This is a genomic window from Microbacterium sp. NPDC089695 (assembly GCF_044749085.1).
GTDB lineage: Bacteria > Actinomycetota > Actinomycetes > Actinomycetales > Microbacteriaceae > Microbacterium.
Window position 1 is genome coordinate 2,677,719 of record NZ_JBIVHG010000001.1, and the last position, 45,440, is coordinate 2,723,158.

At 69.6% G+C, this 45,440-nt stretch carries 41 protein-coding genes and 1 pseudogene (1 of these 42 only partly in view); 9 read left to right on the forward strand and 33 right to left on the reverse strand.

The window, feature by feature from the left end; translation table 11 throughout:
• The 18 genes from ACIPYT_RS12895 to rpsD form a co-directional block, all read right to left on the reverse strand.
• Positions 1-35, reverse strand: the beginning of a protein-coding gene (locus ACIPYT_RS12895; protein ID WP_401074598.1) for a hypothetical protein. Its footprint begins 502 nt before the window's first position; only the first 35 of its 537 coding nucleotides appear in the window; the start codon lies at positions 33-35; the stop codon falls past the left edge of the window.
• Positions 32-1,336, reverse strand: a complete 1,305-nt coding sequence (locus ACIPYT_RS12900) for a dihydroorotase (RefSeq protein WP_401074601.1) — start codon at positions 1,334-1,336, stop codon at positions 32-34. The genes ACIPYT_RS12895 and ACIPYT_RS12900 overlap by 4 nt, the downstream gene beginning before the upstream one ends.
• Positions 1,333-2,298, reverse strand: a complete 966-nt coding sequence (locus tag ACIPYT_RS12905) for an aspartate carbamoyltransferase catalytic subunit (protein ID WP_401074604.1) — start codon at positions 2,296-2,298, stop codon at positions 1,333-1,335. The genes ACIPYT_RS12900 and ACIPYT_RS12905 overlap by 4 nt, the downstream gene beginning before the upstream one ends.
• The gene (gene pyrR / locus ACIPYT_RS12910; RefSeq protein ID WP_401074607.1) at positions 2,295-2,825 is read right to left on the reverse strand and encodes a bifunctional pyr operon transcriptional regulator/uracil phosphoribosyltransferase PyrR; all 531 of its coding nucleotides are present in this window, start codon (positions 2,823-2,825) and stop codon (positions 2,295-2,297) included. Before pyrR ends, ACIPYT_RS12905 begins: the two co-directional genes overlap by 4 nt.
• A gap of 81 nt (positions 2,826-2,906) precedes the next feature.
• Positions 2,907-4,484, reverse strand: coding sequence for a Rieske 2Fe-2S domain-containing protein (locus tag ACIPYT_RS12915; protein ID WP_401074610.1), 1,578 nt, complete (start codon positions 4,482-4,484; stop codon positions 2,907-2,909).
• 74 nt (positions 4,485-4,558) lie between these two features.
• The gene (locus tag ACIPYT_RS12920) at positions 4,559-7,483 is read right to left on the reverse strand and encodes a DEAD/DEAH box helicase (protein ID WP_401074613.1); all 2,925 of its coding nucleotides are present in this window, start codon (positions 7,481-7,483) and stop codon (positions 4,559-4,561) included.
• Between the two features lie 59 nt (positions 7,484-7,542).
• Positions 7,543-7,953, reverse strand: a complete 411-nt coding sequence (nusB, locus tag ACIPYT_RS12925; RefSeq protein WP_401074615.1) for a transcription antitermination factor NusB — start codon at positions 7,951-7,953, stop codon at positions 7,543-7,545.
• A gap of 3 nt (positions 7,954-7,956) precedes the next feature.
• Positions 7,957-8,517 carry an elongation factor P gene (efp, locus tag ACIPYT_RS12930; protein WP_401074617.1) on the reverse strand — a complete coding sequence of 187 codons (561 nt, stop codon included), beginning with the start codon at positions 8,515-8,517 and terminating at the stop codon, positions 7,957-7,959.
• A gap of 73 nt (positions 8,518-8,590) precedes the next feature.
• Entirely contained in the window at positions 8,591-9,028 is a 438-nt protein-coding gene (aroQ, locus tag ACIPYT_RS12935) for a type II 3-dehydroquinate dehydratase (RefSeq protein WP_401074620.1), read from the reverse strand.
• On the reverse strand, positions 9,025-10,113 hold the full coding sequence (gene aroB, locus ACIPYT_RS12940) for a 3-dehydroquinate synthase (protein WP_401074622.1): 1,089 nt from the start codon (positions 10,111-10,113) through the stop codon (positions 9,025-9,027). The genes aroQ and aroB overlap by 4 nt, the downstream gene beginning before the upstream one ends.
• The gene (locus tag ACIPYT_RS12945; protein ID WP_401074624.1) at positions 10,110-10,628 is read right to left on the reverse strand and encodes a shikimate kinase; all 519 of its coding nucleotides are present in this window, start codon (positions 10,626-10,628) and stop codon (positions 10,110-10,112) included. The genes aroB and ACIPYT_RS12945 overlap by 4 nt, the downstream gene beginning before the upstream one ends.
• On the reverse strand, positions 10,612-11,841 hold the full coding sequence (gene aroC / locus ACIPYT_RS12950) for a chorismate synthase (protein WP_401074627.1): 1,230 nt from the start codon (positions 11,839-11,841) through the stop codon (positions 10,612-10,614). The genes ACIPYT_RS12945 and aroC overlap by 17 nt, the downstream gene beginning before the upstream one ends.
• 48 nt (positions 11,842-11,889) lie before the next feature.
• Positions 11,890-12,708 (reverse strand): shikimate dehydrogenase family protein, encoded by an 819-nt coding sequence (locus ACIPYT_RS12955; RefSeq protein WP_401074630.1) that lies wholly within the window; start codon positions 12,706-12,708, stop codon positions 11,890-11,892.
• The gene (gene mltG, locus ACIPYT_RS12960) at positions 12,705-14,321 is read right to left on the reverse strand and encodes an endolytic transglycosylase MltG (RefSeq protein ID WP_401074632.1); all 1,617 of its coding nucleotides are present in this window, start codon (positions 14,319-14,321) and stop codon (positions 12,705-12,707) included. Before mltG ends, ACIPYT_RS12955 begins: the two co-directional genes overlap by 4 nt.
• A gap of 2 nt (positions 14,322-14,323) precedes the next feature.
• Positions 14,324-14,797 (reverse strand): Holliday junction resolvase RuvX, encoded by a 474-nt coding sequence (gene ruvX / locus ACIPYT_RS12965; RefSeq protein WP_401074635.1) that lies wholly within the window; start codon positions 14,795-14,797, stop codon positions 14,324-14,326.
• Positions 14,794-17,454, reverse strand: a complete 2,661-nt coding sequence (gene alaS / locus ACIPYT_RS12970; protein WP_401074637.1) for an alanine--tRNA ligase — start codon at positions 17,452-17,454, stop codon at positions 14,794-14,796. The genes ruvX and alaS overlap by 4 nt, the downstream gene beginning before the upstream one ends.
• 70 nt (positions 17,455-17,524) lie before the next feature.
• Positions 17,525-17,713 carry a hypothetical protein gene (locus ACIPYT_RS12975; protein ID WP_401074639.1) on the reverse strand — a complete coding sequence of 63 codons (189 nt, stop codon included), beginning with the start codon at positions 17,711-17,713 and terminating at the stop codon, positions 17,525-17,527.
• Positions 17,714-17,818: 105 nt separating this feature from the next.
• Entirely contained in the window at positions 17,819-18,448 is a 630-nt protein-coding gene (rpsD, locus tag ACIPYT_RS12980; RefSeq protein WP_096716119.1) for a 30S ribosomal protein S4, read from the reverse strand.
• A 214-nt stretch (positions 18,449-18,662) separates the two neighbouring features.
• Between rpsD and ACIPYT_RS12985 the strand changes: the two genes are divergently transcribed.
• Entirely contained in the window at positions 18,663-19,829 is a 1,167-nt protein-coding gene (locus ACIPYT_RS12985; RefSeq protein ID WP_401074643.1) for a GNAT family N-acetyltransferase, read from the forward strand.
• Positions 19,829-20,974, forward strand: a complete 1,146-nt coding sequence (locus ACIPYT_RS12990; protein ID WP_401074646.1) for an ATP-grasp domain-containing protein — start codon at positions 19,829-19,831, stop codon at positions 20,972-20,974. Before ACIPYT_RS12985 ends, ACIPYT_RS12990 begins: the two co-directional genes overlap by 1 nt.
• A 25-nt stretch (positions 20,975-20,999) precedes the next feature.
• On the opposite strand, the gene ACIPYT_RS12995 is transcribed toward ACIPYT_RS12990, so the two are convergent.
• A complete protein-coding gene (locus tag ACIPYT_RS12995; protein WP_401074649.1) occupies positions 21,000-22,364 on the reverse strand; it encodes a replication-associated recombination protein A in 1,365 nt (454 codons plus the stop codon).
• Between the two features lie 109 nt (positions 22,365-22,473).
• On the opposite strand from ACIPYT_RS12995, the gene ACIPYT_RS13000 reads away from it, so the two are divergent.
• From ACIPYT_RS13000 to ACIPYT_RS13010, 3 genes are all read left to right on the forward strand, one after another.
• Positions 22,474-22,797, forward strand: a complete 324-nt coding sequence (locus ACIPYT_RS13000) for a hypothetical protein (RefSeq protein ID WP_401074651.1) — start codon at positions 22,474-22,476, stop codon at positions 22,795-22,797.
• A 150-nt stretch (positions 22,798-22,947) separates the two neighbouring features.
• A complete protein-coding gene (locus ACIPYT_RS13005) occupies positions 22,948-24,243 on the forward strand; it encodes a DUF349 domain-containing protein (RefSeq protein ID WP_401074851.1) in 1,296 nt (431 codons plus the stop codon).
• 76 nt (positions 24,244-24,319) lie between these two features.
• The gene (locus tag ACIPYT_RS13010) at positions 24,320-24,865 is read left to right on the forward strand and encodes a type IV toxin-antitoxin system AbiEi family antitoxin (protein ID WP_401074654.1); all 546 of its coding nucleotides are present in this window, start codon (positions 24,320-24,322) and stop codon (positions 24,863-24,865) included.
• Here ACIPYT_RS13010 and ACIPYT_RS13015 read toward each other — a convergent pair.
• The 10 genes from ACIPYT_RS13015 to pdxS form a co-directional block, all read right to left on the reverse strand.
• Positions 24,852-27,101, reverse strand: a complete 2,250-nt coding sequence (locus ACIPYT_RS13015; protein ID WP_401074656.1) for a RelA/SpoT family protein — start codon at positions 27,099-27,101, stop codon at positions 24,852-24,854. The two genes, ACIPYT_RS13010 and ACIPYT_RS13015, sit on opposite strands and share 14 nt — an antisense overlap.
• 68 nt (positions 27,102-27,169) lie before the next feature.
• Positions 27,170-28,159 (reverse strand): protein translocase subunit SecF, encoded by a 990-nt coding sequence (secF, locus tag ACIPYT_RS13020; protein ID WP_401074659.1) that lies wholly within the window; start codon positions 28,157-28,159, stop codon positions 27,170-27,172.
• Positions 28,159-29,889 carry a protein translocase subunit SecD gene (gene secD / locus ACIPYT_RS13025; RefSeq protein WP_401074661.1) on the reverse strand — a complete coding sequence of 577 codons (1,731 nt, stop codon included), beginning with the start codon at positions 29,887-29,889 and terminating at the stop codon, positions 28,159-28,161. The genes secF and secD overlap by 1 nt, the downstream gene beginning before the upstream one ends.
• A gap of 52 nt (positions 29,890-29,941) precedes the next feature.
• Complete coding sequence (gene yajC / locus ACIPYT_RS13030; protein WP_401074664.1) at positions 29,942-30,352, reverse strand: preprotein translocase subunit YajC; 411 nt, start codon at positions 30,350-30,352, stop codon at positions 29,942-29,944.
• A 75-nt stretch (positions 30,353-30,427) separates the two neighbouring features.
• Positions 30,428-31,453, reverse strand: a complete 1,026-nt coding sequence (ruvB, locus tag ACIPYT_RS13035) for a Holliday junction branch migration DNA helicase RuvB (protein ID WP_401074666.1) — start codon at positions 31,451-31,453, stop codon at positions 30,428-30,430.
• Positions 31,446-32,051: a Holliday junction branch migration protein RuvA gene (ruvA, locus tag ACIPYT_RS13040; protein ID WP_401074669.1), complete on the reverse strand. Its 606-nt coding sequence runs from the start codon at positions 32,049-32,051 to the stop codon at positions 31,446-31,448. Before ruvA ends, ruvB begins: the two co-directional genes overlap by 8 nt.
• Before the next feature lie 9 nt (positions 32,052-32,060).
• On the reverse strand, positions 32,061-32,645 hold the full coding sequence (gene ruvC / locus ACIPYT_RS13045) for a crossover junction endodeoxyribonuclease RuvC (RefSeq protein ID WP_401074672.1): 585 nt from the start codon (positions 32,643-32,645) through the stop codon (positions 32,061-32,063).
• Between the two features lie 45 nt (positions 32,646-32,690).
• Positions 32,691-33,452, reverse strand: a complete 762-nt coding sequence (locus tag ACIPYT_RS13050) for a YebC/PmpR family DNA-binding transcriptional regulator (protein ID WP_401074674.1) — start codon at positions 33,450-33,452, stop codon at positions 32,691-32,693.
• A gap of 213 nt (positions 33,453-33,665) precedes the next feature.
• A complete protein-coding gene (gene pdxT, locus ACIPYT_RS13055; protein ID WP_401074676.1) occupies positions 33,666-34,262 on the reverse strand; it encodes a pyridoxal 5'-phosphate synthase glutaminase subunit PdxT in 597 nt (198 codons plus the stop codon).
• A complete protein-coding gene (gene pdxS, locus ACIPYT_RS13060; RefSeq protein WP_401074679.1) occupies positions 34,252-35,145 on the reverse strand; it encodes a pyridoxal 5'-phosphate synthase lyase subunit PdxS in 894 nt (297 codons plus the stop codon). Before pdxS ends, pdxT begins: the two co-directional genes overlap by 11 nt.
• 78 nt (positions 35,146-35,223) lie before the next feature.
• Here pdxS and ACIPYT_RS13065 point away from each other — a divergent pair, with 78 nt between their 5' ends.
• Positions 35,224-36,531, forward strand: coding sequence for an aminotransferase class I/II-fold pyridoxal phosphate-dependent enzyme (locus ACIPYT_RS13065; RefSeq protein ID WP_401074681.1), 1,308 nt, complete (start codon positions 35,224-35,226; stop codon positions 36,529-36,531).
• 46 nt (positions 36,532-36,577) lie between these two features.
• Positions 36,578-37,429, forward strand: a complete 852-nt coding sequence (pdxY, locus tag ACIPYT_RS13070) for a pyridoxal kinase PdxY (RefSeq protein WP_401074683.1) — start codon at positions 36,578-36,580, stop codon at positions 37,427-37,429.
• A gap of 91 nt (positions 37,430-37,520) precedes the next feature.
• Here pdxY and ACIPYT_RS13075 read toward each other — a convergent pair whose 3' ends face one another.
• Positions 37,521-38,069, reverse strand: a complete 549-nt coding sequence (locus ACIPYT_RS13075; protein WP_401074686.1) for an HIT family protein — start codon at positions 38,067-38,069, stop codon at positions 37,521-37,523.
• Positions 38,066-40,066: a threonine--tRNA ligase gene (thrS, locus tag ACIPYT_RS13080; protein WP_401074854.1), complete on the reverse strand. Its 2,001-nt coding sequence runs from the start codon at positions 40,064-40,066 to the stop codon at positions 38,066-38,068. The genes ACIPYT_RS13075 and thrS overlap by 4 nt, the downstream gene beginning before the upstream one ends.
• Positions 40,067-40,168: 102 nt before the next feature.
• On the opposite strand from thrS, the gene ACIPYT_RS13085 reads away from it, so the two are divergent.
• Entirely contained in the window at positions 40,169-40,594 is a 426-nt protein-coding gene (locus ACIPYT_RS13085; protein ID WP_401074689.1) for a hypothetical protein, read from the forward strand.
• A 39-nt stretch (positions 40,595-40,633) separates the two neighbouring features.
• Entirely contained in the window at positions 40,634-41,983 is a 1,350-nt protein-coding gene (locus ACIPYT_RS13090) for a cryptochrome/photolyase family protein (RefSeq protein WP_401074692.1), read from the forward strand.
• 22 nt (positions 41,984-42,005) lie between these two features.
• On the opposite strand, the gene ACIPYT_RS13095 is transcribed toward ACIPYT_RS13090, so the two are convergent.
• The gene (locus ACIPYT_RS13095) at positions 42,006-42,488 is read right to left on the reverse strand and encodes a hypothetical protein (protein WP_401074695.1); all 483 of its coding nucleotides are present in this window, start codon (positions 42,486-42,488) and stop codon (positions 42,006-42,008) included.
• 25 nt (positions 42,489-42,513) lie between these two features.
• Positions 42,514-45,440: pseudogene (locus ACIPYT_RS13100) on the reverse strand (hypothetical protein); the annotation flags it as partial.

Here is a 45,440-nt window from a genome sequence, read left to right on the forward strand (position 1 = left end):
ATCATGATCGCGATCGCGACATCCCTGGGGATCATGCCGTCAGCTCCTCGACCACGGCTCCCCCGTCGACCGTCACGGTGCCGCCGTGGATCGTGTACTCGACGCGACCGGGCAGGTCGCGTCCGAGATACGGCGAGTTCTCGCTCCGACCGTGCAGGTCTGCGGCGGTGAACACCCCGGCGACGGAGGCGTCGTACAGGGCGATCTGGGCGGGGGCGCCGACCTCGAGCGGGGTGCCGTGGCCGTCGAGCCGACCGATGCGCGCCGGAGCCGCACTCAGCACGCGCGCCACGTCGCTCCATCCGATCAGCCCCGTCTGCACCATCGACTGGTGCACGACGCGCAGCGCCGACTCGAGCCCGACCATGCCGTTCGCGGCCGCCTGCCACTCGCATGTCTTGTGCTCGCTCGGATGCGGGGCGTGATCGGTCGCGACGATGTCGATCGTGCCGTCGGCCAGGCCCTCGCGCACCGCGAGGACGTCCTCCTCCCGCCGCAGCGGCGGGTTGACCTTGTACCGCGCGTCGTAGCCGCGCACGAGCTCGTCGGTCAGGAGCAGGTGGTGCGGGGTGACCTCGGCCGTGACGGCGATGCCGCGCTTCTTGGCCCAGCGGATGATGTCGACCGAGCCGGCGGTCGACAGATGGCACAGGTGCAGCCGCGATCCGACGTGCTCCGCGAGCAGCACGTCGCGCGCGATGATCGACTCCTCGGCGACCGCGGGCCATCCGGCGAGACCCAGCTCGGCCGACACCGTGCCCTCGTTCATCTGGGCGCCTTCGGTCAGGCGCGGGTCCTGGGCGTGCTGGGCGATCACGCCGTCGAAAGACTTCACGTACTCGAGGGCCCGGCGCATGATGAGCGGGTCGAACACGCAGAAGCCGTCGTCGCTGAACACGCGCACCTGAGCGCGCGAGGTCGCCAAGGCGCCGAGCTCGGCGAGCCGCTCGCCCTTCTGCCCGACGGTGACGGCGCCGATGGGCTGCACGGTGGCATAGCCGGCGGCCTCGCCCAAGGCGAGCTCCTGCTCGACCACTCCGGCCGTGTCGGCCACCGGTGAGGTGTTCGGCATCGCGAACACGGCCGTGAAGCCGCCGGCCGCGGCGGCACGCGTTCCCGTCAGGATCGTCTCGGAGGCTTCGTAGCCCGGCTCGCGCAGATGCGTGTGCAGGTCGACGAGGCCGGGGAGCGCCACGAGCCCTTCGGCGTCGATCACCCGAGCACCGGCGCGACTCAGTCCGCTGCCGATCTCGACGATGCGACCGCCGTCCACGATGATGTCGGCGCTCTCGGCACCGAGAAGCTGCGCGCCGGTGATGACGAGGGTCTCGCTCACAGGTCTCCCCCTCGTTCGTCGTCTCGTTCGCCTGCCAGCAGCAGGTACAGCACGGCCATCCGCACCGACACCCCGTTCGTGACCTGTTCCAGCACGGTGGAGCGCGGCGAATCGGCCGCCTCGGAGCTGATCTCCAGCCCGCGGTTCATGGGTCCGGGGTGCATCACAATGCTATCGCCCCGCAGCGTCGCCGCACGTCGTGCGTCGAGCCCCCAGCGACGGGAATACTCCCGCTCAGTCGGGAAATACGCCGCGTTCATGCGCTCGAGCTGGATCCGCAGCATCATGACGGCGTCCGGCCCCTCGGCCAGAGCCTCGTCGAGGTCGTACACGATGCGCACGGGCCACAACGACACGTTCTGCGGCACGAGCGTCGGCGGGGCGACGAGCGTCACCTCGGCACCGAGCGTCGCGAGCAGCCAGACGTTCGATCGCGCGACCCGGGAGTGCAGCACGTCGCCGACGATCACGACGCGGACACCCGAGAGGTCGCGCCCCCGGCTCTCGGCTCCGAACCGGCGCTTGCGGATCGTGAACGCGTCCAGCAGTGCCTGCGTCGGATGCTCGTGCGTGCCGTCGCCCGCGTTCACGACTCCGGCGGAGATCCAGCCGCTGGTGGCGAGCGTCTGCGGGGCGCCGGACGCGGGATGCCGGATGACCACGGCATCCGCTCCCATCGCCTGCAGCGTCTGCGCCGTGTCCTTCAGGCTCTCGCCCTTCGAGACGCTGGAGCCCTTCGCGGCGAAGTTGATGACGTCGGCCGAGAGACGCTTGGCCGCCGCCTCGAAGGAGATGCGGGTGCGTGTGGAGTCCTCGAAGAAGAGGTTGACCACGGTCTTCCCGCGCAGCGTCGGGAGCTTCTTGATCTCCCGCGACTGCGTGTCGGACATGTCCTCGGCGACGTCGAGGATGCGCAGAGCGGTCGCGCGATCGAGGGTACGGGTGTCGAGCAGGTGCCTCATGCCTCGATCGTCACCTCCTCGGTGCCGTCGTTCTCCCGCAGACGCACGTTGACGCGCTCCTGGCGCGAGGAGGGGATGTTCTTGCCCACGAAGTCGGGGCGGATCGGCAGTTCGCGGTGGCCGCGGTCGACCAGGATCGCGAGTCGCACCACGGCGGGTCGCCCGATCGACTGCAGTGCGTCGAGCGCCGCGCGGATGCTGCGCCCCGAGAACAGCACGTCGTCGACGAGCACGACCGTTCGGCCGTCGATGCCGCCGGCCGGGATGTCGGTGGGCTGCGGCGACCGGGTCGGATGCTTCGCGAGGTCGTCCCGGAACAGGGTGACGTCGAGGGCCCCGACCGGGACCGAGGTCTGGGAGATCTCGCCGATCACGTGGGCGAGCCGTTGGGCGAGAGCCACTCCGCGGGTCGGGATGCCCAGCAGGACGAGGTTCTCAGCGCCGCGATTGGACTCGAGGATCTCGTGCGCGATACGGGTCAGCGCCCGCGAGATATCGGCTTCGTGCAGGACGGTGCGTGCACTCATCAGCCGCTCCCTTCTCCGCCTCACAGGACGGTGTTAAAGGTTGCTTGCGTCGTCAGTCTATCGGAGCGCGGGCGGAGTGTTTCAGCTCGCCTCGCTGAGCACGGCGTCGGTGACCTCGTCGACCTTCGACGCGCGGATCGGATGTCCCGTCGTCGAGAGGCAGCGCCCCGTCTTCAGGTCCCACTTCCAGTCGTGCATGCTGCACGTCAGGATGCCGTCGTCGTCGACCTTGCCGGTCTTCGTGAGGTCGGCACGGAGGTGGGGGCAGCGGCGCTGCACGACCCAGTCGCCGATCTCGGCATCCTCGGTCTGGTCGGTCTGCTCCTGATACCAGTTCTCGACGTACTCGATGCGGTCGACCGACAGGCACTTGAGGAACGTCGTGAGGAACTCGTTGAACTTGCCGCTGCGGCCCACGGAGAACTGCATCGACAGGAAGATGGAGTTCGACCAGTCGATCTCGTGGTCGCGGATGTTGGTCGAGACGAGGTCGGCGGGGATCGTGTACCAGTAGATGCAGTCCTCGCCGGCGTACTCGCGCACCTTCGCGCGCGGGAAGTCGACGACCATGTCGAGGTCGCCGATCCGGAAGCGCACGTTGCCGCCGACGCCGAGGCGGATCGTGCGGGACTTCTTGAGCAGCGGCTCCCACCAGGCCTTCAGCTCGTCGAGGATCTCCTGCGCCGAGAGCACCTCGGCTCGGGACGCCTCCTCGGCACGGATCTCGTCCTGACGAGCAGCCCGCTGCTCCTCGAGGTAGTCCCACTTCTCGTCGAAGATGTGGGCGAGCTCGGCCTCGGTGTACAGCGTCTGCTCGGTCGAGACCTCCCCGCCCGCCACGGTGACGACCGTGCCCGGCACGAACAGCTGTCCGTCGTACTGCGGCGCCTGCTCGTGCATGTGCGCGAGGAACTGCTTCTGATCGGTGAAGATCGACTCGCCGTTGCGACCGAGGCCGTTGAAATCGAACAGGTCGTCGCGCAGGAACATGGGCGGGCCCGCCATCGGGAAGACGTGCGGGGCGTCGACCTTCTCGATGTAGTACATCGCGCGCTTGTTCTGCGCGTCGCGCTTGAGCTGCGCGAAGTTCTGCTTGGCGTCGAGCGGGAGGTCGTAGACCATCGGCCACCAGATCGCGCCAGACACCTGGGTGAAGTACGCGTCGGGCCGCCCGAAGTGCAGCAGCTTCTCGAGATCGAGCGGATGCGAGTCGTTCTGGTTCAGAACCGAGCCGGTGCCGTCGTCGACGCTGAGCGACGAGTCGCCGATCGGGCCGTCGCTGGGCGCGCGCAGCGGCGTGATCATGATCTTGAGGTCACCGCGCTCGATGATCTCGCCGGCCGGCGCGTAGGTGATGTTCGTGTAGCCGAGGGCACGGATGTCCTGCTCGAGATCGTCGATCGGGTACTCCGGCAACAGCACCTCGATGTCCTTGCGGATGTAGCGCTCGAGGAGCTTCGGGTCGAAGTGGTCGCGGTGACGGTGCGAGATGTACAGGAAGTCCGCCTCACGCCCGAAGCGCTCCCAGTCGAGGCCGCGGTTGTCGGGGAACGGGAACCAGGATCCGAAGAACGAGGGGCCGAGTACGGGGTCGCAGATGATGTTCCCGCCGACCGTCTCGATGAACATCCCGGCGTGGCCGAGCCCAGTGATCCGCATGCATTCCTCCTGAGGTGAACCGTTCGATTCTACCGAGGGGCACCTGGACGGCTGCGGAGACCGGCCGGGACAAATCAGGTGCCGTCGAACAGACCCCGGATGTCGTCGGCCGTGAGCGACCGCGCGAACAGGTCGTCGTCGTCCATGACGGCGGCGAACAGACGAGCCTTGCGCCGCTGCAGGTCGAGCACCTTCTCCTCGATCGTTCCCGTCGCGACCAGCCGGTAGACGAACACCTGCTCGGTCTGGCCGATGCGATGGGTGCGGTCGATCGCCTGCTTCTCGGCGGCCGGGTTCCACCACGGGTCGAGTAGGAACACGTAGTCGGCCTCCGTGAGCGTGAGCCCGAATCCGCCGGCCTTGAGGCTGATCAGGAAGACGGGCTGCTTCCCCGCCGTGAACCCGTCGATGACCTCCTGCCGTCGTCGGGTCGAGCCGTCGAGGCGGGCGAACGGGATCCCCGCCGCATCGAGGCGCTGCTGTGCGAGGTCGAGGAACGATGTGAACTGGCTGAACACGAGAGCACGGTGGCCCTCGGCCTGCAGCTCGGTCACGCGTTCCAGGAGCACGTCGAGCTTGCGCGAACCGAGGTGGGCGTCGTCCTCGTCGATCAGCCCCGGCGCGAGACTCAGCATCCGCAGCAGCGTGAGCGAGCGGAAGACGATGAAGCGGTTGCGGTCGAGATCGTCGAGGAGCCCGAGCACCTTCTGGCGTTCGCGCTGGAGAACCACGTCGTAAAGTGCGCGATGGGCGGGGCTGAGGTCGACGTCGAGCAGCTGCTCCTGCGTCGGCGGGAGCTCGGCGGCCACCCGTTCCTTGGTGCGGCGCAGCACGAGAGGACGGATACGACGGCGCAGCTGCGCGAGCCGACCCCGCCGGTAGTCGCCGCCCTCGGCGTTCTCCGGGACCTTGCCCTGCTCGATCGGCTGGATGTAGCGCTCACGGAACGATCGTGCCGAGGCGAACAGCCCCGGCGAGGTGAGCGACAGCAGCGCCCACAACTCGCTCAGGCTGTTCTCCATCGGCGTCCCGGTGACGGCGTACACGACATCCGCGTCGAACGAGGCCACGGCCTGATGCACGCGGGTCGACGGATTCTTGACGAACTGCGCCTCGTCGAGGACGATCCCGGCCCAGGCGACCCCTGCGAACTGCGCCTCGTCCAGGCGGGCGACCGCGTACGAGGTGACGACGACGTCGGAGGTCGCGACCACGTCGGCGAGCGGCACTCCCCCCGTCGCCGCCGTGGCGCCGACCATCCCGATGCGGAGCGCAGGCGTGAACGTGGCCGCCTCCGCCCGCCACGTCCCCATCACCGACGTGGGCGCGATGACGAGGAAGGGGCGTGTCTCGCCCTGCTCCCTGGCGTGCTGGATGAGCGCGAGCATCTGCAGGGTCTTGCCGAGCCCCATGTCGTCGGCGAGGATCCCGCCCAGTCGATGACCCCACAGGAACACGAGCCAGTCGAATCCGCTCTTCTGGTACGGCCGCAGCGTCGCCCGCAGCCCTTCGGGCGCATCCGTCGGTGGGACGCCCTCGAGGTCGCGGAGCGCCTGCGCGGTCGCACGCCAGGTCACGGCGGGCAGGGCCTGGTCGGCGAGGTCCTCGAACTCCTCCCACAGATCGACCTGGTGGCGGTTGATCCGCGGGCCGGTCTCCCATTCGTCGAGCCCGCCCGCCTCGTCGATGAGGTCGCGGAGCCGCCCGAGCGCCGGGTGCGCGAGCGAGAAGTAGCCGCCGTCGGCGAGGAGCATCTTCTTGCGGCCCCTGCTGAGCGCTGTGAACAGCGGCTCGAAGGGGATGCTGCGGCCGTCGATGCGCACGATGACGCCGAGGTCGAACCAGTCGGCATCCGTCGTCTCGACGGTCGAGATCGTGACCTCGGGCTCACCGCTCAGCTCGTGGTAGACCTTTCGGCGTCCCGTCACGACCACCGTGATCCCGTCGGCGTCGAGTGCGGGCAGGGCGGACGCGACGAACTCGGCGGCCTCGATGTCGTGGAGCGATCCGTGCGCGGCGAACGGCCGATCGGTCGCGCGCGACCAGCTCTCGACGAGCGCGCCGCGGGCCTCGTCTTCCGCGAGCACGTCGCGCACCGCGTCGGCGGTCGTGGAGAGCGGGAAGCGCCCATAGCCGGAGTACTCCCACTCGACCGTCCAGCGCACGACATCACCCGACTGGAAGGCGACCGTGATCACGGCCGTGGGCGGCGGCAACGTCGGCAGTCGCACGGATCCGCGAGAGCGCATGGGGATGCCGCGCGCCAGCAGCGGGTACGCATCGCGCAGGAACGCCGGCTCGTCGTCGGGCGGGACGCCGACTCCCGACGGCGCGGCGAGGAGCGCGCGCACGGCCGGATCGAGCGGAGACTCCCCGAGCCGCAGGTCCATCCCCCGACCTGCGACCGAGATCGCGTACACACCGGACGAACCGATCGGATGCACATCCGCCGCGGCGACCGTGCGTCCGTCGATCGTCGCCTCCGCCTGCACGCGGAGCGAGCCCGAGTCCTCACGACGGGCCTCGGCCGCGATCACGACGGTCTCGGCGAGGGCCACGGTCGCGTGCTTCTGGGTCGGCACGAGAGGGATGCCGAGAGCCGCGGCCGCCCGTAGATGCGGCCAGAGCAGCGCGGACTCGACGGGGTCGAGGATCAGCCAGTCGCCTGAGGATCCGGAGAGCAGCGAGTCGCGCGAGATGTTGAGCAGATCGCCGAACCACCGCGACACCGCGGTCTCGAACTGCATACCGGGTCGACGGACGAGATCCCAGGAGACACCGCCCTGGATCCACGACCCGGTGGCCTCACTGCGCACGAGGGGACGGACGCCGAGCAGCACCTCCCCCTCGCGCTTCGCGATGTCGCGCGGGGTGGCCGCGCGCTGAGGGCGCGCCGACCACGAACCCCGCGAGTCGCGCACGCGCACCTCGACCCCGAGCGCCAGCGGCGTGCGGGCGCTGCGGTTCGGGGAGGGCAGCAGTGAGCGCCAGTCGTCCATCACGCGATCGTCCCGTGAACCGCCGACATCGACGCCGTCGGCATCCGTGCGGACCGCGCTCAGACGGCGCGCGACACCCGGGCGAGCACGCCGTGCACGAAAGCACCGGAGTCGTCGGTCGAGAACTCCTTCGCCAGCTCCACGGCCTCGTCGATCGCGACGGCCGTCGGCACCTGGTCGTTGTACAGGATCTCCCAGACGCCGATGCGGAGCAGCGCCCGGTCGACTGCGGGCATACGCTCGAGGCGCCAGTCGCGACTGTGAGTGGTGATCTGCTCGTCGATGTCGTCGCGGTGATCGATGATGCCGTCGACCACCTCGCGGGCGTAGAGCCACGAGGCCTCGCGTGCGGGCTCGCTCGCGGCCCGTGTCGCCTCCGCCGCCAATGTCACGGCGAGGTCGTCACCGCGGACGTCGGAGGAGAACAGGATGTCCAGTGCGCGCTTGCGCGCCTTCGTACGGGCGCTCACGCCTTACTTCTCGCGACCGAGGTAGTCACCCGTGCGGGTGTCGACCTTGACCTTGGTGCCGGCTTCGACGAAGAGCGGCACCTGGATCTCGTAGCCGGTCTCGAGCGTGGCGGGCTTCGTGCCGGCCGACGAACGGTCGCCCTGCAGGCCCGGCTCGGTGTACGTGATCTCGAGGATCACCGACGCGGGCAGGTCGAGGTACAGCGGGTTGCCGTTGTTGAGGGCGATCGTGACCTGCTGGTTCTCGAGCAGGAAGTTCTTGGCGTCGCCGACCGTCGCCGCGCCGACCGTGATCTGGTCGAAGTCGGTCTGGTCCATGAACACGTAGCCGTCGCCGTCGGTGTACAGGTAGGTGTAGTCGCGACGGTCGACGTTCTCGATGTCGATCTTCGCGCCGGCGTTGTAGGTGCGGTCGACGACCTTGCCCGAGACCACGTTCTTGAGCTTCGTGCGCACGAACGCCCCGCCCTTGCCCGGCTTGACGTGCTGGAACTCGATGACGCTCCAGAGCTGTCCATCGATGCTGAGGACGACGCCGTTCTTGATGTCTGCGGTAGATGCCATGTGCGGAAGTTCCGTTTCGTGAGTCCGTGGGGGCCGCCTGCCGCCGGGTGGCGGGGCGAGCCGACAGTCGATTCTACGGGATGAGCGCGGCGAGCCGTCGCACGGCGTCCGCGTATCCCGCGACGCCTTCGCCGATCACGCGGATCGCGGCGACGTCGTGCAGGTACGAATGGTGGCGGAACTCCTCCCGCGCGTATACGTCGGAGATGTGCACCTCGGCGAACGGCAGTGCGACGCCCGTGAGCGCATCGCGCAGAGCCACCGAGGTGTGCGTGAGCCCGCCCGGGTTGATCACGATGGCCGCGCAGTCCGCGCGCGCGGCATGGATCGCATCGATCAGGACGCCCTCGTGGTTGCTCTGCACCGCGCGCAGCTCGTAGCCCGCCTCGGCCGCAGCCGTCGCCGTGAGCGCCACGACGTCGTCGAGGGTCGCCGTGCCGTAGACCTCCGGCTCCCTCGTGCCGAGGAGGTTGAGGTTAGGCCCGTTCACGAGCAGGATGCGCCGTGTCATTCGCCGACCTCCTGGTAGGCGGCGAACAGCAGCGACTCGTCGGGTGCCTGCAGGACGGTCGGCTTGGCGATCTCATCGAGGAGGATGAAGCGCAGCATCCCGCCGCGGCTCTTCTTGTCGCGCTGCATGGTGGCGAGGAGCTGCGGCCATGCTCCCGCGCGGTAGCTCGTCGGCAGGCCGAGGGACTCGAGGATCGTGCGGTGCCGCTCGGCGGAGGCATCGGAGAGACGCCCGGCCAGACGCGACAGCTCCGCGGCGTACAGCATGCCGACGGAGATCGCCGCGCCGTGCCGCCAGCGGTACCGTTCGGCGTGCTCGATCGCGTGGCCGAGTGTGTGGCCGTAGTTGAGGATCTCGCGCTGCCCTGCTTCACGGAAGTCGTCGGACACGACCTTCGCCTTCATGTCGATCGCGAGCTCGACGGCGCGACGGAACTCGGGCGTGGTCGTGTCGACCGCGCGAGCAGGGTCGGCCTCGACGATGTCGAGGATCTCGGGAGACCAGATGAACCCGGCCTTGACCACCTCGGCGAAGCCCGCTGTCGCCTCGTTCGCGCTGAGGCTGCCCAGCTCGTCGAGGTCGCCGATCACGGCGCGCGGCGCCCAGAACGCACCGACGAGGTTCTTGCCCTCCGCGGTGTTGATTCCGGTCTTGCCGCCCACGGAGGCATCGACGAGCCCGAGCACCGTGGTCGGCACCTGCACCAGCTGCACCCCGCGCAGCCAGGTCGCGGCCACGAAGCCGGCGAGATCGGTGACGGCGCCGCCGCCGTACCCGATCACGGCGTCGCTGCGCGTGAAGTCCGCCTGACCCATGACCTGCCAGCAGAACGCAGCGACCTCGACGCGCTTGCCCTGCTCGGCGTCCGGCACCTCTGCGAGGAGGACCTCGCGCGGACCGTTCGCGGTGTCGGCCAGGAGGCGGTCGCGCAGCTCTGCTGCCCGCGCCGCCAGAGTCGGCGGGTGCACCACGAGCACTTTGCGCACGCCCGGGTCGAGAGCGCTCGACACACGGTCGAGGATGCCGCGTCCGATCGCGATGTCGTAAGGGCTCTCCCCCGAGACGCTGATGGTCGTCGTGCTCATTGCTGCTCTCTCCTCCATGCGGCGATCTCCTCGGCGATCCGATGCATCGGACGCCTCGATGTGTCGAAAGTGATCGACGCGACCTCGTCGTACCATCCGCGGCGTTCGTCGAAGATGCGGGTCCACCGGCCGACCGGGTCCTCCCCCTCGAGAAGAGGGCGTCCGCCGCCGGCGATGCGCTCGGCCACGGCCTCGGGGGTCACGGTGAGGAACACCACGGGATGCCGTCGCAACAGCTCACGGGTACCGGCATCGGTCACGGCTCCGCCGCCCAGCGACACCACGCCGCCCTCGTCGAGGGCGGCGGCCACGGCCTCGCGCTCGACCTCACGGAACCGCGGTTCGCCGGACTCCGCGAAGATGGCCGGAATCGGACCGTGCGCCGCGACGATGCGCTTGTCGGTGTCGATGAACGGGATGCCGAGCTTGCGCGCCACACGTCGTCCCACGCTGGTCTTGCCGGCGGCCATGGGACCGACCAGCACCAGCGTGAGCCGCTCAGCCTCGCTCGTCATGCGCGATGAGCGCCGCCTCGGAGGCCGGAGTCGTGCGGAGCTCCGCGGGGATGCCGTCGAGGTACCCCTCGAGGTTGCGGCGCGTCTCGCGCACGCTGTCGCCGCCGAACTTCTCCAGCACGGCTCGGGCCAGCTCGATCGCCACCATGGCCTCGGCGACCACGCCCGCGGCGGGCACGGCGCACACGTCGGAGCGCTGGTGATGCGCCGTGGCGTCGTCGCCCGTCGCGATGTCGATCGTCCGCAGCGCATGGGGCACCGTCGCGATCGGCTTCATGCCCGCGCGCACCCGCAGCACGGTACCGGTGGACATGCCGCCCTCCGTGCCGCCCGCACGATCCGATCCACGCGTGATGCCGTCGTCGGTGGCGAACAGCTCGTCGTGTGCGGCGGATCCGCGGCGACGGGTGGTCTCGAAGCCGTCGCCGACCTCGACGCCCTTGATCGCCTGAATGCTCATGAGCGCCTGCGCGAGTCGCGCGTCGAGGCGGCGGTCCCAGTGCACGTGCGATCCCAGCCCCGGCGGCAGCCCGTAGGCGAGCACCTCGACGATGCCGCCCAGCGTGTCGCCGTCCTTCTTCGCGTCATCGACCTCGGCGACCATGCGTGCGGACGTCTCGGCGTCGAAGCAGCGCAGCGGATCGGCGTCGAGCGCGGTGACGTCGTCGGGCGTCGGCAGCTTCGCGCCGTCGGGCACCCGCACGGGACCGATCGACAGGGTGTGGCTCACCAGGCGGATGCCGAGCTCGCCGAGGAACGCGCGGGCGACGGCGCCGAGAGCGACGCGCGCAGCCGTCTCGCGGGCACTGGCCCGCTCGAGGATGGGGCGCGCCTCGTCGAAGTCGTACTTCTGCATGCCGACGAGGTCGGCGTGCCCGGGGCGCGGGCGGGTCAGCGGAGCGCCGCGGCCGCGGGACTTGTCGGTGAGCTCGATCGGTTCGGGGTTCATGACCTCGATCCACTTGGGCCACTCGGTGTTGCCGATGCGCAGGGCGATGGGGCTGCCGAGCGTCTTCCCGTGGCGGACCCCGCCGGAGATCGACAGCTCGTCCTGTTCGAACTTCATCCGCGACCCGCGACCGTATCCGAGCTTGCGGCGGGCGAGGTCGGCCTGGATGGCCTCGGACGACACCGGGACACCCGAGGGCAGGCCCTCCATGACGGCAATGAGTTCTGGGCCGTGCGATTCGCCGGCCGTGAGCACGCGGAGCATTGTTCTAGTCTCCCATGCGCAGCCCCCGTGCTCGTGCCGCGTGTCGTCCTACGACCCGAGCGCCGCGCGCATGGCGGTCAGCACGGCCGCCTCGTCGTCGAGCGGGATGCTCGGATCTGCGTGCTGGAAGACGCGGATCTGTCGCACGGCCTGGTGGAGCAGCATCCCGAGACCCGAGATCACCTCGCCGGGCCAGACGGTGGCGAGAGACGAGGGCCACGGCGCGTACGCGACGTCGAAGAGCACGCCTCCTGCCGTCGCGAGCGGTTCGACGAGCTCTTCGCCGAGGACGCTGCCTCCGGGGAGGGTCGCCACGGTGAGGTCGACCGTCGCCTCCGCGCCGCCGTCGAACGGGGTCACGTCGGCGTCGATGCCCAGCTCTTCGGCCAGGAGGAGAAGAGGCGCCGCCCGTTCGGGTCGACGAGCGCGGAGATCCACGCGCTGCGCCCCCATCTCGGCCACGGCGACGAGTGCGGACGCGGCTGTCGCCCCCGCTCCGAGGATCCGCACGTGTGACACCTGCCCGAGGCCGTCCTCATGAAGCGCGTCGACGATACCGCCGACGTCGGTGTTGAAGCCCCGGATCCGGTCGCCGAGCAGAAGGGTGTTGACGGCGCCGGTGAGGTCGGCATGGCGATCCCGGTCGTCGGCGACGCGGTGCGCGCCCTCCTTGAGCGGCATCGTGAGCGACAGACCGCGCCAGGACTCGTCGAGCGACGCGAGCGCCGTCTCGAGGCCCGCCGCGTCGACCCTGCGACGCCCGTACTCCCAGTCGAGTCCGAGCACGCGGTACGCCGCCGCGTGGAGCTGCGGTGACCGGGAATGCGCGATCGGGTCGCCCCAGACCGCAAGACGGGTGCGCGTCATCCGGCCGAGCATCCTCCGTCGGGGTTCTCCTGGCACCACTGCTCCCACTTCTCGACGCCCTGGAGGTGCTCCTCGTAGGTCTCCGAGAACTGGGTCTCCCCCGTCGCGAGGTTGATGGTCACGAAGTAGAGCCAGGGCCCGTCAGCGGGGTTCATCGCGGCCTTGATGGCGGCGTCGCTGGGGCTCGCGATGGGCGTCGCCGGCAGCCCCGTGTTCACATACGTGTTCCACGGGTTCGGGTCGGCCAGCGCCTCGGCCGAGCTCGACACGACGCCCTCGTGCAGCGAGCCGTAGCCGTACTGCGCGGTCGAGTCCATCTGCAGCTTCATGTCGATGTCGAGGCGGTTCTGGATCACCCGCGACACCTTGTCGAAGTCGGCGGTCATGCCCTCGCGCTGGATGATCGATGCGATCGTCAGCACGCGCTGCGCGTCTTCGGCGGGCACTCCTGCCGCGTCGAGCGACTCCCACGTGCGGTCGACCATGCGCTGGATCACGCCCTGGGCGGTGACGCCGGGGTCGAACGTGTAGACGGCGGGGAACAGCCAGCCCTCGAGGCTCGTGGCGTCGACGCCGTAGGTGGCGGGACCGAGGTCGATCGCGGCCTGCAGGTCTTCCAGGGGCATCGCGAGCGACTCGGCGATCCCGGGCAGCGAGGACTCGATCGTCGCCCCTTCCGAGACGCTCGCCGTGTTCTCCATCCGATTCGCAGGATCCTGCAGGGCCGCGAGGGCGTCTGCGGCCGTCATCTTCTCCTGCAGACGGTAGATGCCGGGGTAGAACGTGACCGCGACGTTCTCGGAGACCAGATAGTCGTAGAACACGTCCTCGGTGCGCGTGACGCCCGCCTCGAACAACGAGGTCGACACAGGGGCGCCGGTGTCGCCGTCGTTGATCGTGACCATCACCTCGCCCGTCGCGATGCCGGGCTCCCAGTCCTTCGGCTCTCCCCACCCCATCGCGTCGCTGATCCTGTCGCCGTAGGTGTTGAACGCCCAGACCCCGGCGCCCACAGCGCCGCCGATCAGGGCGAGGACGATGATGAGGGCGACGAGGCATCCGGTGCGGCGCTTCTTCTTGCGCGGCGCACCGGTCTTCTCCTCGTCGGCGGCCTCATGGTGGAACAGGTCTTCGAGGCGCCCCCCGGCCGCCGGAGCGTCGGCCGACAGCGGAGTATCGGATGCGGCGGGAGCGGAGACGGATGCCGGTACCGGGTCCACAGGCGTGTCAGCCGCGGTGGGCGCGATCGGCATCGCTCTGGTCGGGGTCCCCTCATCGGCAGCGGAGGCCGGGGAGCTCTGCGCCGCGGTGCGCTCCGCGTCGACCGATTCGGCCTGCTCGGCCGAATCGACCGCGGGCCGAGGGCTTGCGGTCGCGGGTTCGGGCGCGGGAACCGGCGCGGCGGGATCGGCGCCGGCGGGCGAGCCGCTCGGCGTGGGAGCGGCACCGCCGGAGCGACTCGCCGCCTCTCGCGCAGCGCGCCGCGAGCCGGGAGCCGGCGGCGTGTTGTCCACCGTCGGGCTCTGTTGCGTCGGGGCGGGCAGGTTCTCGAACAGGTCACCCAGGCGGGCGTCCGGATCGTGCCGGGGGGAAGCACTCTCGCGTTCGGGCATCGTCAGGGGGACTCCTCGTCGAGCGGAATCGTGGAGCCGGGCGGGTTTCCCGTGCTCTTCTCCATGTCTATCGCCTGCTGCAGCAGCACCACAGCGGCGACCTGATCCACAATGCTACGAGAGTTCTTCTGGGTTCTCCCCGAAGATCGCAGCGCGGCGTGTGCGGTGACCGTGCTCAGACGCTCGTCGACCAGGCGCACCGGGGTGCCGTTCGCCGCCAGGATCGCGGCCGCGAAATCCCGCGCGTCCACGGTCGAAGCGGTGTCGACGCCCTGCAGGTTCACGGGCAGCCCGACCACGATCTCGAGGGGCTCGTACTCCGCGGCGATCGCCGTGATCCGGGCGATCGCGGCATCGTCCCGGGGCACGGTCTCGACCGGGACCGCGAGCATGCCGTCGGGATCGCTCCGGGAGACGCCGATCCGCGCCCTGCCGACATCTATCCCGAGCCGCACCCCGCGGCGGAAGCCGGTCACGCTGCCTGCAGCTCCTGGGCGATGGCGTCGAGCGCGGCAGGCAGAGCCGCGGCATCCGTGCCCCCACCCTGTGCGACGTCATCGCGTCCGCCTCCGCCGCCGCCGAGCACGGATGCGGCGCGCTTCGCGAGCGCACCGGCCTTGGCGCCGGCGCTGCGGGCCGCGTCGTTCGTCGCGACGACGACGACCGGGCGGCCGTTGACCACGGCGCCCAGCGCCACGACAGCCGGGTCGCTGCCGAGGCGGTCACGTACACCGAGCACGAGATCGCGCAGGTCGTCTGCGGAGGCGACGTCGCCGAGAGGCTGCGCGGCCACACGGAAGGCGCCGACGCGCGTCGCGGCATCGGCGATCGCCGGAACCTGTCCGGCGCGCTCCTTGGCCTCGAACTGCGCGATGCGCTTCTCCGCGGCCTTCAGGCTCGACGACAGATCTGCGATGCGCTCGGCGAGCTGGTCGCGGGGCGTCTTCAACGACGACGTGAGCTGCGACACGAGAGCACGCTCTGCCGCGAGCTCGCGGAACGCGTCCTGACCCACCAGTGCCTCGATGCGCCGGTTGGAGGCGCCGACCGACGATTCCCCGACGACGCTGACGAGCCCGATCTCAGAACTCGTGCTCACATGCGTGCCGGCGCACAGCTCGCGAGACCAGGGTCCGCCGATGTCGACCATGCGCACGACGTCGCCGTACTTCTCGCCGAACAGCGCCATGGCGCCGGCTTCCTTGGCCTCATCGAGCGTGAGGATGCGGGTTGTGACCTCGAGCGCGTCGTTCACGGCGCGGTTCGTGATCTCCTCGATCTCGGTGCGCGTCTCGCCCGACAGCGCCTGCGACCACGCGAAGTCGAAGCGCATGTACCCCGCACGGTTCAGCGAACCCGACTGCGTGGCGGTCGGGCCGAGCGTGTCGCGCAGCGCGGCGTGCACGAGGTGCGTCGCCGAGTGCGCCTGACGAGCGGCGCGGCGGTTCGCGGCGTCGACGACCGTCGTGGCGGCATCGTCGACCGCGACCGAACCTCGGGTGACCTCGACCGTGTGGCTGATGAGCCCGGGCACGGGCTTCTGCACGTCGAGCACCTCGAGTTCGAAGCCCGGACCGACGATGACGCCCTTGTCGGCGACCTGTCCGCCCGACTCGGCGTACAGCGTCGTCTCGGCGAGCACGATCTCGGCGATCTGCCCCTCGGTGGCGCTGCGCACGACCTGGCCGTCGACGAGGATCCCGAGCACGCGAGAGTCGACCTCGAGCTCGGAGTAGCCGTCGAAACCGGTCTCGCCGAGTGCGCGGAGCTCGCGGTACACGGAGACGTCGGCGATCTGGCGCTTCCGGTTGCGGGCGTCGGCCTTCGCGCGATCCCGCTGCGCCTTCATGAGCTCGTCGAACGCGGCGCGATCGACCTCGAGCCCGGCCTCTTCGGCGACCTCGAGCGTGAGGTCGATCGGGAAACCGTAGGTGTCGTGCAGCAGGAACGCCTCGCGACCGCTGAGCGCCGCTGATCCGCTCTTCTTGGTGTCGTCGAGCGCGAGGTCGAGGATCGTCGACCCCTGAGCGAGCGTGCGACGGAAGGTCTCCTCTTCCGCGAAAGCTGCGGAGGAGAGTGTCGACCACTCGGTCTCGAGCACCGGATAGGCGGACTTCATCGCGTCGCGCGACGCGGCGAACAGCTCGGGGAACGCCGGCTCGTCGACTCCGAGGAGGCGCATCGCCCGCACGGTGCGGCGCATGAGCCGACGGAGGATGTAGCCGCGACCCTCATTCGACGGGCGCACGCCGTCGGAGAGCAGCATGAGCGAGGATCGGACGTGGTCGGCGATCACGCGGAAGCGGACGTCGTCCTCGTGGACGGCGCCGTAGCGCCGACCGGAGAGCTCGACCGCGCGGTCGAGCACCGGGCGCACCTGATCGATCTCGTACATGTTCTCGACGCCCTGCTTGAGGAACGCGACACGCTCGAGCCCCATACCGGTGTCGATGTTCTTCATCGGCAGCTCGCCGACGATGTCGAACTCCGTCTTACCGCGGATGTTCTCGATGAAGTCCTGCATAAACACGAGGTTCCAGATCTCCAGGAATCGCGTGTCGTCGGCCGCCGGACCACCGTCGGCGCCGTAGGCCGGACCGCGGTCGAAGAAGATCTCGGAGTCGGGTCCGCCGGGCCCCGGCTGACCCGTGTTCCAGTAGTTGTCGGCGCGGCCGAGCCGCTGGATGCGCTCGGGCTTCAGCCCGATGATGTCGCGCCAGATGGCCTCGGCCTCGTCATCGGTCTCGTACACCGTGACCCAGAGGTCCTTCTCGTCGAATCCGAGTCCGCCGTCGGACTCGGAGCTCGTCAGGAGCTCCCAGGCGTAGCGGATCGCGCCCTCTTTGAAGTAGTCGCCGAAAGACCAGTTGCCGAGCATCTGGAAGAACGTGCCGTGGCGGGCGGTACGACCGACCTCCTCGATGTCGTTCGTGCGGATGCACTTCTGCACGTCGGCGATGCGCGGATGCGGAGCGGGGACGACACCGGTGAGGTACGGGATCATCGGGACCATTCCCGCGACCGTGAAGAGGAGCGAGGGGTCGTCGCTCACGAGCGAGGACGACGGGACGATGAGGTGGTCGTTCTTCTCGAAGTAGTCGAGGTAGCGCTGCGCGATCTCCGCAGTGTTCATGGGTGTGCCGGGTGTCCTTGCGTACGGTGTCGGGTGATGCGGGCTGTCACGGGGCGCGTGGGCCCCGTCGTCAGTCGTCCGCGGGCTCGGTGAGCCGGGCCTGCTGCTCGCGGTAGGCGTCGCCGATGATCCCCGTGAACTCGTTGATCCTGGCGTCGACCTCGGCGAGGATGTCGTGACCGCGCGGGTCCTTGTTCATGAAGTGCGCCGCGACGAAGCCGCCGATCACGCCGATCAGGAACCACAGCACGTTCTTCATGTCGTCATCCTCGTCTTGGACCGCGGAGGCGCGGTCTCTCCATCGTAGGCGGAAACGACAGAGGGCGTCGGGTTGCCCCGACGCCCTCTGCTGGAAAAGCGATGCTCAGCGAGCCGCGTAGTACTCGACGACGAGCTGCACTTCACAGGTCACGGGGACCTCGGCGCGCTTCGGGCGACGGACCAGGCGGGCCTGGAGCTTGTCGAGCTCGACCTCGAGGTAGCCCGGAACGGGAGGCAGGACCTCGGCGTGACCGCCGGCCGCTGCGACCTGGAAGGGCTCGGTGCCCTCGCTCTTGGCCTTGACGTGGATGAGCTGACCCGGCTTCACGCGGAACGACGGGCGGTCGACGAGCTGGCCGTCGACGAGGATGTGACGGTGCACGACGAGCTGGCGGGCCTGCGCGGTGGTGCGGGCGAAGCCCGAACGCAGCACGAGGGCGTCGAGACGCATCTCGAGGAGCTCGACGAGGTTCTCACCGGTCAGGCCGTCCTGACGACGGGCCTCGTTGAACGTGTTGCGCATCTGCTTCTCGCGGATGCCGTACTGCTCGCGAAGACGCTGCTTCTCGCGCAGACGGACGGCGTAGTCGCTGTCGGCCTTGCGCTTGGTGCGGCCGTGCTCGCCCGGAGCGTAGGGACGCTTCTCGAGGTAGCGGGCGGCCTTAGGGGTGAGGGCCACGCCGAGGGCGCGGCTGAGACGGACCTTGCGGCGGTCCTGGGACTTCGTGGTCACGAAGCTGTCCTTCCGATGACGCGGTCGCGTCTTTCGCGACTCGCGGACGTATCACCGCGTCCTGCCTTGGAGCGCACGCCGGGGCGCCAGCAAGGTGTTGTGTGAACGAGGAGATGCCCGAAAACTCGGTTTCGAGCCTATCAAGTCTAACAGATCGACGCCGGCGGCCGCGGAACGGCCGGTCGCAGCGACAGTCGGGAGATAGGATGCCCCCGTGCCCGAGGTCGTCAGCGTTCGCATCGAGGAGCACGGTGCCCTCGATCCCTCGCGATTCGCACACCCGGACGCACGCACGGCGGCCGCCTACATCCGGCTCCTCGCCGATGACGGCCTGGCGGCGTCTATCTCGAACGCCCGGGGCACCATGCTGGCGATCGTCATCGACGATGCGATCGTGCTCCCGCTCTTCGTGCCGGATGCGCGCGCGGCCGAGAACACCGCCTACACCTCGTCGATGTACGCGCACTACATCTCGTACGCGCGCGCGGAGCTGCGCGAACTGCGATCGCCGATCCTCCAACGCCTCGCCGCCGTCGCGCTCCTGCCCCTCGCGGCGATGCTGCGGGCCGCCCGCATCGACGATGCCGTCTACATCAACAACTGGCTGCTGTCGACGAACCTCTACCCCGCACTCGAACCCGATGCCGTCGAGGCCGTCACGACCGCGGTGAACGCCCGTTTCCGCGGGCGCCACATCGTCTGGAACTCGATCAACGAGCACACGACGGGCGCGTTGCACGCGCGGATGCGCGATCTCGGTTACACACCGCTGTTCAGCCGCAGCATCTGGGTGCAGGACGAGTACGAGGGGCTCGGCAGCCGTGTCGAGCACGTCCTCCGCAGAGAGCGTCGGCTCGCCGCGACATCGGAGTACCGGTTCCGCGACTCCGGTTCCGATGACGACGTCGACGAACCGGTGCGTGCCGCCGACCTCTACCGCCGGTTGTACGTCGAGAAGTACTCGCCTCACAACCCCCAGCTCACCGCACGGTTCATGGCTCGGACGCGGGCCGCCGGGATCGTGGAGTACGAGGTGCTCGCCCGCGACGGCGAGGACGCGGCCGGGGTCATCGGGCACATCGCGGTGAACGGGATCCTCACCACACCGGTGCTCGGCTACGACCTCGACCGCCCGCGGGACGACGGGCTCTACCGCATCCTGTCCATCCGCCTGCAGGACAAGGCGCGCGACCTCGGTCTGGTCTTCCACAGCAGCGCGGGCGCCGGGGAGTTCAAGAAGAGCCGCGGCGCGAGGAACCACATCGAATACCGCATGATCGCGCTCGACGGCGTTCCGCGATGGCGTGCCGCGCTGGTGCGCGGCTTCGCCGCGCTCGCCGAGCGAGTGGTCGTCCCCATGATGATGCGCCGAGGGCTGTGATGCGCGTGCTCGTACTGGGCGGCCGCTCACTCGTCGCCCTGGAGATCGTGCGCAATCTCGGCCGCCACGGGCACGAGGTGCACGTCGCGGAGTCGGTCTCGGTGAACCCCGCCGCCTGGTCGCGACATGCGCGCGGCAGCACCCGCATCCGTTCGGCCCGGTTCCATTTCCTCGGCTTCCTGGACGACCTCGCGACGACGATCGACACGCACGGCATCGACCTCGTCGTGCCCACCTGCGAGGAGACCTACTTCGTGGCGCGCGGAGCGGACTGGTTGCGGCGGCGCTGCCCCGGGGTGCGCATCGCGGCAGGATCGTTCGAGGACATCTCCGCGCTGCACGACAAGCACCGGGCCATGGAGGTCCTCGGCCGACTCGGCGTTCCCGTCCCCGCGACCGAGCTCATCCACGACGCCCGGGATCTCGGCGCACTGCTGGACCGCGATCGGCGCGGTCCGCTGGTGCTCAAGCGGCGCTTCTCGCGGTTCGGCGTGCAGGTGCGGCTCCTGCTCCCGGAGACGGGTCGTGTGCGGACCGATATCGCATTCGATCAGTGCGCCGACGACTGGGTCGCGCAGGAGTTCGTGGAGGGACGCCTGCACTGCGCCTATGCCTTCGCCCACGAGGGACGGGTCATCGCCTCCGTGCAGTACGCGGATGCCGGGGCCGCGCCCTTCCAGGTCCTGACCGCGTTCCTGCCGGCGCATGATCCGCGATTCCAGGAGGCGATCGAGCGTGCGGTGGCGGGGCTCCATTACTCCGGGCACATCTCGTTCGACGCGATCGTCGCAGACGACCGCATCGCCGTCATCGAGTGCAATCCCCGCGTCACCAGCGGCGTCCACTGCGTCGCGGATGCCGATCTCGGCGCGCTGTTCTCGGCTGAGCATCCGATCGAGCGCTCGACCTCGCCGGCGCTCCCCGGAGCGCCCGCGCAGATCCGGGTGCTGAACCTGTTCCGTCGGAGAGGACGCGACCGGAGCATCCGCGACGTCGTGCATGCCGCGGATGACCCGATGCCGTCGGTCGCCTACGCGCTGCTCGTCGCCCGTTTCGCCCTGACCGCGCTCCGGCATCGCATCACGCTCACCGCCGCGACGACCCGGGACATCGAATGGAACGGGCAGGAGCTCCCACTTCCGTGAGCCTCCGTCTCACCGGGCGCCGCGGTCAGCGGCCGTCGAGGATGCGGCGGATGCGTTCGAGACGCGCGGAGATGTCGCGCTCGGCCCCGAGGTTTTTCGGCTCGTAGTACCGGCGGCCGCGGAGCTCATCGGGCAGGTACTGCTGCGGCAGGATGCCGAACTCGCTGTCGTGCGGGTAGACATAACCCTTGCCGTGGCCGAGCCGCTTCGCTCCGGGGTAGTGCGCGTCGCGCAGGTGCAGCGGCACGCGCCCGAAACCTCCGGCGCGGATGTCGGCGATCGCGGCGTCGATGCCGCTGTAGGCCGCGTTCGACTTCGCGGTGGTCGCGAGGTACACCGTGGCCTCGGCGAGTGGGATGCGCCCCTCCGGCATGCCGATGAACGCGACCGCGTCGGCGGCTGCGACCGCGATCGACAGCGCCTGCGGGTCGGCGAGGCCCACGTCCTCCGAGGCCGAGATCACGAGTCGGCGGGCGATGAACCGCGGGTCCTCCCCCGCTTCGATCATGCGTGCGAGGTAGTGCAGCGCGGCGTCGGGATCGGAGCCGCGGATCGACTTGATGAACGCGCTGATGACGTCGTAGTGCTCGTCTCCCTGCCGGTCGTAGCGCAGCAGTGCCTTGTCGACCGCCTGGGCGACGTCGTCGGCGCTCACGGCCGGCACGGCGCCGCCGTCGCTCTCGACGTCGTCGGCCGTCTCGTCGGACGATGCGTGCGACAGAGCGACCGAGGCCGCCGCCTCCAGCCCGGTGAGCGCACGACGCGCATCGCCGGACGCGAGGCGGATCAACGCCGCGCGCGCGTCGTCGGCGAGCGTGACAGCGCCGTTGAGACCCCGCGCGTCGGACACGGCCCGGTCGACCAGGACGCCGATGTCGTCGTCGGTGAGCGGCTGCAGGGTGAGCAGCAGCGAGCGCGACAGGAGCGGTGAGATGACGGAGAACGAGGGATTCTCGGTCGTCGCGGCGATGAGGATCACCCAGCCGTTCTCGACACCGGGCAGAAGCGCGTCCTGCTGCGCCTTCGTGAACCGGTGGATCTCGTCGAGGAAGAGGATCGTCGTCTGGCCGTACAGGTCGCGCTGCGTGATCGCCTCCTGCATGACCTCCCGCACGTCCTTGACGCCCGCCGTGATCGCGGAGAGCTCGACGAAGCGTCGCCCGGAGGACCGGGCGATCGCCTGGGCGAGCGTGGTCTTGCCCGTGCCGGGCGGCCCCCACAGGATGATCGACACGGCGCCCGGCGACGAGGCCGCCGGATCGGCCAAAGCGACGATCGGCGATCCCGCGCGGAGCAGATGCTTCTGGCCCGCGACCTCGTCGAGCGAGGTCGGACGCATGCGCACGGCGAGGGGCGTCTGCCCGGAGAGCAGTGCGGCGGCGGAGGTCATCACCCCAGGCTAACGCGGGCCGCCGACACCGCGGTGTTCCGCACGGGCGGCGAGACGACGGTAGGCTCTCAGGCGACGCGCCCGACCGCGTCGGAACAGGGAGCAGGGCATGGCCGCACGCGGGTCCCGGAGCGATCGACGCTCACGCACCGAGGCGGAGCGCGCACGGCTCCACGCGGCACGCACGCAGTGGCACGAGCGGCAGATCCGCCGGCGGGTGCGCGACAACGCGATCGCCGTGATCGTCGGCATCCTGGTCGTCGGCGGCGCCGTCGCGAGTCAGGTCGTGCATGCCCAGGTCACCGCGCCGGCGCCGGAACCCACCCCGAGCGTGGAGCCCACCGACGCTCCGCTGCCCTCGGAGTTCCCCGTGCCGACCGACGCTCCGGCGCCGACGGAGGCGCCCGACCCGAGCGAGACCCCGACGGAGTGAGTCGACCTCACCCCATCTCCGGCGCTCCGGCGTACTAGGCTGGCTCTCGTCCTTTCCGCCTCCCGCGGTCCCCCGCGCAAGGAGAATCACGTGTCTGCCACCGACGCCCCGAAGCCGACCCCTCCCATCCCCGCGCCGCCTGCCGTGCCCATGCCGCGCAAGCTGCCGACGCCCGCAGCCGTGGCCCCGGTCACCGCAGCGATCCCGACGCCGTCCACCGATGCGGCCGAATGGGGTCGCGTGTCCGACGACGGCACCGTCGAGGTGCGCGAGGGCGAGACCTGGCGCGTGGTCGGGCAGTATCCCGACGGAACGCCCGACGAGGCGCTCGCCTACTTCGTGCGCAAGTACGACGACATCGCGTTCAAGGTGGTGGCGCTCGAGCAGCGCCATCAGGCCGGAGGCGCATCGGCGAGCGATCTCGTGAAGCAGGCCGGTCATCTCCTCGACGAGGCCACGGATGCTGCAGCCGTCGGCGACCTCGCAGGGCTTCGCGACCGCCTGAACACGCTCACCTCCTCGCTGTCCGAGGCCACCGCCCAGGAGGCGCAGCAGGCCAAGGAGCTCGTGGAGCAGGCCATCGCCGAGCGCACCGCCCTCGTCGAGCGCGCCGAGGCGATCGCCGCCCGCGACCTCTCCAAGGTGCAGTGGAAGCAGGTGACGGCGGAGCTCGGCGAGCTGTTCGACGCCTGGCAGGCTCAGCAGCAGACCGGACCCCGTCTGTCGAAGAGCGTCTCGCAGCAGCTCTGGAAGCGTTTCCGCGACGCACGGTCGACCGTCGACAAGGCGCGTCGTGCGTTCTACTCCGAGCTCGACGAGGCGCACAAGACCGCCCGCGATGCCAAGTCGCGCCTCGTCGAGCGCGCCGAGGCACTCGCACCGCGCGGCGTCGACGGCATCCCCGCGTACCGCACGCTCCTCGACGAGTGGAAGGCCGCCGGTCGCGCAGGGCGTAAGGCCGACGACTCGCTGTGGGCACGGTTCAAGGCCGCGGGCGACGCGCTCTACGCCGCCAGGGCCGAGCAGGCCGCCGCCGAGGAGGCCGACTCCGCACCGCGCATCGAGGCCCGCCAGGCGCTCCTCGAGGAGGCCAAGGCCGTGGCCGACGAGGCGAACATCAAGCGCGCCCGCGCGCTGCTCACCCGCATCCAGCGGCAGTGGGACGAGGTCGGACGCATCTTCCCGCGTGACAAGGAACGCGCGCTCGACGACCGTCTGCGCGTCATCGAGCAGGCGCTCAAGGCCCGCGAGGACGTCGACTGGAAGAAGAACAACCCCGAGACCAAGGCGCGCGCGAACGACATGAGCTCGCAGCTCGTCGAGGCGATCGAGAAGCTCGAGGCCGAGCTGGCCGCGGCTGAGGCCTCCGGCGACAAGAAGGCCGCGAAGGAGGCGGCTGACGCCCTCGAGGCGCGCCGCACCTGGCTCACCGCCCTCGGAGGCTGACGCCCGCACGACGACGTTCTCCACAGGTCCGTCGTCGCCAGCGAACGAGCGGGATGCACTGCGCCACACTGGCGTGATGCATCCCGCTCTTCTGTACGTGCCCGGACGACGACTGGCCCTTCCCGAGCTGTGCGCCGCGCGCATGGACGGGCACCTCGTCGAGATCGGCGATGCCTACATCCCCGCAGACCTCGTCGAGGGGACGACGACCCGTGCGGCGACCCTGGCCGGAGTCATCCCCGCGTCCACCGCCGCCTCAGGACCGACAGCGGCGTGGGTGCACGGCGCCGGTGACGCCCCGCCGCCCCGACATCACGTGAGCAGAGCCGTGCCCCGACGCATCCGCGCCGTGCATTCCTCGCGCATCGTGGTGCACCACTCCGCGGTCCCCGAGGAGGACGTCGAGACGATCGCCGGCATCGCGGTCACGACACCGCTGCGGACCATGACCGACCTCGCGCTCGGGCTGCATCGCGATCCGACCCTGCGCGACTGGATGACGTCGCTCGCCGCCGTCGACGGTGATCTCGTGGCGCGCACGGTGACGGCGCTGGACGCCCTGCATCGCGTCCCCGGCACGGTGTCGGGGCGCGCGGCGCTGCTGCGGATCAGGACGACGTGACGCGATAGACGTCGTAGACGGCGTCGATCCGGCGCACCGCGTTCAGGACGCGGTCGAGATGCACGGCATCGCCCATCTCGAACACGAAGCGGCTGAGGGCCAGTCGCTCATCCGTGGTGCTCACGGTCGCCGAGAGGATGTTCACGTGATGCTCGCTGAGAACGCGTGTGACGTCGGACAGCAGCCCTGATCGGTCGAGAGCCTCGACCTGGATCTGCACCCGGAACACGCTCTTCGTCGTGGGTGCCCACGACACGTCGACGAAGCGGTCCTCCTCGCTCGCGAGCGCCTTGATGTTGACGCAGTCGGCGCGATGCACCGAGACGCCGCTCCCCCGCGTGACGAATCCGACGATGTCGTCGCCCGGAACCGGGGTGCAGCACTTCGCCAGCTTCACGAGGATGTCCGAGGCGCCGCGGACCAGGACGCCGGAATCGCCCGCGCGCGCCTCGCGCGTGGGGGGTCGTTCCGGAAGGTCGATCGCCCCGGTCGTCGGGTCGTTCTCGGCGACGAGAGCCGTGACCTTCTCGAGCACCGACTGCGTGGACACGTGTCCTTCGCCGACGGCCGCGTACAGCGCCGAGACGTCTTCATAGCGCAGCTGATGAGCGACCTCGGCGAACGAGTCCTGGCTCATCAGGCGCTGGAGCGGCAGGTTCTGGCGCCGCATCGCGCGGGCGATGGACTCCTTGCCCTGCTCGATCGCCTCTTCTCGACGCTCCTTCGTGAACCAGCCCCGGATCTTGTTGCGTGCACGGGTGCTCTTGACGAAGCCGAGCCAGTCCTGGCTCGGTCCGGCATCCGGGTTCTTCGAGGTGAAGACCTCGACGACGTCGCCGCTCTTGAGCTCCGACTCGAGCGGCACGAGACGGCCGTTGACCTTCGAGCCCATCGTCCGATGCCCGATCTCAGTGTGCACGGCGTAGGCGAAGTCGACGGGCGTCGCGCCGGCGGGCAGCCCGACCACGCGTCCCTTGGGCGTGAAGACGTAGACCTCTTTGGCACCGATCTCGAAGCGCAGCGAGTCGAGGAACTCCCCCGGGTCGGCGGTCTCGGCCTGCCAGTCGGAGATGTGCGCGAGCCAGGCCATGTCGCGGTCGGCGGCGCGGACCTCGGCCTTGCCGCCGTTCATCCGCTCCTTGTACATCCAGTGCGCCGCCACACCGTACTCGGCCTGCTGATGCATCTCGTGCGTGCGGATCTGGATCTCGACCGTACGCCCCGACGGACCGATCACGGTCGTGTGGAGCGACTGGTAGAGGTTGAACTTCGGCGTGGCGATGTAGTCCTTGAACCGGCCGGGCAGCGGTGTCCAGCGAGCATGGATGGCGCCGAGGACGGCGTAGCAGTCGCGCACCGACGCGACCAGCACCCGGATCCCGATCAGGTCGTAGATGTCGTCGAACTCGCGACCGCGCACGACCATCTTCTGGTACACCGAGTACAGCTGCTTGGGACGCCCGACGACCTTGCCGCGAATCCGGAGGTCGCGCAGGTCCTCGTCGATCTCCTCGACGACCTGACTGAGGTACTTCTCGCGCTGCGGGGTGCGCTGCGCGATCAGGTTGTGGATCTCGTTGTAGATCTTCGGATGCAGCACCGCGAACGAGAGGTCCTCGAGCTCCGACTTGATCGCCTGGATGCCGAGTCGGTTCGCCAGGGGCGCGTAGATCTCGAGCGTCTCCTTGGCCTTCTTCGCGGCCTTCTCAGGAGGGACGAACCCCCACGTTCGCGCGTTGTGCAGGCGGTCGGCGAGCTTGATGAGCAGGACGCGGATGTCCTTCGACATCGCGACGATCATCTTGCGGACCGTCTCGGCCTGTGCGCTCTCGCCGTACTTGACCTTGTCGAGCTTCGTGACGCCGTCGACGAGCATCGCGACCTCGTCGCCGAACTCCGCGGTCAGATCGGTCAGCGCGTACCCGGTGTCCTCGACCGTGTCGTGCAGCAGCGCCGCGGCGATGGCTCGCGGGCCGAGCCCCATCTCGGCGAGGATCTGCGCCACCGCGAGCGGGTGCGTGATGTACGGCTCACCGCTCTGACGCTTCTGCCCCTCGTGCTTGTCCTTCGCCACGGCGTAGGCGCGCTCGATGACGGCGATGTCGCCCTTGGGATGATTGGCCCTGACGGTGCGGAGCAGGTTGTCCAGGTCGTTGACCCGGGGCGCACGGGAGAAGATGCGGGGAACCAGTCGTCTCAGGCTCGATCCCTGCGACGTCGTCTGCGGTTCCGCCATCCGCTCACCTCCGAATCAGAACATCTTACGCGTGCTCGGCGGGGTGCGGCCCCGCCGAGCGGGATCGATCAGGCCTCGACGGACGCGCGCTCGCGCGACTCGCGCACGCGGGCGTCACGAGCCTTGATCTGCGGCTCGTTCTCGCGGAACAGCGAGTACAGCGGTGCCGCGACGAACAGCGTCGAGTACGTCGCCACCAGGATGCCGACGAAGATCGACAGCGAGATGTCGGTGAGCGTCTCGGCACCGAGCCAGAACGATCCGATGAAGAGGATCGCGCCGACCGGGAGCGCCGCCACGACCGACGTGTTGATCGATCGGATGAGAGTCTGGTTGACCGCGAGGTTGACGGACTCGCCGAACAGGCGCGACGACTTCTCGCCGTCTTCCGTGGTGTTCTCTCGGATCTTGTCGAACACGACGGTGGTGTCGTAGAGCGAGTAGGCGAGGATCGTCAGGAAGCCGATCACGGCCGCCGGCGAGATCTCGAAGCCCGCCAGCGCGTACACGCCCACCGTGATCACGAGCACGTCGAGCAGGCCGAGGATGGCCGCGGCCGACATCTTCCAGGTGCGGAAGTAGATCGCGAGGATCAGGAAGGTCAGGGCGAGGAAGATCGCGAGACCCCACAGCGACTGCTTGGTGACGTTCTCGCCCCAGGCCGGCCCGATGAACGATGACGTCACGGCGTCGGCGTCCACGCCGTAGGCGTCGGCGAGAGCCGCGGAGACCTGCTGGGTCTCGGCGGAGCTCATCTGGTCGGTCTGCACGCGGATGTCCGCGCCGTTGACCACGACGACCTTGGTGGCAGCTTCCGGCACCACGGACTGCACGGCGGTCGTGGCCGTCTGCTGGTCGGTCGTGTCGGGTGCCTGCACCGTGAACTGCGACCCGCCGGTGAACTCGATCGAGAATTGGATCGGACGGATCAGCGGCACGAGGGCGGAGCCCACCACGAGGGCGATCGCGATGATGAACCACAGGCGGCGCTTCCCGACGAAGGGGAACGACGTCTTGCCCGTGTAGAGGTTGTTGCCGAACTCGTTCATGGAAGCCATCACGCGTCCCCCTCACTTCCGGTGCTGGTGCGTTTCTCACCGGCGAGTGCTTCGGCGCGTTTGCGCTCCGCGATGGTCTGTCGGCGATCGGCCTCGCCACGCGAACGGGCGTTCTTCGCCCCGCGTCCGGCGGTGGCCGTGGACACCTCCCGGAACTGGGAACGGCTGCGGTACACCGCGCCGAGCGATTCGGGATCGAGTCCGGAGAGCTTGTGCCCTCCTCCGAAGAACTTCGTGCGCGCGAGGATCTGCATGACCGGGTGCGTGAAGATCACGAAGATCAGCACGTCGATGACGGTCGTGAGTCCCAGGGTGAACGCGAAGCCCTTCACCGTGGCGTCGGCGAGGATGTAGAGCACGACGGCCGCGAGCACGTTGATCGACTTCGAGATGTAGATCGTGCGCTTGGCTCGGCCCCAGCCGTCTTCGACCGCGGCCGTGATGGACTTACCGTCTCGCAGCTCGTCTCTGATGCGTTCGAAGTAGACGATGAACGAGTCGGCGGTGAATCCGATCGACACGATGAGACCCGCGACGCCGGCGAGCGAGAGCCGGAAGCCCAGACGCCACGCCAGGATGCAGATCACGATGTACGTGAGGACCGCCATCACCGCGATCGACGCGATGATCACCGTCCCGAGCGCGCGGTAGGAGAACAGCGAGTAGAGCGCCACGAGCGCGAGGCCGATGAGACCCGCGATCAGACCGATCTGCAGCTGCTGCGTACCGAGCGTGGCCGACACCGTATCGGAGCTCTGCACCTCGAAGCTGAGAGGCAGGGCGCCGAATTTCAGCTGGTCGGCCAGCGTCGTCGCGGTCTCCTGCGTGAAGTCGCCGGAGATACTGGGGCGTCCGTCGAGGATCTGCCCGTTCATGCGCGGGGCACTGATGACGGAGCCGTCGAGCACGAACGCGAACTGATCGCGCGGCGAGAGGTTCGCGAGACGGTTCTGGTTGAGGCGGGTGCTGACCTCGCCGAACGCCTCGGTGCCGTCGGCGTTCATGGTGAGCTGCACGATCCAGGCACCGGAGCGCGGATCGCGACCGGCCGTGGCATCCGTGATGGCGGTGCCGGTGAGCTCGGTCGGCCCGAGGATGAACTTCGCCTGACCCGTCGGGTCGCACGCGATGAGCGGCTGGTCGGCCGGCTCCCGCGACGGGTCGTTCTCGGGGTTCGAGCAGTCGTACGCCTGGAACTCGGCGGCGAGCTTGTCACTCACCCACGACGGGTCGCTCGCATCCGTCGGCTGTGCCGTCGGGGTCGCGTTGACCGAGTCGTCGGGGGTCGGATACGCGGTCTCGTTGCCGTCCTCGCCGATGAAGGTGTTCGTACCGGCAGTCGTCGCGATCACGGCGCGGAACTGCAGCTGCGCGCTCGACTGGATGCGCTCGCGCGTCTGGTCGTCGGCCGCACCGGGGATCTGGACGACGATGTTGCGTCCGCCCTCGGTCGTGATGTCAGCCTCGGCAACACCGGAGGCGTCGACGCGCTGACGGATGATCGCCGCGGCCTGGTCGAGCTGCTCAGAGGAGGGCGCAGCGCCGTCCTCCGTCTCGGCGCTCAGGATGATCTGCGTGCCGCCCTGCAGGTCGAGGGCGAGCTCAGGCGCCCACGAGCTCTTCTGGAAGACGTAGACGCCCAGCGCGTTGATGCCGAACAGGACGCCCGTCACCAGGAGGAGTCCGAGGAGGACCCGCCAGGCGTGACGGACCGGGGAGGAAGTGGCCACGTGAGATCAGCTTTCTGAGATGCCGGAGTGCCGTGCGCTGCGAGAGCGGGTCTTACTTGTCGTCGGAGTCCCGCTCGAGACGACGACGCGTCTCCTCGGGCGTCTCTACGGCGGGAGCGTCGTCGACGACCGGGGTCTCCTCGGCCACGACCGGCGCCTCGCCGTCGACGATCTCTACGCCGTCGGTCAGGTCCTTCGGCTCGACGATGCGGAGGATGGCCTGGCTGTGCACCTCGATGACCGTGCCGGGCGCGATCTCGACCAGCGCGGGCGAGTCGAGGTCGTCGTGGTCGTAGGCCACGATCGTGCCGTAGATGCCACCCTGCAGGAGCACCTTGACGCCGGGGACCGTCTTGGTCGCCTTCTCCTCCTGCTCGGCCTTCATCTGCTTCTGACGGCGGCGGCCGTTGACGAACATGAAGACGACGAGGACGGCCAGGAGGCCGAAGAGCAGGATTTCCATGGGCATGAGTGCCTTTCGCAGGGAGCGCGCACCACGCAAGGGCGCACAGTCATATCGGGGGGAAGTCTTCAGTGATTATAGGTCATCGAGGCGAAGCGCCCCGTCGGGATGCGGCATCCCGAGATGCTGGTACGCCTCCGGCATCGCGACTCGGCCTCGCGGCGTGCGTCCGAGGAACCCGATGCGCACGAGGTACGGCTCGACGACGCTCTCGACCGTCTCGGCCTCCTCGCCGACCGCGACCGCGAGTGTGCTCAGGCCGACAGGTCCTCCGCGGAACCGGCGCACCAGCGCGTCGAGCACGGCGCGGTCGAGGCGATCCAGCCCGATCGGGTCGACGTCGTACAGCTCCAACGCCGCGCGGACGTCGTCGAGCGAGGCCGCGCCTCCGCCGTGCACGAGCGCGTAATCGCGCACCCGGCGCAGCAGCCGGTTCGCGATGCGGGGCGTTCCTCGCGATCGCCGGGCGATCTCGGCCAGCGAGTCCTCCGGCAGCGGGACGCCCAGCACGAGCGCCGAGCGGGCGATGACCTGTTCGAGCTCGGACTCGTCGTAGAACTCGAGGTGCCCTGTGAAGCCGAAACGGTCGCGCAGCGGGTTGGGCAGCAGTCCGGAACGCGTCGTGGCGCCCACGAGAGTGAACGGCGCGAGCTCGAGCGGGATGCTCGTGGCACCCGCGCCCTTGCCGACCATGATGTCGATGCGGAAGTCCTCCATCGCGAGGTACAGCATCTCCTCGGCCGAGCGCGCCATGCGGTGGATCTCGTCGATGAAGAGCACCTCCCCAGGCACGAGACTCGACAGCAGCGCGGCCAGATCGCCGGCGTGCTGGATCGCGGGCCCGCTCGACAGCCGCAGCGGTCGCTCGCTCTCGTGCGCCACGATCATCGCGAGGGTCGTCTTGCCGAGTCCCGGCGGCCCCGCGAGGAGGATGTGGTCCGGCGGGCGGCTCTGGATGCGGGCGGCGTCGAGGAGCAACTGCAACTGCCCGCGGACCTTCTGCTGGCCGACGAAGTCACCGAGACTCGTGGGGCGCAGCGCTCCTTCGATCGCGAGCTCGGTCTCGTCGACCGGCTCGTCGGCGTCGCGAACCTCAGACACGTGCCGGTCCCAAGGCTGCGAGCGTGCGACGCAGCAGCGGCGCGACGGCCGCGCGCTCGGCATCCGTGGCGTCCGCCGCCGTCTGGGCCGCGGCCTCGGCTGCGACCTTCTCCGACCATCCGAGGCCGACGAGAGCAGCAGTGACCTGATCGATCACGTCGGAACCCGACGAGGCCGACGCCTTCGCGACCGGACCGGTCGGATGCACCTTGCCGGCGAGCTGGACCACGATGAGCTTGGCGGTCTTCGGGCCGATCCCCGACACGCGGCGGAAAGGTGCATCGTCTTCCGCGGTCACCGCTTCGGCGATCTGGTCGACGGTCAGGTGCGACAGCACGCCGAGGGCGGACTTCGGTCCGACGCCGGTGACGCTGATCAGGAGACCGAAGATCTCGAGCTCGTCGCGCTCCGCGAACCCGTACAACGACAGCGCGTCCTCGCGCACGATCAGGCTGGTGTGCAGCCGGAGCCGATCGCCGACCGTCGCGGTGTGCACGACGTCGCCGGGCACCGCGACCGAGAAGCCGACGCCGCCGACGTCGATCACGACATGGTCGGAGGAGCTGTGCAGGACCGTGCCGTGCAGCGAGGAGATCATCTTCTCAGCCTAGACGCGGGATCGTACGTATGTTCGAGCGACACGCTCGGCGTCGGCCCAGGCCCGCTGGGCAGGCGTCAGAGCGTCACTCGTGGCCCCGGTCGCCGCACCGCGGCGCCAGGCGTGGCACAGCGCGATCGCGAGGGCGTCGGCGGCGTCCGCCGGCTGCGGAGGCTCGTCGAGACGCAGGATGCGAGCGATCATCGCCTGCACCTGCTTCTTGTCCGCCGAGCCGTAGCCCGTGACCGCGGCCTTGACCTCGCTCGGTGTGTGCGTCGCGGCAGGGAGTCCCGCTTCGGCCGCGAGGAGGAGCGCGACGCCGCTCGCCTGCGCCGTGCCCATCACCGTGTGCGTGTTCTGCTGCGCGAACACTCGCTCGACCGCGACGGCATCCGGGCGGTGCGTCTGCAGCACGTCGCGGATCCCCGCTGCGACGACCGCGAGCCTCTCCCCGATCGGGGCGTCCGGTGACGACCGGATCACTCCGACGTGCACGAGCGTTCCCCGACGCGCACGGTCGACGTCGACGATCCCGACGCCGCAGCGGGTGAGGCCGGGGTCGATGCCGAGGACGCGGAGCGGTCTGGAGGTCACTCCCCCAGGCTATTCGTCGATCCGCGCCCGGCGGCGTCGGCGCGCCTAGTCCTCGTCGTTCTCGAGCTCGGCCTGCACGTCGGCGGTGAGATCGAAGTTCGTGAAGACGTTCTGCACGTCCTCGCTGTCTTCGAGCGCGTCGATCAGGCGGAAGATCTTGCGAGCGGTGTCGGCGTCGATCTCGACCTTGAGGTTCGGGACGAACTCGACGTCGGCGGACTCGTAGTCGATGCCGGCATCCTGCAGGGCCGAGCGCACCGCGACGAGGTCGGTCGCCTCGGTCAGGATCTCGAAGCCCTCGGCGTGCGGCTCGATCTCCTCGGCCCCCGCCTCGAGCGCCGCCATCATGACGTCGTCCTCGGTCGTGCCCTCCGAACCCACGACGATGACGCCCTTGCGGCTGAAGTTGTACGCGACGCTGCCGGGGTCGGCCAGCGTGCCGCCGTTGCGGCTGAGTGCCGTGCGCACCTCGGCGGCTGCGCGGTTCTTGTTGTCGGTCAGACACTCGATCATGAGGGCGACGCCGTTGGGCCCGTAGCCTTCGTACATGATCGAGGTGTACTCGACGGCCTCGCCGCCGATGCCCGCGCCGCGCTTCACCGCGCGGTCGATGTTGTCCTTCGGGACGGAGGTCTTCTTCGCCTTCTGCACGGCGTCGAACAGCGTCGGGTTGCCGGCGAGGTCCGGTCCGCCGAGCTTGGCCGCGACCTCGATGTTCTTGATGAGCTTCGCCCACGACTTGGCACGACGCGCGTCGATGACGGCCTTCTTGTGCTTGGTCGTGGCCCACTTGGAATGCCCGGACATAACTCTCCGCTCGTCGAATCCGCCCGTGGGCTTGCCCAGGGCGTCGTCCAGTCTATCCAAACGCGTCGCGGCGCGTTCCGGAGACGACGCGGCGCCCGCCCATCCGCAGGACCCGAGCACGTCTGCAGGACCCGTGGCCCCGGAACGACCCGCAGATCGTGCGCACCTCCTGCAGATGCACCCTGAGGGACGACCGAACGAGCAGAGCGCCCGTCAGGAGCGGGACGCGACCCGGTCGAGGAAGCGCCGGTGGAAGCGCGTCTCCCCCGTGATCTCGGGGTGGAAGCTGAGACCGATCAGGTGTCCCTGCTCCACGGCGACGACGCGGCCGTCGTCGAGCGATGCCAGGACGGATGCCGCGGGGCCGACGCTCTCGACGACCGGACCGCGGATGAACGCGGCCCTCACCGGTGCCCCGTCGAATGCCGGGACGATCAGCTCGGCCTCGAAGGACTCGACCTGCCGACCGAAGGCGTTGCGGCGGACCACCGCGTCGATCCCGCCGAAGGTCTCCTGCCCGTCGATCGCGTCCGTGATCTGGTCGGCCAGCATGATGAGGCCGGCGCAGGTGCCGAGCACCGGCATCCCGTCGGCGATCGCGGTGCGGATGGGGTCCTGCATCCCGAACGTGCGCGAGAGCTTGTCGATCACACTCGATTCGCCACCGGGGATCACGAGCCCGTCGACGCGGGCGAGCTCCTCCGGTCGGCGTACGCGCACCGCATCGGCGCCCAGATCGGCCAGCAGGGCGGCGTGCTCGCGCACGTCGCCCTGCAGCGCCAGGACGCCGACGCGAGGACTACCAGCCACGCTCGGCGAGACGGTGCGGCGCCGGGAGGTCGGAGACGTTGATGCCGACCATCGCTTCGCCGAGGCCACGGGAGACCTCCGCGATGACCTTCGCGTCGTCATAGAACGTGGTCGCCTTGACGATGGCCTTGGCGCGCTCGGCGGGGTTGCCCGACTTGAAGATGCCCGAGCCGACGAACACGCCGTCCGCCCCGAGCTGCATCATCATCGCGGCGTCGGCGGGCGTCGCGACACCGCCGGCGACGAACAGCACCACCGGGAGCTTCCCCGTCTCGGCGATCTCGGCGACCAGCTCGTACGGCGCCTGAAGCTCCTTCGCCGCGACGAACACCTCATCCTTGGGGAGCGCCGTGAGCGCGGCGATCTCGCCGCGGATCTTGCGGATGTGCTTCATCGCCTCCGACACGTCGCCCGTGCCGGCCTCACCCTTGGAGCGGATCATCGCCGCGCCCTCGTTGATGCGGCGCAGCGCCTCGCCGAGGTTGGTCGCGCCGCACACGAACGGCACGGTGAAGCCGAACTTGTCGATGTGGTTCACGTAATCGGCGGGCGAGAGCACCTCGGACTCGTCGATGTAGTCGACGCCGAGCTCCTGCAGCACCTGCGCCTCGACGAAGTGGCCGATGCGGGCCTTCGCCATGACGGGGATCGACACGGCGTCGATGATGCTGTCGATCATGTCGGGGTCGCTCATGCGCGAGACGCCGCCCTGAGCGCGGATGTCAGCGGGGACGCGCTCGAGAGCCATGACGGCGACGGCACCGGCATCCTCGGCGATCTTCGCCTGCTCGGCGGTCACGACGTCCATGATGACGCCGCCTTTGAGCATCTCCGCGAGGCCGCGCTTGACGCGCGAGGATCCGGTGGTGGGGTTCTCGGTCATGGACTGACTCCTGTCGGGGTTTGATCTAGGCCAAACCATAGCACTGTCCGGCACGACCTAGAATCGACACGAGGACACATGAGCGACCACATCACCGGAACCACCGCGGCGGACATCGCCGACAGCGTGCGCGATCTGCGCGACCGCGGCGTCCTGGTCGTCGGCAGCCCGCTCCCCCCTGTCCGCGAACTCGCCGCGACGCTCGGCGTGAACCGCAACACCGCCGTCGCCGCCTACCGTCAGCTCGCGCAGGCCGGGCTCGTGGTCTCGCGGGGCCGGGCGGGCACCGTGATCGCGGGGCACGAGAGCGTCGCGCAGGAGGGATACGCCGCCGACACGGTGCTCCGCGACGTCGGCACGGGCAATCCCGACCCGCGCCTCATCCCCGATCCGTCGACCGTGCTCGACACCGTGACCGGACGCCCCGTGCTCTACGGCGAACCCGTGATCGACCGCGGACTCGACGAGTGGGCGCACGAGTGGGTCGCGAGCGACCTCGGCGACGTCGACTTCCGCATCACCGTCACGAGCGGCGCGGTCGACGCGGTCGAGCGACTGCTCGCGCAAGCGCTCATGCGCGACGACGCCGTAGCCCTCGAAGACCCCTGCTTCCTCGCCAGCATCCACACCGTGCGCCTGGGCGGCTATCGCGCCGTCCCCGTGCCCGTCGACGACCAGGGCATGACCGTCGACGGTCTCCGCGCGGCCCTCGACGCCGGCGTCCGTGCCGTGATCTGCACGCCGAGGGCCCAGAATCCCACCGGCGCGAGCCTCACGTCCGCCCGCGCCGCAGAGCTGCGCGCCGTGCTCGCCGAGCATCCGTACGTCCTGCTGATCGAGGACGACCACTTCTCGATGCTGTCGCGCCGTCGCTACGAGAGCCTGATCGGCCCCGGCCATCGGCGCTACGCCCTCGTGCGCTCGGTCTCGAAGTTCCTCGGCCCCGACATGTGCCTCGCGATCGCCGCGACCGATCCCACGACCGCAGAGCGTCTGGCGATGCGCCTCAGCCCCGGCACGACCTGGGTGAGCCATCTGCTGCAGCGGCTCACGCTGGCGCAGCTCACCGACGCGAACGCGACGCGGATGATCGCGTCGGCTCGCGACCACTACGCCGAGCGCAACGCGCGGTTCGCCGAACGGCTGCGGGATGCCGGGCTCGACGCCCCAGAGACCGACGGCCTCAGCCTCTGGATCTCGCTCCCCCGGCCTGCCCGGCACGTCGCCGAACAGCTGATGCGCCGCGGCTGGCTCGCACGCACCGGAGACGAGTTCGCTCTCGATGAGCGCGCTGCACCCTCGCACCATCTCCGTCTGACGGTGCACGACCTGTCCGACGACGACGCCGGCGCGCTCGTCACCGACCTCGTCGCGGCCACGCGATGAACATCCGACGCGGGCAGCCGTCCGCACACCACGAAAGGATCGGGGCATGAAGGTCCTCTCCATCCAGTCCGCCGTCGCATACGGCCACGTCGGCAACTCCGCGGCCGTCTTCCCGATGCAGCGCATCGGCGTCGAAGTGCTCCCCGTCTACACCGTGAACTTCTCGAACCACACGGGGTACGGCGCCTGGCGGGGACCGATGATCGCGCCGGACGACGTGCGCGAGGTCATCACCGGCATCGAGGAGCGCGAGGCGTTCCCGGGCATCGACGCCGTGCTCAGCGGATACCAGGGCGGCGAGGGCATCGGCGACGTCATCATCGACGCGGTGGCGCGCGTGAAGGCCGCCAACCCGGAGGCCGTCTATGCGTGCGACCCCGTGATGGGCAACGCCAAGTCCGGATGCTTCGTCGCGCCGGCGATCCCGGTGCTGCTGCGCGAGAAGGTCGTGCCGGTCGCCGACATCATCACGCCGAACCAGTTCGAGCTCGGGTTCCTCACCGAGACCGAGCCCGACACGCTCGAGTCGACGCTCACATCGGTCGATCTCGCGATGGCGATGGGCCCGAGCACCGTTCTCGTCACGAGCGTCGAGCGTCCCGACCGCGAAGAGGGAACCATCGAGATGCTGGTCGCGGATGCGACAGGCGCGTGGATCGTGCAGACGCCGCGGCTGCCGATGAAGGCGAACGGCTCGGGCGACGTCACGGCCGCGCTGTTCACGTCGCACTACGTCACCACCGGCGACGCCAAACTCGCGCTCGAGCGCACCGCGTCGAGCGTGTTCGACCTGCTGAGCCTCACGCTCGAGTCCGGTGCGCGCGAGCTCCAGCTCGTCGAGGCGCAGGAGTTCTACGCGCACCCGCGGATGCAGTTCACCGCCCGCCAGGTGCGCTGACGCGTTTCGTCCGGCTCCGCTCGCTCGACGACCGAGCTCCGGTCGTCGAGCGAGGATCGGAGCGACGAGACGAAACGCTCCGAGACGGGTGTCAGTCCGTCGGCCAGGCCGCCGAGACCGCGTCCCGCACCTCGCCGAGCAGCTGCGGCAGCGCTTTGGTCTTCGCGATGATCGGGAAGAAGTTCGCGTCGGACTTCCAGCGCGGAACCACGTGCTGGTGCAGGTGCCCGTCGACGCCCGCGCCGGCGACAGCCCCCTGATTCATGCCCAGGTTGAAGCCGTCGCAGCGCGAGACCTCGCGCAGCACGCGCATCGCGGTCTGCGTGAGCGCGCCGATCTCGGCGACCTCCTCGGGGGTCGCCTGGTCGTAGGTCGCGATGTGCCGGTACGGGCACACCAGCAGGTGCCCCGAGTTGTACGGGAACAGGTTCAGCAGCACGTAGGCCGTCTCGCCGCGGGCGACGATCAGGCGCTCGGCATCCGGGAACTTCGGCGCCTCGCAGAACGGGCACTCCTCGCGCAGCGGCTCCGGCCCCGCCTGGATGTACGCCATCCGGTGCGGAGTCCACAGCCGCTGGAACTCGTCGGGGACGCCGGCCAGCAGACCGGCGTCCTCGACCGAGGAGTGCTCGTCGGTCACGCCAGATCCCCGGCGGTCTGCACCAGGGTGTGGTCGGCGATCGCGGCGCGGATGCGCGAGACGGCATCCGCGATCGGCACGCCGTTCTCCTGCGTCCCGTCGCGGTAGCGGAACGAGACGGTGCCGGCATCGCGGTCCTTCTCCCCCGCGATCAGCAGCAGCGGGACCTTGCCGGTCGTGTGCGTGCGGATCTTCTTCTGCATCCGGTCGTCGGAGGTGTCGAGCTCGGCGCGCACGCCGGAGTCGCGCAGCGTGCGGATGACGTCGCCGAGGTAGTCGGCGAAGTCGTCGGCGACCGGGATGCCGACGACCTGCACCGGCGACAGCCACACCGGGAAATCGCCGGCGTAGTGCTCCAGCAGGATCGCGAAGAACCGCTCTATCGAGCCGAACAGCGCACGGTGGATCATGATCGGCCGCTTCTTCTGGCCGTCCTTGTCCATGAACTCCAGGTCGAAGCGCTCGGGCAGGTTCGGGTCGACCTGCACGGTCGACAGCTGCCACGTGCGGCCGATCGCGTCACGGGTCTTGAGGTCGATCTTCGGCCCGTAGAACGCGGCCTCGCCGGGCACCTCGGTGAGCTTGAGACCCGACGCCACCGCGACACGGCGCAGCGCATCGGTCGACGACTCCCAGAACTCGTCCGAGCCGATCCACTTCGACTTCTCGTCGTCCTTCATCGAGAGCTCGAGCTCGAAGTCGGTGAGGCCGAAGTCGCGCAGCATCGAGAGGATGAACTCGAGGACCTTGCCGACCTCCTCCTCGAGCTGGTCGGGCGTCACGAACAGGTGCGAGTCGTCCTGGGTGAAGCCGCGCACGCGGGTCAGACCGTGCAGCGCCCCGGAGAGCTCGTTGCGGTAGACCGTGCCGTTCTCCGCGAAGCGCAGCGGCAGGTCGCGGTAGCTGCGCGCGCGCTCCTTGTAGATGAGGATGTGCATCGGGCAGTTCATAGGCTTCAGGTAGTAGTCCTGGCCCTGCTTCGTGATCTCGCCGTTCTCGTCGCGCTCCTCGTCCATCACGATCGGCGGGAACATGCCGTCCTTGTACGTGACGAGGTGATTCGAGGTGAGGAAGAGATCCTCCTTCGAGATGTGCGGCGTGTACACGTACGTATAGCCGCCCTCGATGTGGCGCTTGCGGGCGTGCTGTTCCATCTCGCCGCGCACGACGCCGCCGCGCGGGTGCCACACCGACAGACCGGAGCCGATCTCCTCGGGGAAGGAGAAGAGGTCGAGCTCCTTGCCCAGGCGACGGTGGTCGCGCTTGGCGGCCTCCTCGAGGCGGTGCTGGTAGGCACGCAGCTCGTCCTTCGACGGCCAGGCCGTGCCGTAGATGCGCTGCAGCTGCGGGTTCTTCTCGCTGCCCCGCCAGTACGCGGCCGCGATGCGGGTGAGATCCCACCCGTTGCCGATCATGCGCGTGTTGGGCAGGTGCGGGCCGCGGCAGAGATCCTTCCAGACCACCTCGCCGTCGCGGGTCGTGTTGTCGTAGATCGTGAGTTCGCCCTCGCCGACCTCGACGGATGCGCCCTCGGCCGCCTCCTTGCCGCCCTTGAGTCCGATGAGCTCGAGCTTGAACGGCTCGTCGGCGAGCTCGGCGCGCGCCTCGTCATCGGTCACGACGCGGCGCACGAAGCGCTGCCCCTCGCGGACGATGCGCTGCATCTCCTTCGTGATCGCCTTGATGTCCTCGGGCGTGAAGGGGGTCTCGACGCCGAAGTCGTAATAGAACCCGTCGGTGATGGGCGGGCCGATGCCGAGGTTCGCCTGCGGGTTGATGCGCTGCACCGCCTGAGCCAGCACGTGGGCCGTGGAGTGGCGCAGGATGCTCAGCCCGTCGGGGCTGTCGATCGTGACCGGCTCGACCTCGTCGGCGTCCGTCACCGTGGTCGCGAGGTCCTTGAGGGTCCCGTTGACGCGCATGGCGACGACTGAGCGGTCGGAGAACAGGGCGAAGCCGTCTTTCGGCTGGGCATTTTCAGGCACGGAACACTCCATCTGGGTCTCGGTCAAGGCTACTCGCATGCGCGCGTGGCTCCGACCGCTGCGCCGTGCCGGTCGCAGATGTCCGAGCATACGAGTGCGGGTAACGTGAGGCGCATGCTCCGCGACATCCTCCGCTGGATCCTGGCCGCTCTTCTGGCAGCGGCGGGGGTGATGCATTTCATCAGCACCCGCGGCTTCCGCCTCGTGGTGCCGGACTGGGCGACGCGGGTCACACGCCTGGACAAGGATGCGATCGTGGTCGCATCCGGCGTCGTCGAGGTCGGCCTGGCCGCTGCCCTCGTCGCGCTGCCCAAGGAGCGCACCCGGATCGGGGTCGCCACCGCGGTGTTCTTCGTCGCGGTGTTCCCGGGCAACGTGCATCAGTGGCGCACCGGCCGATCGGCCCCGGGACTCGACACGGATCGACGGCGATTCGGCCGACTGTTCCTGCAGCCCGTGCTCGTCGCCTGGGCGCTCTGGTCGACGGCAGAGCGCCGGAAGCATACCCTCCGCCCATCGCGGCGTCGAGGGCGGGGCTGAGACTCGGCATCCGTCGGGCCGCGCCGCGACAATGGGACCATGGCCTCCCCCTCACTCGTGTGGCTCCGCGACGACCTCCGCGTCGCCGACAACCCCGCACTGCGCGCCGCGATGGACCGCGACGAGCCGATCGTCGTGCTCTTCGTCCTCGACGAGGAGTCTCCCGGCATCCGTCCGCTCGGCGGCGCGGCACGATGGTGGCTGCATCATTCCCTGAACTCTCTCGCCGAGCACATCGACGGCCTCGGTGCGCGGCTGATCCTCCGACGCGGCGCAGCGCAGAAGGTGCTCGCCGACGTGGTCGCCGAGATCGGCGCGGGTGCGGTCTTCTGGACCCGGAGGTACGGCGGCGCCGAGCGCGAGGTCGACTCCGCGATCAAGGCCGCGCTCCGCGAGGACGGCCTCGACGTCGCGTCCTTCGCCGGATCGCTGCTGCACGAGCCGTGGACCGTGAAGACGGGAGCCGGCACGCACTTCTCGGTCTTCACGCCGTTCTGGCGTGCCTGTCGCGCACTGCCGGCGCCGCGTGCGCCGTTGCCCGCCCCGCGCTCCCTCGACGGTGTGGGACGCCCGCCCGCGTCCGACGATCTGGACGACTGGGGCCTGCTGCCCACGCATCCGGACTGGGCCGGAGGCCTGCGCGACACCTGGGAGCCCGGAGAGGCGGCCGCGCGGGAGCGTCTGCATGTGTTCCTCCGTGAGGAGGTCTCCGCCTACGACCGCGCCAGGGACGAACCCTCCGCAGGGGCCACCTCGCTCCTCTCACCACGCCTGCGATGGGGCGAGCTGAGTCCGTTCACCGTGTGGCACGAGGCCGTCGCGGTCGATGGCACGGCAGGATTCCTCTCCGAAGTGGGATGGCGGGAGTTCGCGTGGCACACGGCGTTCCACTTCCCCGATCTCGCGACCCGCAACCTCCGTTCGGAGTTCGACGCGTTCCCCTGGCCCCGGCTGCACCCCAGGCACCTCGAGGCGTGGCAGCGCGGCGAGACGGGCATCCCGCTCGTGGATGCCGGGATGCGGGAGCTCTGGCACACCGGGTTCATGCACAACCGCGTGCGCATGGTGACCGCATCGTTCCTCGTGAAGAACCTGCTGATCGACTGGCGCCGCGGCGAGGAGTGGTTCTGGGACACGCTCGTCGACGCCGACGGCGCCAACAACCCCTTCAACTGGCAGTGGGTCGCCGGGTCCGGAGCCGACGCCGCTCCGTACTTCCGCGTGTTCAACCCCGAGCTCCAGGCCAAGAAGTTCGACCCGCAGGGACTCTACGTCTCGGAATGGGCCGCGGATGCTCCCGACGAGCCTCTCGTCGACCTCGGGGAGACCAGGAAGGCGGCTCTCGCGGCCTACGACGCGGTCAAGCGGTCATCGCGGGCCGAGTCGTGACGACGACGCGGCCCGCGACCCGTCAGGCCGCGTAGCGTTCGACGCGGAGCACGCAGTCGAGAGTCTCGTCCTGCACATCGACTGTGGTCGCCCAGTCCGCGCTCGCGCCGGCGTCGATCGCATCGACGTTCACCTGGGTCAACGAGCGCGTGTCGCCGCCCTCGGTGAGCAGCGAGACGTAGATGCGGTACGACGCGGCACCCGCGCTCGAGTTCGTGACCGTGCCGTCGACCTGCCACTGATCCCCGGCGAGCTCGCAGGTCGTGACCTCGGCGTCCGAGAGCGCACCCTCGAGTCCCTCGCCCGACCCGGGGGTGTCGACGATGTCGGTCACACCCGCCTGCGCCTCGTCCGAGGCGGTCGGCGTGGGCGTGGGCTCCGGCGCCGAGTCCGTGCACCCCGCCAGCACGAGCCCGAGCGCGAGGGCGAATCCGGCGACGGCCGTCTTCGTGGCGGCCGGTCGGCGCGCGGCGGTGGTCGGAGAAGGGGTGCGGAGGATCTGCATCGTGTCGCCTTTCAGTGCGGTGTCGCTAGGAGGAGAGGTTCTGGGGCCGCGTCGTGCGGCGACGGCGTCCGATGAGCAGGAGCACGAGCCCGCCCAGCAGGATGACCGCGGCACCGCCGACGAGCGGGAGCGGATCGCCGCCGCCTGTGAACGGGAGCAGCCCGGTGGGGGCCGGATCGGGCAGTCGCACGGTGTCGGAGGCGACATCGGTCACGGGAACCCCGGACTCCGCCTCGACACTCGACACCACGGCACGGGACGTTACCACGGTCCCCTGCATCGCCGGGGTGATCACGACCGTCGCGGTCGCCGTCACGCTCTGCCCCGGAAGGAGGACACCGGGTTCGCCGGGCCACACGTAGGTCAGCGGGGACAGCCCCGGGTACGGGTCGCGGATCGTCACACCCGTGAGGATCGTGGTTCCGGTGTTGGTCGCGGTGTAGCGGAAGATCAGCGAATCGCCCGCGTAGCCCATCTGGCCGTCCTGCACCGCGATGCTCATGCCCAGGTGGATGCGGGGATCGTTCGGCACATCGACCCGCACCGAGTCGGATGCCGTGACCTCCGCACCGCCCGGGGCGGAACCCGTCGCCGATGCGGTGTTGTCGATGCGGCCGCGCGTGACATCGGCGAGCGTGATCACGTAGTCGGCGGACACCGTGGCGGATTCGCCGGCCGCCAGGACTCCGGGGACGCCCGGCCACGTGGCCGTCGGGGCGCCGAGCCCCGGCAGGTCGTCGGTCACGGTGACACCGCTCAGAGTGACGTTGCCGGTGTTCGTGACGGTCACGAGATAGCGCACGGCGCCGCCCTGCTGCGGCGAGCCGAGGAACGTCGCGGTCTTGTCGAGGGCGAGCGCGGGCGCGGCGACGATCAGGGTCTCCCCGGCATCCTCGTCGCGAACCACCGTGCCGCCTCCGTCACCGACCGCCGCCGCCGCAGAGGCGATGCGTCCGGCATCCACGTCCGCCGCGCTCAGCGCGTAGGTCGCGGTCGCGGTCGCGACCTGGCCCGGCGCGAGGACGCCCTCGGCCCCCGGCCACGTGATCCGGATGCCGGAGAGACCCGCCTGCGCGTCGGTGAGCGTCACGCCGCGGAGTGTGACGTTGCCCGTGTTCTCGATCGTGAACGCGAAGTCGACGAGGTCGCCCGGTCGACCGGTCGCCCCCGCAGCGAGGACCTGGGTCTTCTCGACATCGATCGACGGCGCCGCACCGATCGTCGGCACCACGGACTCGGGAGAGTCGCCCGTCACTGCGTCTCCGCCCGGCGCGAGGGCGCTCGCCGAGGCGACGTTGCGGACGGAACCCGCGTCGATGTCGCTCTGTGTGACGGTGTACGTGGCGGTCGCCGTGACCGCTTCGCCGGGAAGGAGGCGGCCGGTCACGGAGGGCCAGGCGCCGTAGGAGATCTCCGACAGCCCTTCGAGCGGGTCGGCCAGCGCGACCGACGTCAGCGTCAGGGTGCCCGTGTTGCGGACCTCGAACTCGTAGGACACCTCGGTGCCGACCGAGCCGTCGCCCGCGCGGCTGCCGACCTTGTCGACCGCGATCGCTCCCGTGCCGCCGATGAGCGGGACGACCGTCATCGACGAGCGGTCGATCATCGTGTCGCCGCCCGGCGTCACCCCCGTGCCGGTCGTGACGTTGCGCACCGTGCCCGCATCCACGTCCGCCTGCGTCACCAGGTGATCCGCCGTGACGATCACCGTCTGACCGGGCAGGAGACGCCCCGGGTTCGCGGGCGACGGCCACACGTACGAGAAGCCGGTCAACGAGTCGACCGTGTTCGTCAGCGCCACGCTGTTCAGCGTCGTGTTGCCGGTGTTCTCGATCGTGAACGTGTACTCGACCGTGTCGCCGCGCACCCCGGTGTCACCCGCGGCGAGCTGCGCGCTCTGGGTGGTGCGGATCGCCTGATCGGGATTCGTCGGAGCGTCGGTGTCGATCACGAACGCCTGCGACGTGCCCGACACGACGACTCCTCGCGGAGACGTGCCGAACGAGGTCGCGACGTTCGTGATGGACCCCGCGTCGACGTCGTCCTGCGTGACCGTGTACCGCGCGATGCCCGTGGCGGTTCCGCCCGGAGGCAGGATGCCGGTCGTGGACGGGAACTCGATCTGCGGCGTGGACAGCCCCTCGAGCTGATCCTGCAGGCGGATAAGGCGCAGTGTGACGTTACCGGTGTTCGTGATGTCGAACGTGTACTCGATGACGCTCCCCACGCCTCCCGAACCGCTCGTGTACGAACCGCCCTTCACGGTGCGGATCGACGGCGCGTGCGTCACGGTCGGGATGGGCTCGATCGTCGAGCGGGAGGTCAGCACGGTCCCGGACGGCGTGGTCGCTCGGACGGCGGCCGTGTTCTGGACGGATCCGCGGTCGACGTCCTCCTGGGTGATCGCGTACGGAGCCGAGCCGGTCGCGATCTGGCCGGGGGCGAGCACACCGGCCGCGCCGGGCCAGTCGATCGTGATCGCGCCGACACCGGCGAGCTCGTCGGTCACGGCGACGCCCGACAGGGTCACCGTGCCCGTGTTCTCGATGCGGAAGCCGAACGTGACGCCGTCACCGGTGCCGTTGGCCCCCGGCGTGCGCAGCGCACCGGTCTTCGTAAACACCAGTCCGGGCGCCGGTGCGAGAGACACGGTCGCCGGCGCGGATGCCGTCGCCGGTGCGCCGCCGTTGGGCGGTGTGCCCGTGCCGGTGACGACGCTCGTCACCGCTCCGGCATCCACATCAGCCTGGGTCAGGGTGTACGTCGCGGTCGCCCGCACCGACTCACCGGGTGCCAGCATGCCCTCTGCGCCCGGCCACGTGTACGTCGGCTCCCCCGCCCCGGGGAGTGCGTCGGTGAGGGCGGAACCGCTGAGCGTGACGTTGCCGTCGTTGGTGAGGACATACGTCCACGTGACCACGTCACCGGCCTTGCCCACAGCCCCCGGAGCCA

Bases quoted from the DNA above. Each gene is read 5' to 3' on its own strand.
- ACIPYT_RS12915 (WP_401074610.1), bottom strand. From the start codon at position 4,484: ATGCGGATCACTGGGCTCGGCCACGCCGGGATGTTCATCGAGACGGTC.
- ACIPYT_RS13090 (WP_401074692.1), top strand. From the start codon at position 40,634: ATGGCCTCCCCCTCACTCGTGTGGCTCCGCGACGACCTCCGCGTCGCC.
- aroQ (WP_401074620.1), bottom strand. From the start codon at position 9,028: ATGACACGGCGCATCCTGCTCGTGAACGGGCCTAACCTCAACCTCCTC.
- aroC (WP_401074627.1), bottom strand. From the start codon at position 11,841: ATGCTCCGCGTGCTCACGGCCGGCGAATCGCACGGCCCAGAACTCATT.
- ACIPYT_RS13015 (WP_401074656.1), bottom strand. From the start codon at position 27,101: ATGGCGGAACCGCAGACGACGTCGCAGGGATCGAGCCTGAGACGACTG.
- ACIPYT_RS12975 (WP_401074639.1), bottom strand. From the start codon at position 17,713: ATGAAGAACGTGCTGTGGTTCCTGATCGGCGTGATCGGCGGCTTCGTC.
- ACIPYT_RS12955 (WP_401074630.1), bottom strand. From the start codon at position 12,708: ATGACGCGCACCCGTCTTGCGGTCTGGGGCGACCCGATCGCGCATTCC.
- thrS (WP_401074854.1), bottom strand. From the start codon at position 40,066: ATGGAGTGTTCCGTGCCTGAAAATGCCCAGCCGAAAGACGGCTTCGCC.
- pyrR (WP_401074607.1), bottom strand. From the start codon at position 2,825: ATGAGTGCACGCACCGTCCTGCACGAAGCCGATATCTCGCGGGCGCTG.
- ACIPYT_RS12995 (WP_401074649.1), bottom strand. From the start codon at position 22,364: ATGACCTCCGCCGCCGCACTGCTCTCCGGGCAGACGCCCCTCGCCGTG.
- mltG (WP_401074632.1), bottom strand. From the start codon at position 14,321: ATGCCCGAACGCGAGAGTGCTTCCCCCCGGCACGATCCGGACGCCCGC.
- ACIPYT_RS13010 (WP_401074654.1), top strand. From the start codon at position 24,320: ATGCATCCCGCTCTTCTGTACGTGCCCGGACGACGACTGGCCCTTCCC.
- pdxS (WP_401074679.1), bottom strand. From the start codon at position 35,145: ATGACCGAGAACCCCACCACCGGATCCTCGCGCGTCAAGCGCGGCCTC.
- ruvA (WP_401074669.1), bottom strand. From the start codon at position 32,051: ATGATCTCCTCGCTGCACGGCACGGTCCTGCACAGCTCCTCCGACCAT.
- alaS (WP_401074637.1), bottom strand. From the start codon at position 17,454: ATGAACACTGCGGAGATCGCGCAGCGCTACCTCGACTACTTCGAGAAG.
- ACIPYT_RS13005 (WP_401074851.1), top strand. From the start codon at position 22,948: ATGCCGCGCAAGCTGCCGACGCCCGCAGCCGTGGCCCCGGTCACCGCA.
- yajC (WP_401074664.1), bottom strand. From the start codon at position 30,352: ATGGAAATCCTGCTCTTCGGCCTCCTGGCCGTCCTCGTCGTCTTCATG.
- ACIPYT_RS13065 (WP_401074681.1), top strand. From the start codon at position 35,224: ATGAGCGACCACATCACCGGAACCACCGCGGCGGACATCGCCGACAGC.
- ACIPYT_RS13050 (WP_401074674.1), bottom strand. From the start codon at position 33,452: ATGTCCGGGCATTCCAAGTGGGCCACGACCAAGCACAAGAAGGCCGTC.
- ACIPYT_RS12905 (WP_401074604.1), bottom strand. From the start codon at position 2,298: ATGAGGCACCTGCTCGACACCCGTACCCTCGATCGCGCGACCGCTCTG.
- ACIPYT_RS13095 (WP_401074695.1), bottom strand. From the start codon at position 42,488: ATGCAGATCCTCCGCACCCCTTCTCCGACCACCGCCGCGCGCCGACCG.
- efp (WP_401074617.1), bottom strand. From the start codon at position 8,517: ATGGCATCTACCGCAGACATCAAGAACGGCGTCGTCCTCAGCATCGAT.
- ACIPYT_RS13085 (WP_401074689.1), top strand. From the start codon at position 40,169: ATGCTCCGCGACATCCTCCGCTGGATCCTGGCCGCTCTTCTGGCAGCG.
- ACIPYT_RS13000 (WP_401074651.1), top strand. From the start codon at position 22,474: ATGGCCGCACGCGGGTCCCGGAGCGATCGACGCTCACGCACCGAGGCG.
- pdxY (WP_401074683.1), top strand. From the start codon at position 36,578: ATGAAGGTCCTCTCCATCCAGTCCGCCGTCGCATACGGCCACGTCGGC.
- ACIPYT_RS12920 (WP_401074613.1), bottom strand. From the start codon at position 7,483: ATGGACGACTGGCGCTCACTGCTGCCCTCCCCGAACCGCAGCGCCCGC.
- aroB (WP_401074622.1), bottom strand. From the start codon at position 10,113: ATGAGCACGACGACCATCAGCGTCTCGGGGGAGAGCCCTTACGACATC.
- ACIPYT_RS12990 (WP_401074646.1), top strand. From the start codon at position 19,829: ATGCGCGTGCTCGTACTGGGCGGCCGCTCACTCGTCGCCCTGGAGATC.
- secF (WP_401074659.1), bottom strand. From the start codon at position 28,159: ATGGCTTCCATGAACGAGTTCGGCAACAACCTCTACACGGGCAAGACG.
- ACIPYT_RS12945 (WP_401074624.1), bottom strand. From the start codon at position 10,628: ATGACGAGCGAGGCTGAGCGGCTCACGCTGGTGCTGGTCGGTCCCATG.